We start from the raw sequence: 57,140 nt of genomic DNA on the forward strand, positions 1-57,140 counted from the left end.
GCTTGAAAGGCGGTGCGCGCCGCATCCGGTTGCCTTTCGCCTTTATTTCCAGCGACACGGACCACTTCACCATCGAGCATGATGGACTCAACCTGGCAATCGACACTTTTCCGGAAGACCGACTTATCTTGAGCCGGGCATTAGCCGTCTAACCCAGATCTGTCAGCGATACGCTCATCGGCCCCACCTCGTAGACACGAAGGCCGTCGCGCCACAGGCTGCCCCGCGCGGTGATCAGAATATCCTCACCGCGATCCTCGATCTTCAGGATCTCCATCACGCTCGTTACAGTCTTCCGCTCAGGCGTCACCTGTCCGCGATAGCTCCATTTCATCGGAGCATTTGGGGCAAGCGTGGTCAGGTGCGGCTGGGTCATGCCCTTGTGGAGACCCTTCTTCCAGACAAGCTGTGTCAGCGCCTGGATCAATGCGTCCAGCCCGAGGGATCCTGGCTGAACAGGGTCCTGATAAAAGTGCGCCTTGAAATACCAAGCATACGGGTCGACGTGCTGTTGCGCTCGGATCAGCCCGAGCCCTGCCTCTCCGCCATCCGGATCGCAGAAATCGATCTCGTCGATCATTTGCATTCTGCCCAAGGCGCGCGGTTCCTGCATGGAAATCTGCATTGAAGCCGGCCGCAGGTCGAACGCCTGGGTAAAGTGAGGCTTCGCTGGAAGCCCTGCCTGTCGGACGAGAGAGGAGGGCGGGAAGAATCCGAATTGAGTTTTCAGATCCAGCACCTGCCTTCCGTCACCCGTGACGACCTCGACATCGAAGGAGACGAGTGTCATCGGTCCGACTTTGGCAATATTCGTTAGAGTACTGCGGATTTTCAAAATGCCGTCATTCCGGCCAACTTCCATGTGCAGGAAGCCATCACCTTCAAGGTTTCGGAAGCGAAGCGTGCCCACAAGTGCGAAGCCTGAATGACTGGCCAGCCAGCCGCACGGCTGAAGCGCGATTTCGCAGAGAACTGCAAACGGCATGGTGCCATTCACATTGTCGTCAAAATACCATGCATCTGCAGGAATGTCGTATTCCGCTGTCATCGTCGCGCCGAGCGTTTCCTCGGCCGGACGCGTCGTAACTGACGTCACGCGGGATATGAAATGATACGGCGGTTGAGGAAGGCGCGGAACATTCCCCTGATCGTCATAACGCCGGTACATGTCTCCGAATGCGGCAGAAGGCGCGCCATTGGCGCAATCCAGCAACGCGGCGTGATCCCCTCGGCTTTCGCGCTCTGGTCCGATCCGCAAAGGCTTGGCATCTATTCTCGGCGCCGGCCAGTTGCGGCGAAGCCGGATTCCAAAGCGCGGGCAATGGAACACCTTGTGGCCGTCGCACCGGGCAAGCAGGGAGGCGTATATTTCCGGCGTCTCCCCATCGATGATTTCGTCGATGAAGACTTCATAGGTAACCTGATGATCCTTATCCGGGATCACTTGACCGCGGCATACGAATTTCGCTGTGTGTTCGGGAATGGGTTCGAAGACGTATCCATCCCGCTCGACAGTCAGGCCCACGGCAGCGGCATAGAATTCCAGCGCCTGCACGGCGGCTTCCGCCATGAGTGTGCCGGGCATGCAGGGGTCGTTGTGAAAGTGTCCGTCATAGAACCATGTGGACGCTGGCGTTGCCGCGCGTGCCCGAAGGTAGCCGCGTTTCCAAGGCCCACCTTGCGGATCGAATGCAATGACATCATCGAACAGCGATAGCTTTCCGCCGGGAATATGTGGTGGATTGGAATGGGCGGCACAGAGCTCAAAACCCTCGCCGAAACAAGCAAAGGCATCACCGTTCCGGAACGCGTTTATATCATCCTCAGAAAACGTCCGCTTGTTGCTGACACGCTGTGGTTCGAAGCCGGCAGGGTCTGAAGTCGGGGGGGCATTTTTGGCGGCATCCCAGATGACGCCTTTGCTGTTGGCGAGTTCCTCGTCGGTAAAGAAGCCGGCTTGCCCGTTGCGGACAGAGAACGCCAAACGGTCGTTCGCTCTGCAATCATACTGGAAGAAGAACATCCGTACACCGCCCAATTCAGCGTGCCCGGTAATTTCGATCTGGAAGCCCAACGTATCGTCGACCGACGGGAGCCCCCCCTCGTGGAAGGTGATCTCGCACCCCAGCAATCGGTAGACCCGTTCGTTTTTGTTGCGCAAGTCCGCACCCATCCAGCCGATCAGCGTCAGATCAGCCTGACCGCATTCGATCAGCGGACCCGGGCGGATGCGACCGTCATGGATGAAGTCCGTATGATTGGAGAGATCTGTTTCGGTCCAGATCACACCGCCGGCTTCTTCGGTTGGGGCGGCATCGATACCGGTGACCCGGTCAACAAGAAGAAGTGGTGGTGCCGGAAGGCGTACCTGCCGGTCGAAGCGGTCCTGGGCTGCGAAGGCCGGTCCGAAGAAAGCTGACATCTTGCCTCGTGAGGAAGCCTCAACCTCTCCTCGGTCGCGGGTCGGACCAGACGGCGAACGGCGGTCGAGCGCGGTCGTCCCGCTCACCACTTTCTGCGGAGGCTCAGCACATTTTCCGGGAACGGGCTCCGGAGGTCGTCTCGGCATCGTCACCTGCTGGCACGGTATAGTCATGGCATAGTCCGGTATGCGCAGCTTGGGCGCAGGCGGCAGTCCGCACTGGGCAGGGCGTGGTCGGTTTTTGACAATCTTGGGCATGGGGTAAGGCACCGGTCTTGTAGCGTTCCATTGGCCGGCTGGGGCGGCCTCGTTTTTTTGGGCGGCGGCGAGCGTTTCGAGCAGGGGGTTCAGGTCGATTTCCCGTCCATCGGCATAAAGAAATGCCGCTGCGTTCGCGATCTGGCCAAGGTCCGAGGTTTCGATCCTGTCAGTGGCGATGGCCTTGAAAGGCTTATCTTTCAATGTGTTGGAGAGGCTGGTCGTCAACGTATCGCGTGGGCCCAGTTCGAGGAAAGTCCGCACACCATCCGCCCAAGCCTGACGCACCGTTTTAGGAAAATCCACCGTATCGACTGCCTGCCGGGTCAGCATGTCCGCGACAACGTCCGTTTCAGGCTCGTAGGCCCCGTGAATTGCATTGGCGTACAGCCGGACATTAGACCCCCGATGTACCGGCCGCGTATGCAGGCGCCGCCAGGTATCCGCGAATGGCCGCATGGCCTTGGCATGGACAATCAGGTGCTGGTTCATCTTCACGCCAGCGCGCCTGCCGAACTCTTCACACAGCGCACGGCAAGCCTCGGCAGGTCCGCCGATCATACAGTCCTCATCCGTGTAGATGATCGTGATTTCCACGCCGGGATGACGTGAGAGTGCGGCCTTTACGTCAGCAACAGGCGCTTGCAGGCGCCAGTTGGTCCAGTCGGATGGGACGTTTGGCCCCCACGCCTGTTTCGCCGTTTCGAATTCACCGCCGATGTGCCGTTCGTACATTGCAGCTTCTGATATCTCGTCCAGAAGCGCACCGGGATCCTTCCAATAGCCAAAAGAAAACAGAGCATTGGATTCCCCGAGTGAAAGACCGATAGCAGCATCGGGCTTCACCTTGAGGATGTCCAGCCAGAGGATCGCATGTGCTTGGCTGACCAGCGTACCGGCGCAAAGCTGCTCGAATTCAGAAAGGCTGGCACGTGACAGCAGGGCGGCAATCTCTTCTGCCCGGGACAATTTTGAAAGTTTCTTCCGGACCTCCGGGAACGCCATCAGAAGGCGCCTCGCCATCCGGGGGTAGACTGCAGCCGATCCGGTAAACATGAAGGCCAACTCGCCTTCCGGTTGGCCTTCGCCATAATAAATGCCGTCGCCTGACGGCACCCGATCTTTCGAGAGTTGCCGCGCAACACACGCACGCAGGTTTTGGATGGCATCTGCGCCTGCAGCCAACAAGGCGATCCGGCATCTGCCCCGGCCGCCTTGGCGTCCCGATTTCACGTTCTCCGCGAGCTTCTGCTTGCTGGCTGCTGCAGTGAAGAAGATGGACGGCGTTGGCCTTAGTGGATCCGGCATCACCAGAGGCGGCGCCAATTCAAGTGAAATCGATGTGCCAACATTCGCTGCTCCAGCCGGTACATTTATCCGGCTTTTTTTTCGTGGCCAGGACAACTTCGGAACAGCGCCGTCTGGTGTCAGGTGATGACTGTGGGCATTCAGCAGCAGTTCGATAGCTGCCTGGACTAAAGCATCAGCATCCGGAGCGGTTCCGTAAACATCGGAAAACAGGTTCTCGACGTGCCTGCTTTTCGAGTTTTTCCATTCCACTGACGCAACCGATCCAAGTATCGGATCGCCAGCGGCCTCAGCATCCTCACGACGTTTGAGAACCAGTGCAGCTGCCGCGTCGCCTGGGTTTTTTGTTTGACCCAACTCGCGAAGGGCCTTGGCCCGAACCGGTTCCGACGCAAAATCAGCTGCTGCGACAATGGCCATCGACAGGCGCTCAGAAGCCAAGGCATCAACCGCGAGATCCAGCGCGGCAGGACCGCTCGCGGCACCAGCGGATACCGAGTATCCCATGCCCTGCATGTCGCGCCCGAACGTGATCCGGTTTGCGGTCATGTTCGCCATTGCACCGAGCACCATCGCGGCATCGAGTTTCGGAGCGATATCTTCTGGTGATTGCGAGGAGGAAGAAGAAATGCGCTCCCTGAGAGCCCAGCGCGCAGAATCTGCCGCGCAAGCCATACCGGCAAAGACTCCCGTCTCGTGACTTTCAACAGGGGAAACCCTGTCCAGAGCTTCACTCACCGTAGACAGGATCGCCAATTGTTGCGGCTCGGCCTGTGTCAGGTCTTTGGGAGGTGTTCTGGCATTCGCAGCATTGGCCCCGATTTCTTCCAGTTGCGCCGGAGGAGCGATTGGCCAGTTCATCAACCGTCTCAACACCGCATCTGTCGTCCGGTCCGAGCCGGCCATAACGGCCGCGGCGCAGACGACAATTTCAGGAGTATGTGATTGTTTGAAACTGGTGTTGCGGCCTCTGCGGACGATCGGCTGGTGCTGCTCCATTATCAGGTGCGCATTGTTGCCGCCAAATCCGAAGTTACTGATCGCAGCGCGCCTTGCTCCATGATCATTTCTCCAAGGTTCCTGCTTCGCTTGTACGATGAGGTTTGAATGTGCGAGAGACTCCAGTACGTCGCCATCGATCGGTGTCGGAGGCAGGCTTTCCCGAGACATCGCACCCGTAAGCTTCAGGATGCTTGCAAGACCGGCGACGGTAATGAGGTGACCGGTATTCGCTTTGAGAGATCCGACCGGTAATTGCTCCACAGCGCCATAGACAGACTTTGCCGATGATACCTCCACGCCATCTCCAACGGGTGTGCCGGTCGCGTGGCATTCGAGGTATTGGATCGTGAGCGGATCTATTTCGTTGCGCTTCAACGCATCACGCATCGCATCGGCTTGCCCTTCGGCAGACGGTGCCAGCAGACCTTTCCGGCGGCCGTCATTCGACAGGCCGCTTGCGCGAATTAATCCGTAAACTTTTTCCCCTGGTTCAACGTCACTCAGTCGCTTCAGGACGATTGCAGCGGCGCCTTCCGAAGGCACTAGGCCGTCGGCGCCCTTCACAAACGGCCGGGAACGGCCGGTGGGACTCAGTGCATTTAATGCGTCGAAACCAATGTGAAGGATCAGATTGTCAGCGGCATTGACTGCCGCAACGAGCGCGCAGTCTATTTGTCTCGATTGCAGCTTCCGGCACGCAATATCAACAGCATAGAGGGAAGATGCACATGCCGCATCGAGTGAAAGACAAGGTCCGGAGGCGCCTAGTGCTTCGGCAATCAATCTTGATGGAAGTGCAGAATTCAGTGTCAGATGAGCAGGTGGTGTAGGTTCATCGCGCCACAATCTCGAGGCGAATTCGACATGCCCGGCCGAAGGATAAGACAGGTTCGCGGCAAACACGCCTATGGCGGAAGGGTTAACTCTGGGATTGGTGGCATCTTCCCAAGCATCAAACGCTGCTTGCAGGGACCAGCTGCAGACAGGATCTAGTTCCCCGACGCGAACGGATTTCAGGCGAAATCGGTCTGGTGCGAAGAGCGCATCAAAACCCCTTACGCGTCCGGACACGAACGACCGGGAGCTGGCTATGTCGCTGGGGAGCCCAAGTTCGACAGGAGAGACAGGGGCGTAAACGACCCGTCGCTCCATCACAATATCAGTAAGCTCCTCAGGCGTGTGTGCGCCCGGAAGAACACATCCCTGTCCAACGATAGCGACAGGTTCGAAATAGGTCATGCACTGCCCCATTCGTCACCAACGACGAACCGAACCTGATCGTGAGAAGAATTCAGAAGTTGATCTGCGAAAATACGGGCGCCTTCTTGCTTTGAGATTAGGCCTATGCCCCGCTCGGTAAACATTCGCGCCAGGGATTCATCGACCATTCCACCTTGCCAGGGGCCCCAGCAAAAGGCCTTCACTTGTGTATCCGGTATTTTCCCGGCGAGGTGAACGGCCACATTGTTCAGCCACTCATTGGCTGCGGCATAGTTAGATTGCCCTTCGTTTCCAAATACAGCGGATGCTGAAGAAAAAAGACCAATATAACGAAGGGCAGAAGGCTTGATACAAGACAAGATCGTTTCAAGTCCGGTGACTTTGGGCGAAAAAACCTTCTCAAAATTCTTCAGACCGAGCGCTTCGGCGAAACCATCTGACAGAACACCTGCGCCATGAACCAGGCCTGTGACCGGGCCTTCTTCATTTATGAGTCTGGAAAGGGTGGTACGAAGGCTTGCCTGATCCCCAATGTCTGCCTGTACGTAACGGGCTTTGGCCCCGCCAGACTCGATGGCTTTCAGGGTAGAGACGATTTCCGCCCCGGCCAGAAGTATGCGGGCGAAGCGGTCAATCTCTACCGGCGTCTTGGGAGCATCGGCACGACCAGAATTCTTTGCCAGGGCACCACGCAGCGCTTTGAGATCGGTTTCTCGCTCAAGCCAGGCAGGCCAGGCAACGAGATCGGACCGACCGAGCAGAATGAAACTACCCCCTGTTCTTTTTGCGAGTTCAATCGCGCAATCGGCAGTCACACCCCGGCCGCCACCGGTTATCAGCCAGACTGGTGATTCAGGAACAACCGATGCGGTTGACGGCGGCCGGACAATTTCGCCGGGAACATCTTGATAAATTCCGTCGTTACTCAGTGTATAGGTACCTTCAGACAGGATCAGAGACATCGCAATGCGAGATGCTTCATCCTGGATATCTCCAGAAATTTTGAGAGACGAGGCACTTACGCGTATTTCGGGGCGTTCAATCCGAAGCGAACGACAAAGGCCTGAAACACCTCCGATCGCTGACAAGGAGCGGGCTGACGTGCGGTCCAGCGCAACGACATGCACCCCTTCGTGCGCCGACAGGATCGCCTTGAGAACGTCATGGTGTCTTTTTGCCTGTCGTTCCTCGGTCAACCCTTCCGTAAGAAGACACGTCCTTGCGCTTTGAGGCTTGCTGACGATGCTGGCCTCTCCACCGCGACTTTCAATCTCTTGTTTGATCGCTTCGGCAAAGGCTGGAGCAGCATTTGTTATCTCGATCGCGTCGGACTCGTCGAACGATACAGTTTGGTCATATGAAGCCACTTGTACAGTCTCGAGTACCCGCACGGCGTTCAGATATGGAGCATTCCCTGCGTCTGTCGCGCCGGGACGGACCGCCTCAGGAGGCGTACCGTCCCCTAGGCAAAAAAATCAGCGATCGCCCTGATCGTGCGGAGTTCAACGAGGACTTCCGGGTCCACTTCCGGGAGGTTTGGATGCTGTTCACGAAGGGCCGAAAGGATTTCAACCTGTTTGATGGAATCGACGCCCAACTCACCCTCAAGATCCATGTCGTCTTCCAGCATATCACTCGGATATCCTGTTTTGTCAGCAATCAGCTCCCGGACGACATCCGGTGTGATTGAGCCATTTAACTTACCAGGGGTAGACGCGGCCGGTGCAGAAGAAACTTCAACGGTGATGGGAGCGATTTTCTTGACCGCCGGAGCGGGCGAGACACCATTTGATCCTGTCACCATGTCGGCAATTGCTGCGATCGTGCGCAATTCCACGAGGCGTTCTGGGTCTATCTCAGGAAGTTCCGGCAGCTGCTCGCGGATCGTCGACAGGATTTCGACCTGTTTGATGGAGTCGACGCCCAGCTCTCCCTCCAGATCCATATCCACATCCAGCATGTCTTCTGGGTAACCGGTTTTATCTGCAATAATGCCACGTACCAGGGCGACGGCATCCACACCTTGAGTGCTGATAGCGCGAGCAGCAGTTTCCGTGACAGGTTGGACTGGTGGGGTGGTTGCCGTTGATGCGGCTGGTTGAGCGTGTGCTGAGCGTCTTGCGGGTGTTTTTGCCGGACCAGGTACAGCAGGCGCGTCTGCAGTCGCAGGCTCGGGATGTCGTGGTGCTGGGGCGACCGGCGCGATTGGAGCCGGAGCGGGTTGAGGTAGTGCTTTTGCCGGTTCAGGTAATGATACCGCGGCGCCATTCATGACTTGCGATACAGTATTCAAATACGCGGCATGAGCCGAAGAGGCCATGCTCATGAACTCCGAATGACGGCGAGATACCTCCATCAACACCCGTTCAACTGGGGTTTCGCCCCCGGACCCGGAAGGGTCATAGGATGGCATGGAAGGAAACGACGAGTAGGATGAATCCGGCATGGCAGGTTCCTGGGGATTAGAGGCAGAAGAGGATTGAGTTGGGCCTGCCTGAGGAAGGCGATCGGCCATCGTACGGTTATTTTGCGGGGTAGAAGCTGGTGTGCGATCGGGATTCGGCGCAGCTTTGCCCGCCGCACCGTCCGGTGGCGGATAAGGTTTGCCGAAATTCGCCCCGGAAATCATGACAGCGTGCTTGGGCGGAGCCGGGCGAGGAGGTTCCGCAGGCAAGTCTTCGAACAGGGTTGCAAAATCGACGGGAATGCCCGCAACGCTGATTGCGCCAAGTACTGACAGAAATTGTGTAACACCATTCATTCGCTTGTTGTCGAGCGAATAGGATTTGTGCGGACGGTCACGAAGGACGTCATCAACCAGCCCGGTGACGACCGACCCTGGGCCTATCTCAATGAACACGCGCGCACCGTCGGCGTACATCCGCTCGACCAGTTCCCTGAACCGGACAGGAGAGGCGAGTTGGCTTGCGACTTCCACGGGCATCTGTGTGCCGGTGCAGGCGTAAGGCTCTGCTGTTGCATTAGCATATACCGGCAGAGAAGGTTTGCGCAGGCGTAGTTTCCTGAGTGCCGTTTCAAATGGTTCAACAGCAGACGCAACAATCTTCGAATGAAAAGCGGTAGCGACGGGAAGAAGGCGGGCCTTCAGTCCTTCCTGTGTACATAGCTCCAGAGCATCGTTCACAACTTTGGTGGGACCGGACAGCACGACCTGGCTCGGCCCATTGTCGTTGGCGAGTACCAGATCTGGAGCGAATTCGCCCAGGATGTGACCAATATCCTCTGATGCGGCCTGAACGGCCATCATGGATCCGGAACTGGACTTTGCGGCTTCGGCCATCAAGGCACCACGATCGACAGACGCTGAAAGAGCACCGGAAGCGTTCATAGCGCCTGCATAGTGCAACGCCATGATCTCACCGAAGCTGTGTCCGGCCGCCATCTCACCCTGGATCCCGGCTTGCGACAGCAAGGCGAGGTGCGACAGGGTTACGGTAGCGATTGCAGGCTGGGCATGCTCCATGGCTTTCAGGTGATCAGTTTGATCGCCATGTTCGACCTGATCGAATGCTGCTGGCGGAAATGCCAGTTTATGGAGTTTCAGCTCACCCGCACGTTTGTGACTTGCGGCTTCATCCCAGACTGCTCTTGCGGCCGGGAATGCCATGGCCAGATCAGCGCCCATACCCACATATTGGCTGCCTTGCCCTGAAAACATGAAGGCGACTTTTTCATCTGCCGGCTGATCGAGAGATACATGGCAACCCATTTTTAGGGGGCGGTTACCAATTTCATTGCTATTCAGGGCATCGATGACGCTGTTGACTTTAACGGTGAGGTCTTCCGGAGATTGTGCCACAATGGCCGCGCGAGCGGGTGCCGTGGCATCAAATGCCTCCTGGCTTTCTGATGCTCGGAAAGCGAATTCCTTTTCTGTGAGACCGGTCTTGAACGCCGCAATTCTGGAAGAGAGTGTCGCGGGAGACTCTGCCGAAAACAGGAAGAGCTCTGCGGGCAATGATCTCCAAGGTCTGACTGCATTAGGGCCGGTATATTCTTCCAAAGTGACGTGGAAGTTGCTGCCCCCGAAACCGAACGAACTCACAGAGGCTCTGCGAGGCCGTTTTTTTGGAGAAATCCAGGGGCGGGCCTCGGTGTTCAGATAAAAAACCGGGCTGTTCTTGATGGCGTCTGCCGGTTCTTCCACTTTGATGGTCGGTGGCAATGTCTTCCGGCTTAAAGCATGCGTGACTTTAATCAGGCTGGCAGAACCGGCCGCTGCTTTTGTATGGCCGATCTGTGCCTTGACTGAACCAATGGCGCACCAGGGTTCGTCCTGGTTGTGCTCTCCAAAAACGAGATGGAGCCCTTCGATTTCGGCCTTGTCGCCAGCTTTTGTACCAGTACCATGAGCTTCTACCAGGTCTACTGTAGACGGATCATATCCAGCCTGATCGTATGCGCGCTTCAGCGCTCGGGCTTGGCCGTGTGGAACCGGGCTGTAGATTGCGGTTCCTTTGCCATCTGAAGCCCCGCCAAGTCCTCTGATGACGGCATAGATCTTGTTACCATCCCGCTCGGCGTCATCTAGTCGGCGCAAAGCGAGCATGCCAATACCTTCGCCCAGCATGGTGCCATCCGCTCGCGTGGAAAATGGCCGGCAGTCTCCGGACGGCGACAAGGCCGGTGTCTTGGAGAAGCACATATACATCAGAATGTCGTTCAGGGCGTCCACGCCGCCTGTCAGAACTGTGTCGCTGTCTCCGGACCTCAGCTCATGCAGGGCGATTTGTAGTGCCGAGAGGCTGGAGGCGCAGGCGGCATCGGTTACGTAATTGCTGCCGGTCAGATCAAATCGGTTTGCGATCCTTCCGGCGATAACGTTGCCAAGCAAACCGGGGAAGGTGGCTTCCTGCCAATCGACATAGTGATCTTCAATCCGCCGGGTGATGTCCTGAACCTGGCTTTCTGGCAGCCCGGCCTGACGCATCGCATCCACCCATGCAGGACGCTGAAGCCGACCCGCCATGTGGGCGGTCATCTCCGTTGCCGATGCGACGCCGAGAATGATGCTCGTGCGAGATTTATCGATCATTCCGCTGGAGTCTTGTTCAATGTCTTCCAGCGTCATTTGTGCGGCGATCAGAGCCAGAAGCTGAGCTGTGTCGGTGCCCTCCATCGCTTTGGGGGGAATGCCGAAATAGAGCGGATCAAAAGCGAGAGGATTGATGAACCCGCCACGACGTCCGTACGTCCGGTCTTTCGTTTTGGGATCTTCATCATAGTAGTCTTCAATCAGCCAATGACTTGGTGGTACATCGCTGATCAGGTCCCGGCCTTCAAACAGGTCACGCCAGAAACCCGTAACATCACCCCGTCCCGGATAGACGGCCCCCAGGCCGACGATCGCGACAGGAGCGGCGGTTTGTTTGGCCATCACGCGGCCTCCGTTTCAGCGAATTGATGCGGGGTGTAATCGAAGGCCGTTGGAGGCACAGCGACACCGACGGCGCGCAGTTGAGAAGCTCTAGTTATGCGGGCTGCGCCTTCCATGAGGTTCCAGGCAATCTGGCGGACCGTCCGGTTGGATATGTCCTCCAGGAAAGTGCCCGCGGCCCATTCGTTAAACGCCCCCTGCGCGGGGCCGCACCAGATCTGGTAGTCAGCTAGATGTTCAGGATCGCCGTCACGGGCGAATTGTGCGCCGGAGAACAGGTAGCGCCTTGCGACGAGAGCGAGACGCTTGTTGCCGTCGGATTCCGCCCGTTCAGCTTCTTTCGGGTTCACGTCCCTGATGTAGCTGCGTGTCGCCTGCCAGGCGGCTTCGAACGGCTCGCCAAGAATATCTTCGATCCAAACCTGGTCTTTTGGATCCAGCGTTTCGAACGACGCGCCGGAACGATAGAGCTGAAACAGTCTCTTTCCGCGCATCGCGAAAAGGGTACCGCGCTTCAGAACCTGAACTTCCACGCCTTGCTCGAACATGTCCGCAGCCGGCGCCATCGCAACGTCGGCCGGCCCGGCTTTGGCCAGCAATTGGCGACCGGGCAGGGACAGGCCGGATTCTACGGCTGCCTGATTGATGGAACCCGTCAGCACATAGGCCGCACCCATGCCGAATGCTGCCGCCACAGCGTGCGGTGTGGCGATGCCGCCAGCCAGACCGATCCGGATGGCGTTGGGGTCAATTCCGAATTTTGAGGCAACCCGATCCCGGGCTGCGGATATCGAGGAAAAGAGGGGGGCTGCTGACCTCCGGTCTGTATGCCCCCCGGAATCCGCCTCTGCTGTGATTTCTGCTGCGACGGGAACTTGTCTGGCGAGTTCAGCCTGCGCTGAGGAAATCGCACCAGAATCGACCAGGGAGTTCAGAATGGCATCCGGTGCAGGCGACAGGAACTGCTCGGCGACTTCTGCGCGGGACACTTTCGCGAATACATGGTTCGTCCGGATGATCTGACCATCGGGACGTCGTGCAAGCCCGAGCGCCGTATATCGCACGATTTCGGGAGATAGGCGCATGTAGGCCGACGCGGAAACGCGCCTGACTTTCTCATGAAGAAACAGGTCAACGACGGCGGCCTCATAACCAGGCTGCTGGGGTGTGTGAATCAGGTTGGCGCCCCAGCAGATCTGATCAGAAGACAATTCCGATTTGATCTGGAGCAGTCCTAGCTCGATTTCATCAAGAGCAAGTCCGGCGCTACCGTAGAATCCCAAGCAGCCGGCGCGCACGGCTTCGACAACCATACGTGGCGTGGCGATACCGCGTGCCATTTCCCCAACGACATAGTTGAATCTGCTCCCGTGGGTCGCAGAAAAGGCTCGGTCACCCAGCCATTCGGGGTAAATTGGTGGGAGTATCGCTGCGCCGGTTGAGGTGCCTTCGGTGATGGCAACGGCTTTCACCTCATCCGCGGAAAGCTCTAGGCTGACCGGGAGGCGCGGGTTCTCAATGATCGTGGTGCACACGTTCATCATCCAGGACACTTCTTGCCATCTCACTGCACAATTCTACGCAGTCGCTATTTAAAACTATACGAACGGAATACACCCGCTGTCGAAAACCCGTCTTTCACAGTTAAGGAAATGTATGTGCTTTCGCACCCGCTCTCCGGATCTGCAGTATTCCCAACACATCAGACCTATCAGCTCACTCTAGGAAGATGCAAAGTATTTCATTCAATACGTGAAAGATTAGACGTCAGAACGACAGATTCGCGAAGATTAAGCATATCGTTCTGGCTGTGATGAATGAATTCCGTTCAGAAATTGATCCTGAGTCGCCGCCCTCCGACAGGAAGACAGGTGATTCGTGCAAAATGAGGCTTCGCTGGAACCGACCCGGCCGGAGCGTTCGGATTGCCGGTTTCTGGTGTTCATTCCCTGAAACTAGAAGGTGTCATGCCGGTTCGGTTCGGCATGACACCCTCTATGTCTCGTTCTTATTCTGAGAGTTCGCTTAGGTTGCGAACTTGAACAGGTTAGCCACCGGCGGTCATGGCGCCATCAACGACATGTTCCTGTCCATTGATGTAACTGGATTTGTCCGAAGCAAGATAAACGATCAGATCGGCCACCTCATCAGGGCGTCCCGGTCTTCCCATTGGTGAAGCCTGAGCACCCAATGTGTCGGCATCTAGCGCATTCGCACCAGCAGGAACATCGGGAATAATCGGCATCCCTTCACCCAGACGCGTGATGGATTTCTGCCAGATCGGAGTATCGATGATCCCGGGATGGACCGAATTGACCCTTATCGGCCAACCGGCGCGGGCGCATTCCACGGCTGCAGCCTTGGTGAAGAGGCGAACCGCGCCTTTTGACGCGCAATAAGCGCTGAGCCCCGCTGCGCCGCGGAGACCTGCAACCGATGAAATGTTGATGATCGACCCGCCGCTTTTCTGCATCTTGCGAATGGCCGCGCGGGTGCCCAGGAAGACGCTGTCCACATTCACAGCCATTTGCGTTTTCCAGTCGTCCAGTGAAAATTCGGGAATGGCGCCGCCAATCGCGATGCCGGCATTGTTGACGAGAATGGATGGCGTGCCGAGTTTCGTCTCTGCTTCGTCCATCACTGTGTCCCAAAGCGCTTCGTCGATGACATCTTGAACCAGTGTTGCCACTGTGCCGCCGGCAGCGGATATGTTGGCTGCGGTGGTCTCCAGACCTGCTTTGTCGATGTCGGTTGCGAAGACGGCAGCGCCTTCTGCTGCCATAGCTTCTGCTGCTGCCCGTCCGATGCCGCTTCCAGCCCCCGTTATCACGGCCACGCGGCCATCCAGTATTCCCATGTATTCCTCCCTTGTGATTGCAGTAGCTGTAGCAGGTACGGAGCTTGACGGAAGGGTCGGTTTGGTGTTTTACCCGCCGCTTCAGAACGGGATGGTGCGGAACCGCCGTTGAAATCGTGGGCAAGATGAGCTTGCCCACCGGTCCGCGTCGCCAATGAGGTACTACAATGTCTCGTCGCCATAGCGCGAAGTACAAGATCGACCGTCGCGTCGGTGAAAACATCTGGGGCCGCCCGAAGTCCCCCGTCAACAAGCGCAACTACAAGCCCGGACAGCACGGCCAGAACCGCCGCAGCAAGACGTCCGATTTCGGCATGCAGCTGATGGCGAAGCAGAAGCTGAAAGGCTACTACGGCGATCTCACCGAGAAACAATTCGCGCGGATCTATGAAGAAGCGGCCCGGATCAAGGGTAACACAGCCGAGAACCTGATCGGCCTTCTGGAATCGCGCCTCGACGCTGTTGTTTACCGCGCCAAATTCGTTCCGACGATCTTTGCTGCACGCCAGTTCGTCAATCACGGCCACGTCATGGTCAACGGCCGCCGCTGCAACATCGGTTCAGTTCGCCTGAAGCCGGGCGATGTCGTCCAGATCCGTGAGAAATCCCGCAACATGGCGCTCGTGCTCGAAGCACTGGGCAGCCCGGAGCGTGATCTGCCGGACTACGTGGAAGTCGATCCGAAAGCGATGAGCGCGACTTTCACGCGCGTTCCGGAACTGGCTGATGTGCCATATCCGGTGAAGATGGAACCGGCCCAGGTGGTCGAATTCTACTCCTCGTAAGACAGCCAGTTTCTTGAACTACGTAAAAGGCCGCGCCAGACTGGTGCGGCCTTTTTCTTTGGAGATTCAATCCCATGAGCATTCCCAGCATTTCCGACGTCCGCGAACATCTTATTGCGGAACCGGGAAAGCCTTTCGATCTCTCGAAGCGCGACAGTGGCGACCGGAGCCTCTTCGAAGATAAGTCTCTCGCGAAGACCAGCCTCAAAAAGGATGCTGCCGTCATCAATGAATTGAAGGACATTCTTTACGCCGAAAGAAAACGTTCCATACTGGTGGTGCTCCAGGGCATGGATACGGCCGGGAAATCGGGCACGATCAAATCGGTCTTCGCTGATACCACGCCGCTCGGCATGGAAGTGAAGGCGTTTAAGGCTCCCAGCTCCAATGAACTCGCGCGCGACTATCTATGGCGGATCCACAACGCGATTCCGAAGAAAGGGCATGTCGGAATATTCGACCGCTCGCACTATGAAGATGTCCTGGTCGCAAAAGTGAGAGGCTTCGCGAGTCCGGAGGACGTGGAGCAGCGGTATGATCAAATCAATTCATTTGAAAAGCACCTGTCCGAGAACGGTGTGACCATCATCAAATGCATGCTCAACATTGGATACGCAGAGCAAGGCGTCCGGCTTCGTGAGCGCCTCGAAGAACAACACAAGTACTGGAAATTCAATCCAGCGGACCTGGACGACCGGGCGCTGTGGAAGGAATTCATGGCGGCATACGAAACCGCGGTGCAGCGGTGCTCCACGGAACATTCCCCATGGTACGTGATCCCGGCAGATAGCCGAACGCGCCGCAATGCCATGATCGCGCGGCTGGTGCGTGGTGCGCTGGAGGAGATGAACCTCAGCTGGCCTGAGTCAGATTACCGGCTCGAGGATTTTGATTTTTCCTAATGAAAGTCGGTGCTACCGCCACTAATGGAGTGGTTGGACGTGCGATCCGGTGGATCGCCCCAGATATCAATGCTGCCGCCGCTTGAGGTTTTTCCAGTCGCGCTTTCGGTGGCATAGGCAGTCGCCGAGCCTCCGCTGCTGGCTTTGGCGATTAGTCGATGACAATGGAGATCCTTGGCATCCGCGTTCCCGCCTGAGCTGACCCTTAGCACCAGCGCATTGCAGGTGCCGGAAAGCTCTGCAGATGCACCGCTCGATACACTGAGACTAAAACCTTCCGCATCGATTCCGGTTGCGTCGATCCAAGACCCCGAACTTGCTTCAACTGCGTTCAGTTCCGGAGATGTAACCCGAACGGTGACGCTGAGATTGTTTCCCCAACCGGATTTCATTTTCCGGGAAATATACAGCCGGCCGCCGTCCTGGCGGATCTTCATGTCTTCCGGACCGCCGCGCTGGAAATCAGCAATGACGCTATAGGTGTCTGCTGTTTCGTATTTGACTTCGACGCCCGCCGAGATATCGAGTTCGTCGAAGCCGAAGAAGTCATACGTTTTGGACGTGTCTGCCCATGCCGCACACGCTGATGCCGCGAAGACGGTGGAAACGATCAGGGACTTCATCATCTTTTTTTCCCCCAGGTCAGCTGCCGAACTCGATGTCACCACCGCTCGACAGGGAAACATCGCGGATTTCCGGTGAACCGGAGATGTAGATATCCCCGCCGCTGGAGGCGCGCGCTTCTACAGATTCAGAAGCGGAAACACTTATGTCGGCGCTGCTGGACGCCATGATTTTTGCACTCAGGCAGGTCAAACCGTTGGCATCAACATCGGCGCTGGAGGATGCTTCAACCTTGATGCTTGTGCACTGGCCGGAAAGCTCGACATCTGCACTGGAAGATGCCTCAACCAGAAATTCGGCGGCGTCGAGCGACTTCAATTCCAGGTCCCCACTTGAGGAAGCTTCAATCCGAACCTGTCCGGTCCCGACCATTATTGCTTTGATGTCTCCACTTGATGACGAATGAAGGTCGAGTGTCTCCGCACGGAAATCGGACGCGAAAATATCTCCGCTGGACGACGCATGGAGGCTGGCAATCCTAGCTGAACCTGCGAGTTCGAGATCTCCGCTGGAAGACGCGCGGGCGTCGAAATTGTCGCTGTCGACTCCGGTGGCGGTTAGTTTGGCTGAACGCTTCACCAGCACGCCGTCGAGATCCGGTCCGGACACGCGCACGACATAGTAGGGCACCCGCTTGCCATTGACCTTGATGACCTTGCGGTCATTCTTGGTATTGATCGACACGTTGTTGAACCAACCAGAACGGTTCCGGACACTGTTACGGGAAACGACCAGTGTGTCGCCTTCAAAGTCCAGGTAGATGTCGCTGAAGTCGTTTTCAGCTTGCTCCACAACAATCGACGGTGTCGCCGCTGCTTGATAGATCACATCGATCGGTCCCGCGGCTTCGATCTGGGAGAATGATTGTGCGCTGAAGGTTTTGGATTCAGCGAGTGCGGCCGGTGCAGTCAAAGCGAGCAGCGCGGCGAGGCATGTGGCTGTACGTTTCATGAGTGATCTCCTTGATAGAAGCACTATGAATTATCGAAATACGATATGTCAATCGTCGAATAACGATAATATTGGTTGGGTCTGTGCTTTATGCCGCTCAAGAACGCACCTGACGGCGCAAGACCATCGGTGGTTGCCCGTAGGCCCGGATGAAGGCAGTGCGCATCCGTTCAGCGTCCACAAATCCGGTATCTTTGGCAATCTGCTGCAGGGAACTGCTGGTTGTCTCTACATACTGCCTTGCCGACTCAAGCCGTAGTTTTTCGACGAAGCGAGCCGGTGTCGTGCCAGTCTCTGAACGGAAAACCCGAGCGAAATTTCTCGGGCTCATTCCAGCCTGTTCCGCGATTTGTTCAACCTTGAGATCACTGGATAAATGGGTCCGGATCCAGTCAATGAGCGCATCGAAGCGGCCGGATACCAGCTTCACATCCTGCATAACCGAGAACTGGGATTGCCCCCCATGCCTGCGGTGGTGAACCACCAGCTCGCGCGCGGAGCGGCGCGCAACTTCAGGTCCCAGATCATCTTCAACGAGCGCCAGGGCAAGATCGATCCCGGCGGTGATACCTGCAGAAGTCCAGAACTTGCCATCCTGGACGTAGATACGGTCAGCTTCGATGGTCACTGCGGGGAAGTGCCGTGCCATATCCGGGCAACGCCGCCAGTGCGTGGTAGCGCGCCGGCCGTTCAGAAGCCCTGCTGCGGCGAGCAGTATGGAGCCGGAACAGACAGATGTTGTTCGCCGAGTGCGACTGGACAGGTCCTTGATTGCATTCAGGAGTTCCTTGTCGCGCATCACCTCGCGAGTGCCTTCGCCGCCAGATACAATCAACGTGTCCAGAGTCAGGTCTGCCGGGAGTTTCTGGGAACACAGGCAAACACCACTGGAGGCCCGAACAGGGCCGCCGGTCATGGAGTAGACTGTCAGATTGTAAGGCGGAGGAGACATGCCGCGGATCGGCATTTCAAAGACAGAAATCGGTCCGGCGGCGTCCAGCAACTGAAAACCCTCGAAGATCAGCACTCCGATGTCACGGGTCTTGGTGGTGGCTGAAAACATGGGAACAATGTCCTTTCTGCCATAAAGGATTTAGTTCAGAAAAGAACGGTCAGCAAGGAGGCCACCATGACCCAGCCGTTCACCACCGTGTTTGCCGTCTATGATAACATGACTCATCTGGACTTTACTGGACCACACCAGGTCTTGTGCCGACTACCCGATGCGCAAACCGTGATCGCGAGCCGAGATGGTGGAGACGTGGTTGCCGAAGGCAATCTGGTCGTCGGGCGCACAGCGAAGCTGTCGGAGATCGAGCGCTGTGATCTTCTCTGCGTACCCGGCGGCGTCACGGCAACGCAGGTGGCTCTGGACGAAGACTTCGTCAGCGAGATCCGTCGCCTCGGAGCGCGCTCCACCTATGTCACGTCGGTTTGCACGGGCTCACTCATTCTGGGAGCAGCTGGCTTGCTTCAGGGTAAGCGGGCGGCCTGTCACTGGGCGTGGCGTGAACTGTTGACGGAGTTCGGTGCCACCATAGATACCGGCCGCGTGGTGCGGGACGGGAATACGTTCACGGGTGGGGGTGTTACGGCCGGGATCGATTTCGCCCTGACCATGGTCGCGAAGATCGCCGGAGAGGCCTACGCCAAGGCCCTGACACTCGGTTATGAATATGCCCCGGCGCCGCCATTTCCCGGCGGTCGGCCGGAACTGGCTGAGCCAGAAACAGTCGCAGCTTACAACCGGATGATGGCAAAGGTGATGGATCAGCGCAGGGCCGAAGCACGCGAAGCGGGTGAGCGGATGCGCGCTCAGGCAGGCGTCGCGTAGAGGTCGTAATCGTCGGCGCCGGTGATTTTCGCCGCCACGATGTCACCCGGCTTCAGTTGCGTTGCGTTTTCGAGGTAGACCACCGCGTCGACTTCCGGCGCATCGGCTTTGGTTCGGGCAATCATCATGCCGGGCTCTTCATCAGCGCCATCGACGATGACGTCCTGGACGGTACCGACCTGTGCTTCCGCGCGACCCGCCGAAACCTCGGCCTGAACCTGCATGAAGCGGTGCCAGCGCTCTTCCTTCACTTTATCCGGCACATGACCGGGCAGGGCGCGGCTGTCTGCGTGGGCGACGTTCTCGTACTGGAAGCAGCCGGCGCGATCGATCTTCGCTTCGCGAATGAAATCCAGCAGGATTTCGAAGTCTTCTTCGGTCTCACCCGGGAAGCCGACGATGAAGGTAGACCGGATCGCAAGATCCGGCACATCGCGGCGCCATTGCTGGATGCGTTCCAGCACCTTGTCCTGTTTTGCCGGGCGCTTCATCGCTTTCAGCACATTCGCGGATGCGTGTTGGAACGGAATGTCCAGATACGGCGTGATCAGCCCTTCCGCCATCATCGGGATGACGGCATCCACGTGTGGGTAAGGATAGACATAGTGCATCCGAGTCCACACGCCGAGGCTGCCCAGGCCCTTCGCGAGGTCCAGGAAGCGGGTTTCATATTCCGTGCCATGCCAGGTTTCTGGCTTGTAGCGGACATCGAGACCGTAGGCGGACGTATCCTGGCTGATGACGAGGAGCTCTTTGACGCCCGCTTTTACGAGCTGTTCGGCTTCGGTCAGCACGTGGTGGATCGGCCGGGAGACGAGATCGCCGCGAAGCTTGGGAATGATGCAGAAGCTGCAGCGGTTGTTGCAGCCTTCAGAGATCTTCAGATAAGCGTAGTGGCGCGGTGTGAGGCGCAGGCCCGCTTCCGGCACGAGGTCCAGATGCGGATTGTGCGGTGGCGTCAGGTGCGTGTGGACTGCCTCCATGACCGCTTCGTACTGATGCGGACCCGTGATCGCCAGCACTTTGGGATGCGCCTTTTCGATGACTTCCGGCTCTGCGCCCAGGCATCCGGTCACGATAACCTTGCCGTTCGCCTCGATGGCTTCGCCGATGGCATCAAGGCTTTCGTCCCGTGCGCTGTCGAGGAAGCCACACGTGTTCACCAGCACCAGGTCTGCGCCCGAATAGTCCGGAGCGATCTGATAGCCCTCGGCCCGCAGACGCGTGATGATCCGCTCAGAATCAACGAGCGCTTTGGGGCAGCCAAGCGAGACGATGCCGACTTTCGGCTGCGTCGGGCGGATCGGGGCGGGGCGGGTGGTCGTGTCCATGTCCGTTCTGCTATATTGAAAGTGTGGGACAGGAAAGCGGGAGGACGCATCGCATGGCTGACAAGCCGGACTTCAAGCGCCTCAGACTGATCCAGATCGTCGCCGTAATCGTCGGCGCCATCGTGCTCATTGGAGCGCTCTGGCTGATGGGCCAGTTCCGGAAACCGGAACTGGCCCCGATCGTCATGGCGTTTGCCTTTGCCAGTATCAGCTTCAGTGGGCTTTTCTATTTTGGAGCTTTGCTGCTGGAAGGTTCGCTGCAGAAATACATCCTGTCAGACGATACGGTCATCAAAGGCGGCAATGTCGATATGGTCACGACCACGGCAGAAAGCGGCGATCCCGAAATCGACAAATGGATCGGGACATATGCCTTTACGCGCAACTTGTTCGGATTGTCGCTGGTCCCGATCCTGATTCTGATCGGTCTTTACTTCTTTGCTTAGACAATCAGGCGTCTTCGAGCTCGATGCCTTTTTCCTTCAGGAAATCTCGCAGTTCGCCGCTTTCAAACATCTCTTTGACGATGTCGCAGCCGCCGACGAACTCGCCCTTCACATAGAGCTGAGGAATGGTCGGCCATTCGGAGTAGACCTTGATACCTTCGCGGACGGCCTGGTTCTCCAGAACGTTCGTCGCAACGTATTCCACGCCCAGATAATCCAGCACCTGCACCACGACGGATGAGAAACCGCACTGCGGGAAGGTCGGTGTGCCTTTCATGAAAAGGACGACATCGTTGCTTTCTACTGCCTGTTTGATGGCGTCGAGCGTGGCTTGGTCGGTCATGGTGTTATCTCCGGATTTCCCGTGATGTGTGGTGGATAAGGGGCGGCGTCAAGCGTGCCGCCCCATCCGGTTCGCGTAAAACCTAGTCCCAACCGCAGGACTGGCCCTCATTCTGCTCTTCCAGGTACTCGGTCAGGGGCTCGAAATACTCGACCATGGCGCTCGCATCCATTTCGCGGGTACCGGTGAATTTCTCCAGTGTTTCCGGCCACGGTCGGGACATGCCGGCCTCCAGCATCTCATTGAAGCGCTCACCAACTTCCTTGTTGCCGTAGATCGAGCAGCGGTGCAGTGGGCCTTCCCAGCCTGCCTGTTCACAGGCCGCCTTATGGAACTGGAACTGCATCACGAAGGACAGGAAATAGCGCAGGTAAGGCGTATTGCCCGGAATGTGATACTTGGCGCCGGGGTCGAAGGCGTCAGCCGGTCGCGGCTCTGGGGGCACAATGCCCTGGTTCTTCAGGCGCAGGTCCCACCAGGCCTTGTTGTAGTCTTCCGGCGCCGTCGTGCCATTCAGGACATCCCAGCGCCAGCTATCGACGGTCAGAGCGAAGGGCAGGAAGGCGATCTTGTCGAGCGCCGTCTGCATCAGCAGCGCCGTATCGGCGTCCGGGCCAGGTTTTTCATCTTCAGAGATCAGGCCGATCTGCTCCAGGTATTCTGGCGTGATCGACAAGGCGACGAAATCACCGATTGCCTCATGGAAGCCGTCATGGGCGCCATTTTTATAGAGATAAGGCTGGTCCTTGTAGGCGCGCTGGTAAAAATTGTGCCCGAGTTCGTGGTGGACCGTGAAGAAGTCCTCGGAGTTGATCTCCGTACACATCTTGATGCGGACATCTTCTTCATCGTCGAGGTCCCATGCCGATGCGTGGCAGACCACTTCCTTGCCTTCCGGCCGTGTGATCATCGAGCGCTCCCAGAATGTTTCCGGAAGCGGATCCAGGCCAAGCGACGTAAAGAAGCCTTCGCCTGTCTCGACCATCTTGACGGGTGTGTAACCGCGCTCGTTCAGGCGCGTGGTGAGGTCGTAGCTGACGGGCGTCGTGTCCGGCTTGACGATGTCATAGATGGACGACCATTGCTGGGCCCACATGTTGCCAAGCAAGTCAGCGCGGATCGGGCCGGTCTTCGGCTGAACGTCATCGCCATAGGTCGCATTCAGCTTCGTACGCGCGTAGCAGTGGAGATCCTTGTACAGCGGCTCAACCTGACCCCAGAGACGCTGAACTTCAGCTTCCATCTCTTCCGGCGGCATGTCGTAATTGGACAACCACATCTTATCCAATGTCGGATAGCCGAGTTCCTGCGCGCCTTCATTGGCAAGCGAGACCATCTTGGCGTAGTTAGCCTTCATCGGCGGCGACACGGTGCGCCAGCCCTCCCAGACAGCTTTCAGTTCTTCAGGATCGCGGGACGTCTCGATGATCGTGGATGCCTGGTCCAGATTGATCATCTCGCCTTTGTATTCAAACTTGCCTTTGCCATAGGTTGAGCTGAGGTCGGTCGTAATCGCCGAAAGTTCCTCTGCCGCACCTTCGCGGGAGGGGGCGGGGATCGTGATGCCGCTGCGCAGGATGCGGATCTTGCGGGCGACATCGTACGGCATGATGTCGACATTGTATTTCTTGGATTCATTGGCGAGCGAAACAGAAAGCTTGGTCATCTTCGCACCAGCTTCTGCGGCGGCCGCATCTGTCTCGTCGGTGATGTTTGTCGCGTTGGCCCAGTAGGCGAGGGCTGTGACCTTGCTTAGCGCAGCCAGTTCTGTCTCGGCGCGCGTCACAAAAGCGGTTGCTTCCGCGATTTCGGCTGCGGTTTCATCGATTTCGGGTGTTTCAACCAATGCGCCGTCGATTGCCGGCGTGGTGTCTGCGGCACAGGAAGCCAACGCGGCGCAAAGCGCTATGACACTGGCGGAAAGGGTGAATCTTTTCATGGATGGTCTCCTCCGGTTGAACGGGAGAAAACCGTGAACCCTCCGTAAGGTCAATCGGGTGGCTGCGCCTCAGGGCGCGCGTGTTTTGAGGGCCAATGCGTGCAGCTCTCCACCCATTTTGCCCTTGAGTGCCGCATAGACGAGCTGGTGCTGTTTCACGCGGGGGATGCCAGCAAATTGAGGACTGATGATCTCGGCTTGCCAATGGTCATTATCGCCAGCGAGGTCGGTCAGCACGATCTCCGCTTCGGGAAAAGCGTCCGTCAAATGCTCCATCAGAATTTCGCGTGACATACCCATGGGATTCTCCTCGATCTCCGGGCTCAATTGGGCTGCAAGGGCAGCCCCGTCAAGCTTGGCAGCGGACGCCTTGCACCTCAACCGGCGACCTCCTACCGTCTGGCACGACGAAGCGAGAGGTCCTCATGAAGAGACAGATCTGGACGGTGGCAGCAGGCTTGATGGCGTTTCTGATACTGGGCCTTTTCTGGTTCCTGAATACACCACAGCCGACCCATGACGTATCTGTACCACTTCCTGAGGGAGAGTATGTTGATGCAGGTGAATTGCTGCACCAGACCGAAGTTCTTTCGAACGACGCACTTGAAGGCCGCGCGATCGGTACGCCGGGCAACGAAGCGGCGCGTGGATTTCTGAGAAAGCGTTTTGAAACACTGCGCCTCACCAAAATCGGAGACTCTTACGAACACACGTTCACGGTTTTACCGGAGCCGGGTGCAGAAAATGCCCAGCCGGTTCAGGGAACAAATCTGATTGGCCTCATCGAGGGAAAGACGCCTGGTAAAGGGAAAATGTTGGCGATCACCGCGCATTTTGATCATCTCGGAGTCATTGATGGTGAAATATACAACGGCGCAGACGACAATGCCTCGGGCTCCGCTGCTCTGATCGCGGTGGCCGCATGGTTCACGGACCACCCGCCGGAACACGATATTCTTTTTGCGCTCGTTGATGGAGAAGAGCCCGGGGCGCTGGGCGCCCGCAACTTGATCCGGTCTGGAGAAATAGATCTGGACCGGATCGCGCTGAATATCAACTTCGACATGGTCAGCCGGTCCGACGTGAACGAACTTTATGTATCGGGGACATATCACAGTCCCGGCCTGGTTCCGCTCGTCGAAGGCCTTGCTGAAAAGACGCCTGTCAAGTTGCTCATGGGGCACGACCGGCCGGAGCAGGGCCCCGATGACTGGACAATGCTGTCAGACCAGGCAGCCTTCTTCGAAGCCGGTATCCCGTTTCTCTATTTCGGAGTCGAGGACTATGCCGACTATCATAAGCCTACAGATGACTTTGATCTGATCCCTGCGGAATTCTTTGTGCACTCTGCCGACACGCTGGTCATGGCGGCTATCGCCGCCGACAATGCACTCGACACGCTGGACTTCTCGCTGAAAAAGCCGTTCGCATCGCCAACGGCCGAGTGACATCAGGCACGTCTTAACCTGGCATTTTTATATGTGTGACGCCGAGTGGCGCAGCATTGTTCTGGCCTTAAAATGCAGCCGTATCTCACGAGACATATTGATGTTTTTCCGTTCCGTGAATGAGGACGGGAACCGTGCTTCTGCCGCAACATGTGCAGATTCCTGAAATCCAGCAGGAACTGCTTCTCCGGGCGCTCCGTTGGGCAGGCGTCTCCGCTGCTCTCTGGCGGGGGTCAAGAGCTAGAACAGTTTCTGGAAGGATTTAGGACCATGCTGAAGTATATTCTCGCCGCAACGGTTGCCACGGGTATCGCAGGGGCTGCGGCCGCACAGGACAATGTGCCTCTATGTGGAAGGCGGTTACCAGTATCTTGAAATCGAGCCGGATGGTGCAGACAGCGGGGTCGACACCAATGCAATCGGCTCACGTCTCGGTTACCAGTTCAACTCGATCTTCAGTATCGAAGGTGAGCTTGCTTCCGGTATCGACGATGGTGAATTCGACTACAATGTTGATGAAGACTCGTTCGATCTTGACGACAACAATGACGGCGACTTCAATGACCTGATCGCTGCTTTCGGCGATATTGGCCTGAACTATCTGGTCGGCCTGTATGGTAAGGCAGAAGTTCCGCTGACGGATCGTCTCGATGCCTATGCGCGGGCTGGCTACGCCTATATCGATCTGGATGCATCAATCCAGACGCCGGGTAGCGCAACCCTCACAACAATCGAAGATTCCGAGGAGGGCCCGGCGTTCGGTGCTGGCCTCAGCTATGACCTGACCGAAAATGTCTACCTGAAAGGCGACTACACTTACTACTCCTTCGAGGACACCGACACGAACGGTATCATGCTTGGAGTCGGCTACAAATTCTAAACTGGCCGTATCCAACTGTGCCCTTCTCGCAGTATTGCGGGGAGGGCGCACTCAATTAGTCCACTGAGTTCATATAAGTCGGCAGCCAACCTTCGTGTGCGTCACGAAGCGTCTTCAGGGGCACGGTGTACTCTGTGCCATCCTTGCCTGTTCCCGTTCGCAGTACGATACTGTCGCCGCCAAAATTTCCCAACACCGCCGGCAGGAAGCCGTGTGATTCCCACTCACGACACTGGTCTTCGGTTGCCGCAATCAGATACCGTCCCTGGTCCTCGCCGAAGAGACCCGGCTCCGAACGCGTCTCTTCCGGATCGCGGTCGGGCACGAGTGTCACGCCGCAGCCGGAGGCCAATGCCATTTCCGCAGCGGCGCAGGCGATGCCACCATCGCTGACGTCGTGCACAGCATTGACGAGGCCTCGCTCGATCAGGCTGCGGACAAATCCGCCAATCCGGACTTCTTCTGCAAGATTGACGGGAGGGGGCGCACCAGCATCTTCGCCCTTTAGTCCAAGCACAACACGGGCATAGAGCGAAGCGCCAAGTGCACCAGCAGTTTCGCCAATGACATACAGCATGTCTCCGGGCTGCGCACCCTTCAGTGTCGCGGTCTTGGCAAGGTCCTCGATTAGCCCCACACCACCGACAACGGGCGTTGGCGGAATTGCGACGCCGTCAGTCTCGTTATAGAGCGAGACATTGCCGGACACGACCGGAAAATCAAGTTCACGACAGGCTTCAGCCATGCCTTCAATGGCCTTCACGATATAGCCCATCGTGTTCGGCTTTTCGGGGTTCCCGAAATTCAGATTGTCAGTGATAGCGATGGGCGATGCACCGACGGCGGTCAGATTGCGGTAGGCTTCGGCCACCACAGCCTTGCCGCCTTCATACGGGTCAGCGGCCACATAGTGCGGATTGCAGTCCGAACAGATCGCGAGCGCCTTGTTGGTATTGTGTATACGGACGATAGCTGCATCACCGCCAGATTGTGAGCTGTCGATTGTGTCGCCCATCACATGCCGGTCATACTGTTCCCAAACCCAGCGCTTGGATGCCATGTCAGGTGAAGACATCAGCTTCAGAAGGGTTTCGCCATAGTCTGCAGGTTCCGGGTATTTTGTAATATCCAGCGGTGCGCGCTTCGGTGGCTCGTTCCAGGGGCGGTCATAGTTCGGCGCGTCGTCAGCCAGCGGCGCGACGGGGATATCGCATACCACCTGGCCAAACTGTTTCAGCACGAGATGGCCGCTGTCTGTCGTCTCGCCTATGACTTCGGCATCGAGGTCGTATTTGTTGAAGATCTGTTTGGCGACGTCGATCTTGTCGGGGTAGAGAACCATGAGCATGCGCTCCTGGCTTTCTGACAACATGATTTCATAGGCGGTCATGCCTTCTTCGCGCTGAGGCACCTTGTCGAGGTCCATGACCACGCCGATGCCTTCGCCATTCTCGCCGCCGCTGGCAGCCATCTCGACGGATGAAGAGGTGAGACCTGCTGCGCCCATGTCCTGAATGGCCTGAATGGCATCGGTCGCCATCAACTCAAGGCAGGCTTCGATCAACAGCTTTTCCGTGAACGGGTCGCCGACCTGAACTGTGGGACGCTTCTCTTCATCGCCTTCAGAGAATTCGGCCGACGCCATCGTTGCACCATGGATGCCGTCGCGGCCGGTCTTGGAGCCGACATAGAAAATCGGATTACCTGGCGTTGCGCCGCGCGCGTAGAAGATCTTGTCCTGATCGGCCAGACCGACCGCCATCGCATTGACGAGGATATTGCCGTTATATCCTTCGTCAAACTGGGTCTCGCCTGCCACGGTCGGGACGCCGACGCAGTTCCCGTATCCGCCGATGCCTGCCACGACGCCGGCCACCAGATTACGGGTCTTCGGATGATCCGGCGAACCAAAGCGCAGGGCGTTGACCAGCGCGATCGGACGAGCCCCCATGGTGAATACGTCGCGCAGGATCCCGCCGACCCCGGTCGCCGCGCCCTGATACGGTTCGATGTAAGAGGGGTGGTTGTGGCTCTCCATCTTGAAGATGGCGGCCTGCCCATCGCCGATATCGATCACGCCGGCGTTCTCGCCTGGTCCCTGGATAACACGGGCGTTCTTCGTGGGAAATTTGGACAGGTGCCGCCGGGATGACTTGTAGGAGCAGTGCTCTGACCACATCACCGAATAAATGCCGAGTTCGACGAGGTTGGGCTTGCGGTTCAGGCGAGTAATGAGCCGGTCCCATTCGTCTGCCTTGATGCCGTGTTCCAAGCCGGCAGCTTCGTCCTGCTCGGCGGTGAGATGGTCGAGGATCGCAGTTGTATCGGTCATGGCCGGGCTTTAGCGGCAAATTCCACGAGTCGCCAGCGTCTATTGCCATCAAAGCACCTGCATCCCTGACATAAGGCGCGGATACGAAAACGGGCCCGCCTCATGAAAGGCGGGCCCGTCCTGTTTTCAGCTCATTCCGTCTTGAAGACGGGCCGAGGCACTTACCAGTTGTAGCTGGCGCGTGCGTAAACGAAGCGGCCCGAGAAGCCGTAGGGGCTGCGGCTCGAATACGGGAAGATGCCGTTGAAGTTCAAGCCATCCGGCGTCATCGTCGGATATTCGTCGAGCAGGTTGTCTGCGCCGACGCCAACGCTGAACTTGTCGGTGACATTGAAGTTCACAGACGCATCGATGACCCAATCAGCATCCAGGGTGAAGTCGTTGTCCGGATTGTTCGACGGCACCAGGACTTCGCCAAAGCGCGTTGCGCGAAGGACGAAATCAGCCTGCTGGTAGGTGTAGTTGCCTGCGAGGATGAATTTCGTCTCAGGCGCACTCTCTTCCAGGGTCAGCGTGTTGGAACGGCTGAACAGCGTCAGGTTCGGAATGACCGTATTGTCCGGCACGTGCGTGACTTCCGTTTTCGAGTAGTTGAACGCTGCTGAAGCGTCCAGGGTGCCCAGGTTCCCGAAGTCGAACCCGTATTTGGTCACGATATCGACGCCCTTGGATTCGGTTTCGATACCGTTCTGGAAGAAGCGAACGCGCTGCACACCGGTCACGCCGGCTGCGGCGAGCACGGCATCAACATCATCACCGCCCAGGTTCTCCGTCAGGAAGATCTGGTCGTCGATGTTGATCTGATAGGCATCGATCGTGACGAACCAATCCGGAGTTGGTGTCAGAACCAGGCCCAGCGAGTAGCTGGTCGATTCTTCTGCATCCAGCTGGCCACCGCCAAGTGCGACCGCAGCAGCGGAAGTCGCCGGGAACGTACCGACTTCGAACGGCACACCATCAATGAAGTTGGTGGAGATGGCCGTAAAGTACTGCTGTTGCAGGCTCGGTGCGCGGAAGCCGGTCGAGATGGCACCACGGACAGCAACCTGATCGGTGAAGTCGTAACGGCCGGCAAGCTTGCCGGTCACAGCATCACCAAAGTCGGAGTAGTCTTCGTAGCGAACCGCTGCAGAGATGAGCGTCTGGTCGTTCGGCACCCATTCGACTTCAGCGTAGATGCTGGCGGCATCCCGGCTGACATCGACTTCCGATTCAGGCGTGAAGCCCGGGAAGACCTGGCTGCCTGCGGCGGCCGGGAGGGGGCCCTGAATGTAGGACGCTTCTTCACCCGCGGTGATTTCGAAGCTCTCATCGCGGTATTCGGCACCAAATGCCAGCGAGGTTTCGCCCGGCAAAAGGTTGTCGAAGGTTTTGACGATGTCGGCGTTCACAGTGACCTGGTCAAAGGCCAGGGCGCCGGCATTGAACGACGTTTGGCTGGTCGGTCCGATAGAAGCGTTGAGAGAATTGTTGACCGAGTAGTCCAACTCGTTGGAGCCATACACAGCGCTCACGTCATAGTCCCAGCCGCCTGCGACGCCGCGAACACCACCACCCAGAGAGTAGTCGGTCACATCACCGCCGATAACCGGCAGGAAGCCGCCCGGATAGATTTCCGGCACGTTCCGGGAATCATTTGCGCGACGGTAGAAGCCGGGGCTTTCACCCTCACGATCCTGAACGCCACCGAAAGCGTAGAGTTCGACACCGCTCTCCAGCGTGTAGCCGGAATTGAAGAAGAAGCTCACGTTCTCCGCACGGCCGTTGCCGTAGCGGTGGTTCAGGCGATCGAAATTACGCTCGACTTCGGCATAAGCCGGATCATCCGGGAATTGCTGGCGCGGGTCGAGACCGGCCCGGTTCGATGCCTGGCGAAGGGAATACTCGCCCGACACCGTCAGGAAGCCGTTGTCGCCGAGGCCAAAGCCGGTCCAGCCGCCGATCGTGGTTGTCTGACCGTCAATCTCACTGCGGTTCAGGCCTTCTGGATCGGTGACGTTGGCGCCGTAACGGACATTCAGGCCACCGCCATGATCGTCTTCACGGAGGATAACGTTGATAACGCCGGCGATTGCGTCGGAACCGTACTGTGCCGATGCGCCGTCTCGCAGGACCTGGACGTTGCCAATGGCGCTGGTCGGGATCGAGTTGAGGTCGACAGCTGCAGAGCCGCGGCCAACCGAACCATTGATGTTGACCAGGGAAGAGGAATGGCGGCGCTTGCCGTTCACAAGAACGAGCGTCTGGTCAGGGGAGAGACCGCGAAGCGTCGCCGGGCGGATGATGTCCGTGCCGTCATTGATGGCGGTTTGGTTGAAGTTGAAGCTCGGCACCGTCGTGCTGAGGATCTGGTTCAGTTCAACGCGGCCGGTTTCCGTAAGCTCTTCAACGGGGAACACGTCAACCGGAACGGCCGTTTCGAGGGCTGTCCGGTTGGCTGTGCGCGTGCCGGTCACAACGACTTGGCCCTGACGCAGCTCATTGGAACCTGCTTCATCGCTCTCCTGAGCTGAAGCGACCGAAAGTGTAGTTGCGACGGCGATGGAAGACGCCGTGACAAGCAATGACTTCAAAAGGGTCATTATTCTATGCTCCTGTCTGTTTTTTAACCTCACGAGGCCAGTTAATGCTGATTGGAGCGCCAAAACAGATGGAATTGGAAGATTCTTGCCTGAATAGCTTATATCATTGCAAAAGTGTGACGGATCCATCACACTTTAGCTGATCTAAAAACGTGCTTAGCAGCTGCAAAAACTATCTCTGGATGCCGGTTGGAGTCAGTAGATCTGCGGCTCCAGGCCGTTTTCCCGAGGGAGCGTGTCAGACGCTATCAACTTCCAGGATCAGCTTGATCTTGTCTTCTTCCGGCAGAAAGGATGCAGCAAAACTATTCTTCGCCAGTTGAACCAGTTGCTTGTCCGTCAGGTCGAGTGCTTCCTCGATGGCTTCATAGTTGCGGCCGATATAGCCGCCGAAATAGGCCGGATCATCAGAGTTGACGGTGACCAGCAGGCCGGCCTCCAGCTGCGCCTTCACCGGGCTGTCTTTGAGGTCATCGATCACGCAAAGGGCAAGATTCGAGAGAGGACAGTTGGTCAGCGGGGTTTGCGTATCATGCAGGATCTTGATCAAAGCCGGGTCTTCCATGGCGCGATTTCCATGGTCGATCCGATCCGCGCCGATGTCGAGTAATGCTTCGCGGACATAGGACGGCGGACCTTCTTCTCCTGCATGCAGGCACAGTTTGAAACCAAGTTCCCTGCATTTGGCGAACAGTCGTTCGAATTTCAGAGGCGGGTGGCCAACTTCCGAGCTGTCGAGGCCCACGCCGATGAACTTGTCGTGCCAGGGTTTTGACTCTTCCAGTAGCGCGAAGCCATCCTCTTCCGAGAGATGCCTCAGGAAGCTCATGATCAGTTCCGACGTGATTCCGAGTTCTTTTTTCCCACGCTCCAGCGCGGCCAGGATGCCCTCCGTCACCGTGCCGAACGCGACACCACGCTCTGTGTGGGCTTGGGGATCGTAGAACATCTCGACATGGCGCACATTGTCAGTTTTGGCGCGCTTGAGGTACGCCCAGGTCAGATCATGGAAGTCCTGCTCGGTGCGCAGCACATTCATGCCCTGATAATACAGGTCCAAAAATTCCTGAAGGTTGGCAAAATCGTAGGCGGCCTTTGCTTCTTCAAGTGTCTTGAACGGGATGTCGATCCTGTTCCTTTCGGCGAGTGCCATCATCATTTCCGGCTCGAAACTTCCCTCAATATGAAGGTGCAGTTCCGCCTTTGGCAGGCTTGCGATCAATTCAGCGTGTTTCGCCATTCAGAACCTCCAGAAGTGGGCCGAGATGTTTTTCATAGTTCCGCCAGCGTCCCGATGATCGCGTGTAGAGCGGCTCACGCACTTGCCACACGCTGGCTGTTTTCACTGGTGCTGCTGATTTATGGAATTCTAGGCAGGCCTGTTCAAAAGGCAGACCGATAAAGTCGAGCACTTTCTGCAAGATCTGTTCGGGATTCCTGACAAGCGCATCATAGGGGACATCGAGAATCTGGTCCGGTGCGGCCGTCTTCCAGTGCGACATGAGTTTCTCATACGCCCGATAGTGATAGCCGATGTTTTTCAGATCCGTCGCGTGGATCTGATGAGGGTCAAGGTGCGTGAAATACGTCGACAGACATACGTCTCTGGCGTCGCGAACGGTGTGGAGGATCTTCGCCTCCGGGAAGAGGCGAAGGATCATGCCGATATGAAAATAGTTATCTGGGCGTTTGTCGGTAACAATGCCGGTGACGCCGGGCAGGCGTGTATCAAGCCTCGCAATATATTCCTTCCGAGCCTTAGCTATCTCTGCGTTTGACGCGTCAGCGAGTTTTGCGGGGTAGGGTGAAAAATATTCCGCGCCGATCTGCGCGAGCAAGGGAAGCTCACCCATCGTCGAAACCTGGCTATGACCCGACAGGATCTGTTCCAGCAGCGTAGAGCCAGATCTGAATTGCCCAAGAATAAACACTGGCTGCACGGGCGAGTGGGGTAGGTCGATTTTTTCCGGTGTCGGCATCGCCATCAGAAAATCGATGATTGCGTCGTTCTTTCTGGAATCGAATGCCGGAAAATTCTGTGGTCGATCCGCTTCCGCGGCTTTGTTCGCCCTCTCATAAGCGGCAAATGCTGAATCGTACTCACCAATGACATCGAGCATCTTGCCGAGGGAGAACTCCAGGTTCGCCCGCGATGTCGCAGGGATGTTGTCACGTTTGAGGGCGTCCTGAACCTGCTTCAAAATGGGGGCAGCCGTCGATTCTGGTCGGCTCATATTCGCGATCCTTGCCAGTGGCTCGGCGTCCGTGGGCGCGATATCGAGGGCCCTTTGGTAGAGTTCCATCGCTTGTTCAGCATGACCGAGATCTTCGTGGGTATTCGCCAGATTGAAGATGGCAGGGACGTAGTCTTCTTTGAACGCCAAAGCTGTCTCGTACGCCTGGATTGCCGCTTCCGGATTTAGCAGATCATCAGCCTGAATGACGCCCTTGTTGAGCCAGACTTCTTCCGGGCCGGAGATATGCCTAGCGAGCGCTTGATCATAGGCTTTCAGGGCGGCTACTGGCTGCCCACTGCGACGCAGCAGCCAGGCCAGATTGTACCAGCTGTCCGGAAGGTCGGGCTCGATCGCCAGAACTTCCTGGTAAGCGGTGATGGCTTCGGGAATGCGCCCGGCATTGCGAAGCGAAGACGCTTCGGAAAGGCGGGCCGACAGCACGTTCTGATCAACAGAAGAAGTCATACCGCCTCATACCGGGGCGGAAAGAGACTGGCCAGCGCTTCAGGCCGCAGTCAGCAGGCTCTCAAACAGGGCAAGACCGTCTTCGCCACCTTCGTGGCCGCCGATAGCTCGTTCCGGATGCGGCATCAGGCCTAGCACGCGGCCGTTTGTGCTCAGAATGCCGGCAATATCCCGGGCGGACCCGTTCGGATTGCTGCCTTTGGCATAACGGAAAGCGACATGACCTTCACCTTCAATCCGGTCGAGGGTGGCGTCATCGGCGTAGTAGTTGCCGTCATGGTGCGCGATGGGAATAACCACATCATCGCGTCCCTGGTAGGCGCTGGTGAATGCCGTGTTGGCGGTTTCCACGGTCAGAGGCTGCGGCTTGCAGACGAAATGTAGCGACGCGTTGCGCATGAGGGCACCCGGCAGAAGACCCGTTTCGCAAAGGATCTGGAAGCCATTGCACACGCCCAGAACATATCCGCCGCGCTCGGCATGGGCCTTTAGCTGAGAGATGACAGGAGAATTGCCCGCAATTGCGCCGCAACGCAGGTAATCCCCGTAAGAGAAGCCACCGGGGACCATGACAAAATCCGTTCCGTCGGGGATCGTCCCGTCCTTGTGCCAGACCATGGCCGGTGCCTTGCCGGTCACCTTGAGGAGTGCGTCGTGAGCATCACGATCACAGTTCGAACCTGGAAAGACAATCACAGCGGTTTTCATGGCGCAGCCTTTAGCAAGGAGTCGGGGCGGAAGGGAACGGGGTAATTCCTCTCAGGAAGCAGAAATAAAAACGCCACCCGACTGTGGCAGGTGGCGCTTTCAGCATCATTCTGCTGCGTCTCAGCGCTTTTCGATCGGAACATAGTCCCGCTTCGCTGCGCCGGTATAGATCTGGCGCGGGCGGCCGATGCGCTGGGTCGGATCGTCGATCATTTCATTCAGCTGTGCGACCCAGCCAACGGTGCGGGCGAGAGAGAACAGCACAGTGAACATCTGCTTCGGGAAACCGATCGCGTCGAGAATGATGCCCGAATAGAAATCGACATTCGGATAGAGTTTCTTCTCGATGAAGTATTCGTCCTCAAGCGCGATCCGCTCCAGCTCCATCGCGACCTTCAGGATTGGCGTGTCCTTGAGGCCCAGGAGATCGAGCACTTCGTGGGCCGATTCCCGCATCACTTTGGCGCGCGGGTCGTAATTCTTGTAAACGCGGTGTCCGAAGCCCATCAGGCGGAAGGGGTCATTCTTGTCCTTGGCTTTCTCGATGAATTCCGGGATCCGCTCCACCGAACCAATTTCGTGCAGCATGTTGAGGCAAGCTTCGTTGGCGCCGCCGTGGCTTGGTCCCCAGAGACAGGCAACGCCGGCAGCGACCGCGGCAAACGGGTGTGCGCCGGAAGAGCCTGCCAAGCGAACTGTCGAGGTCGAAGCGTTTTGCTCGTGGTCCGCGTGAAGGATGAAGAAGCGGTCCATGGCTTTTGCGATGGCCGGGTCCACTTTGTAGTCTTCAGCCGAAACCGAGAAGCACATGTTCAGGAAGTTTTCAGCGTAGGAGTACTCGTTCCGCGGATCGACGAATTTCTGGCCGAGATTGTATTTCAGGATGCGGGCGCAAAGGGTAGGCATCTTTGCAAGAAGGCGGATCGAGTTGAGACGGCGCTCGGCAGGGTCCTCGCTATCCATGGCGCCCGGATAGAAGGAGGCAAGACCGCCCACGGTTGCCGTCAGCATGGCCATCGGGTGGCTGTCACGGCGGAAGCCCTCGAAGAACCGGTCCATCTGGGTGTGCAACAGGGTGTGCTGCTTGATGGTGTCGTTGAACACTTCCAGTTCCGACGTCGTAGGCAGCTCACCGTACAGGATCAGATGGCAGACTTCCGGGAAGGTGGATTGTTCGGCGAGTTGTCCGATCGGGTAGCCGCGGTGCAGGAGAACGCCTTCATCTCCATCGATGAAAGTGATTTGGCTTTCACAACTGGCCGTCGATGTGAAACCCGGATCGAACGTGAAATGGTTCGTTTCGGCATAAACGCGGCGGATATCGATTACGTCCGGACCGTGTGTTCCGGAAAGCACCGGAAGGTCATAGGAATTTCCGGCCACATCCAGTTTAGCAGTGCCGTTCGGTTTCGTTTTATTTTCCATCAGCCTTACCTTCAAACCCTTCTTGTTTCTCAGGCGCCCGGAGAACTTTCCGGCGCCAGTTGATCCTCAATTCGTCCAAGCGCTTCTTCGCGGCCGAGCCACTCCAGTACCGGCGCAATATCCGGTGCTGGTAGGCCGCCTGTGAGTGCAGCGCGTAGCGGTTGGCCTATCTGCCCCATAGATAGACCTTGTGCAGTGCAATAATTAGATATCGTCACCGAAATATGATCTGCCGTCCATTCCGGCAGTTGCTGCAGTACGTCGCGCAACCCGCGCAAACGGTCAAGCCCCTCCCCGGAGACAGCTTTGCGCGCTTTCTTGTTCAATTCCAAAGGCCTTTTGGCCAGCAGGAATGCAAAAGATTGCGCCAGTTCAGGCAGGGTCGTGCCTCGATCCTTCATGTGAGGAAGGGCTGCTCTCAGACGCGGTTCTGCGTCGTCGATAGTGCCCGCGGCTTCCCAGTATGGCCTTAGCAGCGTGAAAAGGCGGTCATTGTCAGCGAGCCTCAGGAAGTGCGAATTGACCTGGCCGAGTTTGTCCAGGTCTAGGCGGCCCGGTGCTCGGTTGATTCCTGAGATGTCGAAAGCAGCGATGGCCTCTTCATCGGTGAAGATTTCCTGGTCGCCGTGGCTCCATCCGATCCTCAGAAGATAGGCCCGCATCGCTTCCGGCAAGTAGCCCATCTCGCGATAGGCGAGTGTCGAGAGTGCGCCATGGCGCTTGGATAGTTTGGCGCCATCGGCACCATGAATCATCGGAACATGCGCCATCTTCGGAATATTCCAGCCCATCGACTCATAGATCGGGATCTGGCGGAAGGCGTTCCGCAAATGGTCATCGCCTCGGATAATATGGGTGATGCCCATGTCATGGTCATCGACGACGACCGCCAGCATATAGGTTGGGGTGCCGTCGGCGCGGAGCAGGATGAGGTCATCAAGTTCACCCGCCAGGATGCGGACGGTCCCTTGTACGCCATCTTCCAGAACACGCTCTCCGCCATCGGGAGCTCTCAGTCGTACGGTGAATGGGGCATCCTGGGCTGGCGGCGGGGCGCCATCACGCCACGGAGAGCGGTAAGGGGCCAACAGGGCATGTGCCTCGGCCAGTAGCGAAGCTTTTTCATCTTCAGAAAGCCCTTCAGCCTTGGCCGCCTGGCGCTTTTCTTCACCAAGCTCTCGCCGCGCCTGCAGCTCTTCCTGCGTCGTGTAGCAGCGGAATGCCGTGCCACGCCGTATCATCTCTTCAGCCACCTCAGCATGGCGTCCTGCGCGTTCGAACTGCATTATCGGGGGCTCATCCGGTGTCAGTCCGAGCCACTCCATGCCCTCAAGGATCGCTGCGGTTGCTTCTGGCGTAGAGCGTTCGCGGTCGGTGTCCTCGATACGGAGAAGAAACTTCCCGTTGTTGTGTTTCGCGAACAGGTAGTTGAAAAGTGCCGTACGGGCACCGCCAATATGGAGCATGCCGGTGGGAGAGGGGGCAAATCGCGTGACGATGTCCATGTCTCGTGAGGGCTCCGATTGATGCTACAAATGAGGCGTCCCGGCTGGCAGAAACACAAGGTTGCTCCTGAAGGCAAGGGGCTGGCGCAAGCTATTGCAGCACTGTGGGCCAGCCTTTGGTCGATAACGGAAATCGATACTCGCCCGCTGCTGCTCGGCTTTTCCCTTTGTGCGGGAGTAATTGTCTATTTCTCGCGGAAGACTGAGCCTCTGATCTGGCCCTGTGTCGTTGCCACAATCATCGCTGGCGCCTTTTGAATGACCTGCCGTCTGACATAGAGGATGTCTCTGCTGAGCCTTGCTGCATTGGTTCTGCTGGGGATATCCGGCGGGTTCACTGCTGGTGCAGTCCGGACCGCTATGGTCGCTGCACCTGTCATCAAGTCCGATGCAGATCCCGTCATGCTGGAAGGGTGGGTCACGAATTTGCGGTGGCCCGACGTGCTGCAATCGGGTGGTATCACCGTCAAGGCCGGTGGAGAGGGGCTCATATTTCAGAGAGCACCAAAATGCGGGAAGCGACCCTGGCGGGCGTGCCCCTAGTCGTAGCGGCGAACAAGCGCAACCAGGCGACCCTGTACGGCGACACGGTCCGGGCCAAAGATACGGGTCTCATAGGCTGGGTTGGCAGCCTCAAGCGCCACAGAGGCACCTTTCCGGCGCAAACGCTTCAGTGTGGCTTCCTCACCATCGATCAGTGCCACAACGATATCGCCGGTGCTCGCCGATTCCGTCCGGCGGCAGATCACGATGTCACCCTCCAGAATGCCGGCGTCGATCATCGAATCCCCCTGAACCTCCAGAGCAAAATGCTCCTCACTATCAGACAGGCCATCGGGCGCATTCACATGACCATTGTCCTGCTGGATGGCTGAGATCGGCAGACCCGCTGCAATCCGTCCGATCAACGGCACAGTACGGGGCGAAGCTTCTGCAGCTGGGCGACCTGCAGAGACAAGAGCAGGGCGGAAATCCTTCCGGCCGCGGGGTGTGGAACTCGCCACCGCAGACTCTGGCAGTTTCAGGACTTCCAGAGCGCGAGCCCGGTGCGCGAGACGGCGAATGAAGCCGCGCTCTTCGAGCGCGGTAATCAAACGGTGGATGCCGGATTTCGATGCCAGATCGAGCGCTTCTTTCATCTCGTCAAAGGATGGGGAGACACCCGTTTCCTTGATACGTTCATTGATGAAGAGCAGGAGCTCTTTTTGCTTGCTAGTCAACATGTTGAGCCGCCTTGGGTCCGAATCTTTGTTCACATGTGTTCTACATGTGTTCACCGTTCGGGTCAATCGCTCCCGGCGGCGCGGAGCGCTGCGACAGCGGACTGCCGGAGCGATCCACGCTTCATCAGGCTTTCACCAATCAGGAAGCGTCGTGCCCCGCACTTCCGCAGTCGAACGATATGTTCCGGTGTGGAAATGCCGCTTTCCGCCACCAGTTGCCGGTCCTGAGGTATGAGAGGCGCCAGCCGCTCAGTGGTCGACAGTTCGGTCACCATGCATTTCAGATCGCGATTGTTCACGCCAATCAGCTGCGACGGCAAGCGCAAACCACGTTCGAGCTCAGCTTCATTGTGCGTCTCCACAAGGACGTCCATTCCATAGTCGATCGCGCAACTTGTCAGTTCGGCTGCCTGTCCGTCGTCCAGGCTTGCCATGATGACCAACACGCAATCCGCCCCCCAGGCACGGGCTTCGGCAACCTGTATCGGATCGATCATGAAGTCCTTGCGTAGCATGGGAATGCTGACGGCCCTCCGGATCGCGGCAAAGTCCTGAAGGCTGCCGCCAAAGCTTGGGCCATCCGTCAGAACCGACAGGCATGCCGCGCCACCCGCTTCGTACTCCGTCGCGATTCCGACAGGATCGGCGCCAGGCAGGATTTCACCTGCGGAAGGGCTTTTGCGCTTCAGTTCGCAGATCAATGCATTCTGATCCGTGTCGGTAACGGCCGAAAGGGCTTTGGCGAACCCACGCGGTGAACCCGCGGACCGGGCTTTGTTATCCAGGTCGGAGAAACGGGTCTCGCGCTTCAGAGCCGCGACCTCATCGCGCTTGTACTCAATGATTTTGTCCAGCGCCGTTGTCATTCGAGCGGTTCGCCCCGAGAAAGCGCCACGAGCTTGCGAAGCGTCTGTTTTGCATTTCCTGAATCGATGGCCTCGGCCGCCATGCCAGCGCCTTCCTTCAGGTCTGCTGCCTTGCCATGAACATGCAGGCCCGCCGCGGCGTTCAGCAATACTGTCGCGCGGAAGGGAGTTTCATGTCCATCCAGCAGCTCGGTTATTGCCAGCGCGTTGCCGGCGACGTCTTCACTCTCCAGGGCCGAAAGGGGATGAGTGTCCAATCCGGCATCCGAGGGATGAATCTCGAAGTCTTTCAGTGATCCGTCTTCCGTCACCTCGCAGACTTTGCTCGGTCCGGCGATCGAGAGTTCGTCAATTCCGTCGAGCCCGTGTACCACCCAGGCTCGTTCAGTCCCGAGGCGGCCAAGAGTCTCAGCCATCGGGTGCACCCATTCCGGACCGAAAACGCCAAGTACCTGGTGACAGGCGCCTGCGGGATTGGTCAGCGGACCAAGCAGGTTGAAGATGGTGCGGATCCCGAGCTTGGCCCGAACAGGCGCAACATGGCGCATAGCGCTGTGATGACTGCGGGCAAACAGGAAGGCGACGCCTGCGCCGTCAAGGCAATTGAGGAATTCTTCCTCACTGATCTCCAGATTTACTCCAAGCGACTCCAGCACGTCCGCTGAGCCCGTCTTAGGTGGTACGGAGCGGTTTCCATGCTTGGCGACACGGCCACCCGCCGCAGCGATAACGATCGCGCTGGCGGTGGAGGTGTTGAGGCTTTTCCAGGGGAGACCGCCGGTACCGCAGGTGTCGAGCAGGGGCCCGTCCGTCGCAACCTTGCGTGCGTGCTGTCGCATGATGGTGGCGCCGGCTGTCAGTTCATCAGCGGTTTCACCGCGCACCGCCAGACCCATCAGGAATGCGCCGATTTCTTCAGGCGCTGCATCTCCTGACAGGAGCGTATCGAACGCGCCTTTCAGCATGTCGTCTTCGAGCGGTTCGCGACGCGCGAGCGCTTTGAGCGCAATAGAGAGAGAAGTGTCAGTCATGGGCCGCAACCGATAGCGGTCTTGGTCCCGTCGCTCAATAGCTGACCCAGGCATGGCTCAGAGTTTGTCGAGCCAGTTCTTTAGGAGCGCGTGACCGTGCTCTGTCAGGATGCTCTCCGGGTGGAATTGCACCCCATAGACCGGACGGGTCTTGTGATGCAGAGCCATGATTTCGCCATCGTCAGTGTAGGCATCCGCGACCAGATCCTCTGGAAGGTCTTCCGGACGGACGGCTAGGGAGTGGTAGCGAACCACGCGGAACGTTTCTGGCAGCCCTTCAAAAAGGTCACCGCCGCTCTGGTGAATGTCCGATAACTTGCCGTGCCGGATTTCCCGGGCGGTGATCACTTTCCCGCCAAAAGCCTGCCCGATGGACTGATGCCCAAGGCAGACGCCGAGAATGGGCAGATCGTCCGGCGCTTGCCGGATAAAGTCGACGCAGATCCCGGCTTCATTTGGTGTGCACGGACCAGGGGAGAGGAGTACGCCATCGGCTCCACTCGCCAGCGCGTCTTCGACTGTCATTTCATCGTTGCGGACAACCGTCGTGTCTGCGCCCAGCTCTTCCAGATAGTGGACGAGGTTCCAGGTGAAGCTGTCATAGTTGTCTATGACGAGGATTTTCTTCCGGCTCATTGGTCGAACTCGTAAGCTGCAGCCAGTTCGGCGGCGCGTTTTAAGGCTCCGGCCTTGTGCTGGGTCTCGTCATATTCGTACTGCGGAACGGAATCGAGCACGACGCCGCCTCCCGCCTGAATATGAAGCTTGCCATCTTTCAGGACAGCAGTCCGCAGAGCGATGCAGGTATCCAGATCACCGTTCCAGCCGAAATAACCCACCGCGCCGCCATAAATCTCGCGGGCGTTTGTTTCCATTTCGTCGATGATCTGCATGGCGCGGATCTTTGGTGCCCCGGAGACCGTCCCGGCAGGGAAGCCTGCAAACAGCGCATCGACCGCGTCTAAGCCTTCCCGTAGGTCGCCTTCGACATGGCTAACGATGTGCATCACGTGACTGTAGCGCTCGACGATGAACTGTTCCGTCACCTGAACACTTCCGTATGCAGCGACACGGCCGACATCGTTGCGGCCGAGATCTAGCAGCATGAGGTGTTCGGCAATTTCCTTAGGATCATTCAGCAGGCTTTCAGCCCGTTTCGCGTCTTCCAGCGGATCGCCGGAACGCGGACGAGTTCCGGCGATTGGCCGGATGGCGACGCGTCCGTTCCGGACACGAACAAGAATTTCAGGGCTGGAGCCGACAAGGCGGACGTCGCCGAGGTTCATGTGAAACATGAATGCCGAGGGGTTTAGCCTCCGGAGGGCACGATAGAAGCTGATCGACTTCTTGTTGAACGGTGTCGAGAAGCGCTGGCTGGGGACTACCTGGAAGATATCGCCTGCCTTGATGTACTCCCGGCATTGGTCGACGATCTCGAAATAGCGCTCCTTGCTTGTGTTAGAAGTCAGTTCGACCGGCTCTGCCGATTGGTCCGCTGGGGGCAGGACGGGCAGCGACTGGAGCTGCTGTTCTATTTCGTCGAGCTGCCGATTGATTTCATCCTCATTGCCATTTTCGATCCGTCCAATCAGCAGCAATTCCTGATAGATGTGATCAAACACAATGACGACTTTCGGAATAACCAATAGCGCCTCAGGCACATTGAGCGCTGCAGGTTTGGTTATTGTGACCGGTTCGACATGCTGGATCATGTCGTAACCGACATATCCAAATGCGCCAGAAGCCATGGGCGGCAGGTCTTCTTCAGTTTCAGCCCGGGCAGAGGTCACAAACGCACGCAAAGCCTCCACGGGCGTACCCTCAAAACGCTTCGCGTCGGAGAAGTCCGCCTGAGTAGCGGTCTCAGCCACGCCATCCAGAATCCGAAACCAGATCTGCGGTGCACCGCCGATGAAAGAATAACGGCCAAGCCGCTCCCCGCCGGCGATGGACTCGAACAGGAAACTGCCAGGTGTGTCGACACCCAGTTTCAACATGGCACCTACTGGCGTTTCGACATCCCCGATCCGCCGGCGAACGATCAGTTTGGCCTGGCTCATTGGTCTGTCGAGATCGACGCCTTGTAGGCGTTGTAAGCTGCGTTGTTGACCCGGAGCTTCACGGCACCCGCCATTTCAGCTTCCATTGCTTCTGCCAGGTCTGAATCGAGTGTGGAGATCAGGACGCTTGAAGCGTTCGGAGCTGCGGCGCTCAGGTCCGCTGCAGACGGATCATTTACAGACTTGAGCTGAACGATCATGTACTTGTCGCCTGCGCGATTGGGATAGGTGAAGACTTCACCGGGCTTTCCGGAAAAGATGCCACCAATCGCTGAATTCGGCAGTCCGCTGTCTTCAGCGTTCATCCGGGTCACCGAAGCAGGGGGTGTCTCGATCTCGGCATTCACAGTGCGCGCTTCGGCTTCGAGCGTTGAGGTTCCGCTTTCGATCTTGTCCTTGATGGCCTGGACCGCCTTTTGGGCCGCTTCGCCCTCATTGCGCATGACGAGAGCTTGACGCACATCGTCCTTCACCTCTTCAAAGTCCGGTGTGGAAGGCGGAACAATCTTGCGGGTGGAGATGACATAAGTCGCATCATTTTTTGTGAACTGGCTCGACGTGTCGTTCACATTCATGGTGAAGGCTTGCTGGAAAGCATCGCCCGCATCAAGCAAGCCGATCATTGGCAAGCCATCTTCAGTATATCCGTTTTTGTCGACCGGCTCGAATGATATCACCGGAACTCCGAGTTCGTCCGCGATCTGGTTCAGATCGAATCCCGCATTGATAGAGCGATCGAGGGCTTCAAGTTTATCATACAGAAGCAGCGTCGCCCGTTCGCGTGCCAGGCCTGTACGGATTTCTTCAGCTACGGATTCAATCGGAAAAACAGCGCCCGGCTGGATCGACACGAGACGCGCAATCAGCCACCGGCCATCGCCCATATCCTTCGGTCCGAAAAGCGCGCCACTTTGCTTGCCCGGGCCGAACATTGCGTCGCGAAGCAGCTGGTCTTCCACTTCTTCGGCCAAGGAGGTTTTGGACTCGCGGGATACAACCCCCTGAAGGGTAGAGGGATCGGCGCCACCGGCAAGGGCGCCGAAAGCGTTTCGGGCGGCATCCCGGGAGTCGAACATCATCTCGACATATGTTCGCTGCTCAGGTTCGGAAAAGCGTTCCGACTTGCCAGCTTCATAGATGGTTGCGACTTCCTGCTCGGTGACTTCGACCTGGCTCAGGAAATCGTCAGCAGACACCTTTGCCAGATCAATCCCGCGCCGCTCCGGCTGTTTCAGCGCGTCGAGATTTTCATTGTAGAAGGCAAGAACTTCTTCTTCTGTGGGTGCTTCCGGTTTCGGCACATCGGCCGCATCGAGGATGAACCAGGCCACATCCCTGGATTCAGCTAGGTAACGCGACTGGACGGCCTTCATCACGTCTGGTGCCATCAGACCTGCGATTGTCGCTGTCTGGAGAGTCTGAAGGGTCAGATCGCTCTTTACCTGGGCCTCATACTCCTCCTGCGAGAACCGGTTTTGCGCCAGAACGCGCTGGTATGTCGCAAGATCCAGTTCGCCCGTCAGCGGGTTCTTGAAGGCATCCTGCTTCCGGAGTTCCGCCACCACGGCATCTGCAGAGGGCGCGACGCCGATTTTGGACGCAAAGCCAAGAATGGTCGTCTGGGACTGTTCGAGCTGGAAAACCTGATCCACCATACCGCGCTCGAGCGCTTCATCCTTGGTGATCGGGTCGTCGTTCTGCAGGTTCACGTTCCGCAGCATAACTTCGATACGCCGGTCAAAGTCCTCGACAGTAACGGAAGACTTTCCGGCAGCCATAAGGTCGGAGCCGAGGCCGTTGCGGACCTGGTTGAAAATCTGGTCGACGCCCCAGAACGCCATGCCTGCAATGATGATCATGGCAATGAACTTGCCAAGAATCGATTGGGTCAGGCGTTTCATCAGCGCGAGCATGAGGCTGGTACTTTCAACTATTTGCAGGATGGCTCAGTGCTTGCTAGGCGACCCGGCAAAGTCAATCAAGATAGGTAACGCTGATGGCACGGACACTTATTGCCGGGAACTGGAAGATGAACGGGCTTCGCGCCTCGTTGGTGGAAATCGTCGCGATTGCGGGTGGCGTGACCCCGGCAAAGGAAAATATCGAGGCGCTGATCTGCGTTCCGGCAACGCTTCTCATGCAGGCTGCCGAACAGACTCGGGACTCGGCACTCAAGATTGGCGGAGAAACCTGCCACACCAATGAGAGCGGAGCTCATACCGGTGATGTTTCCGCTGAAATGCTCGCCGACGCTGGTGCGTCCTATGTGATTGTTGGGCATTCAGAGCGCCGCGCAGACCATGGTGAAACGAGTGAAGCTGTGGCTTCACAAGCTGCAGCAGCGCTTCGCGCGGGCATCACCCCCATCATTTGTGTCGGCGAGACAGCCGCAGAACGGGACAGCGGGAAAGCGATTGAGGTCGTCACGGGCATGCTGCGCGCATCGATTCCTGAGGGCGCTGCCGCAGCCAGCCTGGTCATCGCCTACGAGCCTGTCTGGGCAATCGGTACCGGCAATGTCGCCACTGTCGAGGCGGTCGACGAAATGCACAATGCCCTGCGGGCCTGTCTCGCAGATGTGTTCGGTTCTGAGGCGGACCTCATCCCGATCCTTTACGGCGGCAGCATGAAACCGGACAATGCTGGCGATTTGCTGGCGGTGGAAAACGTCAATGGCGGCCTGATTGGCGGTGCAAGCTTGAAGGCGACCGACTTTCTCGCCATTTACGCAAAAGCCTGATTTACCATTCTGACTGAAGGCAGCACTTGGCCTGCGCGCGCATTGCCTATATGCGGGCGCCTTGGACGAAACGTATCGGATTTGTCATGCAGAACGTTATCCTGGTGATCCACATCCTCGCTTGCCTGGTCATGATCGGGCTGGTGTTGGTTCAGAAGTCGGAAGGCGGCGGTCTTGGGATCGGCGGCGGTGGTGGCGGTGGTGCAAACTCGCTGCTGTCTGGCCGCGGAGCCGCGGGCGCTGTCGTGCGTTCGACCATCATTTTTGGTGCGATCTTTTTCATCACCAGTCTCGCGCTGACCACTCTGGCCAACCGTGAAACCGATACACGGTCGGACATTGAGCGCGTGCTGGCGCCAGAGGACACTTCACCTGCGCCGAGCACACCCACCGATCTTTTCGATCCGTCGGCTCCGCTGCTTTCCGGGCAGTCCGGCCTTTCGGACGAGAGTGTCACGACACCGGATGCTGCAATGGAACCAGCAGAAGGAACGGGCGAGGCCGCAGCTGAACCGGAAACGCCTGCGCCTGCGCCTGAAAGTGGTAATCCCCAATAAATCGCCTGCGCCTCTGTTTTTGGCGCGCCAGCTAAAACCGAATCACGGCATCAGGGTGTTCCCATGATCCGCTATATTTTCATTACAGGCGGCGTGGTGTCCTCCCTTGGAAAGGGTATCGCTTCCGCCGCCCTCGGCGCATTGCTGCAGTCACGCGGCTATGGCGTCCGTTTGCGCAAACTTGATCCATACCTGAACGTCGATCCGGGCACGATGAGCCCCCGCCAGCATGGCGAGGTTTTTGTGACCGATGATGGGGCGGAGACCGACCTTGATCTCGGCCATTATGAGCGCTTCACTGGCGTCTCGGCGCGCCAGTCGGACAACATCACAACCGGGCGGATCTACAAGCACATCATCGAGAAAGAACGGCGTGGCGACTATCTCGGCGCGACGATCCAGGTCATTCCGCACGTAACCAATGAAATTAAAGACTTCGTCCTCTCCGATCCGGGGGAGGGCGTGGACTTCGTGTTGTGCGAAATCGGTGGCACGGTAGGTGACATCGAAGGCCTGCCATTCTTCGAGGCCATTCGGCAGCTGGGCCAGGAATTGGGGCCAGACCGTGCCTGCTTCATCCATCTGACCTTGCTGCCCTACATTCCAGCGGCCGGCGAGATGAAGACAAAACCGACCCAGCACTCGGTGAAGGAACTCCGATCCATCGGTATCCAGCCGCAGGTCTTGCTGTGCCGCTGCGACCGGCCCATCCCGGAAAATGAAAAAGGCAAAATCGCCAGCTTCTGTAACGTCCGACCGTCCAGCGTGATCGAGGCCCGTGATGTACGGCATATCTACGACGTGCCGGAAGCTTATCACGAGCAGGGGCTGGACAAAGAAGTGCTCGCGCACTTCCGTATCGACAATGCGCCAGAACCTGACCTGTCTGGCTGGCAGAAAATCGCCACGACGATCCACAACCCGGACGGTGAAGTCTGCATTGGACTTGTTGGCAAATACACCGATGTACCGGACGCCTACAAATCCGTTGCCGAGGCGCTCAGTCATGGTGGTCTGGCCAACAATGTCAAAGTGTCGGTGAAGCTCATCAATTCCGAGGAATTCGATGACGAGCATCGCCCGCTCGACATTCTCGAAGGCGTTCATGGCATCATCCTGCCGGGCGGCTTCGGCGAACGTGGCGCCCACGGTAAGATGCGGGCGGCCCGTTTTGCGCGCGAGCGCAAAGTACCGTGCTTCGGCATCTGCTACGGCATGCAGATGTCGGTGATCGAAGCCGCGCGCCACATGGCCGGTATCGAAGACGCCAACACGACCGAGAACAATCCCTCGACACCGAACCCGCTTGTCGGCCTGATGGAAGAGTGGACACAGGGCAACGAGAAGCAGGTCCGCACCGCAGATAGCGACAAGGGAGGCACGATGCGCCTCGGGGCTTACCCGGCCCGCCTGAAGGAAGGCAGCAAGGTCGCGGAAATCTACGGCACCCTCGACATCTCGGAACGTCACCGCCACCGGTATGAGGTCAACGCGGCCTATATCGAGGCGCTCGAAAAGGCCGGCGGACTATTCTCCGGCATGTCGCCCGACGGCACTTTGCCTGAAATCTTCGAGATCCCGGCGCACCCATGGTTCATCGGTGTTCAGTACCACCCGGAGCTGAAATCCCGTCCGTTCCAGCCGCATCCGCTGTTTGCCAGCTTTATCGATGCGGCGGTGAAGCAGAGCCGTCTGGTCTAAGCTGGAATTTCCTTTCCAGCCCAGTCGAAACATTTTCCGGTGTCGGCGGGCGTCAAACCGTAGATCACTCGAAGCAGGTGGGAAACCGCGTTTGGTGGCGTGAACAGTTGCCCGTCCGGCAGGTTTCCTTGGAATGGTTTGGACAGGCGGGTATCCACGGTCCCGGGGTGCAGGCCCGCAACAATGAAATCTGAATTCAGGCGAGCCTGTTCGATCGCATAATTGCGAAGGAGCATGTTCAGAGCCGCCTTGGATGCACGATAGGCATGCCAGCCGCCGAGACGATTATCTCCAATAGATCCAACACGCGCAGACAACGCTGTAAACACAGCCCGTCCGCTCCTTGGCATCAGAGGCAAAAAATACCGAGCGACCAGCGCAGGCCCAAATGTATTTACACGGAATACACGTTCAAAAGCCTGCAGGGACTGCTGTCGATAGGATTTTTCGGGCTGAAGTGCATTGCCATCCGAGAGAATGCCAGTCGCGATAATAACCAGACGGATATCATCTTCGTATTTCAACGTGTCTGACAGGCGGGCCAAGTCAGATTCTACGGTGATATCCACGGCGTGAGGCGTGACCTTGCCGGTCGCAGCTGGGCCACTGCGGGATATCGCATGAACCCGACGGATTTCCGGCCGCTCGGATAACCGGGCAACAAGCTCAGCGCCGAGACCGCCAGAGGCGCCGAATACTATCGCTTGCATGAGTTGGCGGTCCCAGAATTGTTCAAGCTTTTGAGAGCTGGAACTGGCCGACATTGATGCGCCCATCCGAGAACCCTGCCTCGCAATAGGCGAGGTAGAAGTTCCACATGCGGCGGAAAGGTTCATCAAAGCCGAGTTTAGCGATCTGGTCCCAGGCGTCATTGAAGGCGCGCGACCATTCACGGCAGGTGCGGGCATAGTCCTGACCGAAATAGGTCACACCGTCATGACGCAAACCGGCCAGCTGGAACTGTTCCTTCAGGGCTTTCTCGCTCGGCAGCATGCCGCCCGGAAAGATGTGACGCTGAATGAAGTCGACGCGTTTGCGGTATTTCGGGAACAGGTCATCATCGATCGTGATGATCTGAAGCGCCGCCTTGCCGCTGTCTTTCAGGGTTTCAAAGATCTTGGCGAAGTAGCTTGGCCAGTAAGACTCGCCGACGGCTTCGAACATTTCGATGGAGGCGACGCCGTCATACTTGCCGGTGTGGTCTCGATAGTCTTCCAGACGGATCTCTACGCGCTCACTCAGGCCTTCGCGCTGCATCCGCTCCATCGCATAGTCGCGTTGAGAGGGGGAGATAGTGAGGCAGGTCACTTTCGATCCGCGTTGTTTTGCGGCGAATTCCGCGAAGCCGCCCCAGCCGCATCCGATTTCGAGGATTTCGCTGGATGGGCCTGCGCCGATCCGGTCACAGATGTTCCGGTACTTCGCCTGCTGGCCCTGTTCCATCGTCATGTTCGGACTTTCGAACACGGACGACGAATATGTCATGGAGGGATCGAGCCAAAGGGAATAAAAATCATTACCAAGGTCGTAGTGGGCCTTGATGTTCTTCTTCGCGCCCTCTCGCGTGTTCCGGCTGGAAAAGACGTGGCGGACCATGTTGACCCAGCGCACAACCGCGCCGCCGACCGCAAGTCTTCCAGTGGCCTCAAAATTCGCCGAGAAGAAACGCAGGACTTCTGTAAGGTCGGGTGTCGACCATTCGCCATCCATGTAGGCTTCCGCGAAGCCGACATCGCCGCCCGCCATGGCGCGTTTGACAAAATTGTAGTCGTGTACGGATATTATTGCATGTGGGCCCGGATGACTATTCCGGAATACGAGCTGCCGGTCATCGGGTAATCTGAATTCCAGCGTTCCATGCTGTGTGTTCAGGAGAGCAAGACAGGCAATCCTGAAACTGGCCGGAACGTTTTTAAGGGTCCGGATCGTGTTGGGCGAAGCTGTTATCGTCCCGGTCATTTCATCTCCCTCTGGCAGTAGGGAACTCGCCCCACTTTGCCAGAATGGTCCATCGAATCCAACTATTTCCGGAAATTCCTGTTTCATTGACATCCAGTATCAGGCGTTTGAGCGTTGAGATTTAAGGGTTTCATAGGCGTTAAGGGCCCGCTCGCGAGCGGGTTTATGTTGGACAAGCGGGTTCGGATAATCCGCGCCAAGCTTAATTCCGGCCTGCGACAGCGTATGTTCATCAGCCGTCCAAGGCGAGTGGAGATATTTGTCTGGCAGCGCAGCAATCTCCGGGCACCAGCACCGGACGTAAGCGCCATCTGTATCGAATTTCTCGCCCTGCGTGATCGGATTGAACACACGGAAATAGGGCGCCGCGTCTGCACCGGACCCTGCCGTCCACTGCCAGCTCGCCGGGTTGGATGCAGGGTCAGCGTCTACCAGAGTATCCCAAAACCATTCTTCGCCATCTCGCCAGTGCAGCAACAGATGTTTGGTCAGGAAAGAGGCAACGATCATCCGGACACGGTTGTGCATCCAGCCGGTTTTCCACAATTGCCGCATGCCGGCGTCAACGATCGGGTATCCCGTTTGCCCGGTCTGCCATGCTTTTAATGCGTCCTTGTCGGTCCGCCATGGCATGTAATCGAAATCTGAGTTGTAATTCGCTTCAGCCAGATCAGGTTCGTGATAGAGCAGGACATAGGAAAATTCCCGCCACGCTATTTCCGACAGGAATTTCCAGCCACCGTCTTCGCCGATGTGTCCTGCTTCCATCGCGGATGTCACTGTGCGCCATATCTGTGCCGGGCCAATCTCTCCGAACCGAAGATGAGGCGACAGGCCCGAGGTTCCGTCGTCCTTGCCCGGAAGATTCCGTTCTTCAGGATAAGTATCGATCGGGGCATCCAGGAATGCTTTGAGGCGCTTTGAAGCCCCGGCTTCCCCCGGCGACCACATGGCATCAAAGCCGGTCGACCAGTCTGGTTTTTCGGGATGCAGGCCCAACTCATCAATTGCCAGCGAATACACCTTTGGACCTGACAAGTCCTTCGGTCTGGGCAGGGCCTCGGGCGCTTCATAACAGGCACGCAGCGCTTTCCAGTATGGCGTGAATACCTTGTAGAAGCCACCCGATCCCGTTTTCAGGACCCAGGGTTCCACAAGCAGGCGGGCATTGAAGCTTTTGGCATCAATGCCCTGATCCTTCAGGTGCGCTTTGACTTCCGCATCCGTCTCACGTTCGGCGGCGCCATAGCGGCGACTCCAGTACACCGTGTCGGCTCCGGTCTCGTTGATCACCTTGTCCAGGCAGGCGCTGCCATCGCCTGCCCGGACTGTCAGCTGTCCACCCAGCTGTTCGATATCGCGCGAGAGTGCTTTGAGGGACTTGTCGAGCCACCAACGCGAAGCGCCGCCGAGACTGCGTTCGCCGTTCTTCCCATCCATGTGGATGAACAGGCAGATGATCGGCCGGCCTTGTTTGGCTGCTGCGTGCACTGCCGGGTTATCGGAAAGCCGAAGATCCTCCCGAAACCAGACAATAATGGGGGCAGATGAAGCAGGCAGGTCGATCTTCCTGAAGCGTTGACGTTCGAGAAAGATACGTACCGCAAGTTCGTTTGGATCCATCCATCATGCGGCTTCGCCTTTTACGAGACTATGTCAGCGGCTATATCCTCAGAAAAACCGGAGTAGAGCATGTCCGATTCCCTTTTGGCCGGAACGGTAAGCGGCTGATGGCGCGCGCTTCCCTGATAGACCTGATCGCGAAGGCGGCCGGGCGGAAAATCGTTTGCGTCGGCGACGTGATGCTCGATCGCTTTGTTTATGGCGACGTCTCCCGCATCTCGCCCGAGGCCCCGGTGCCAATCATGCGCCGGACGCGGGAAGCCTCCATGCCGGGCGGTGCCGGGAATGTCGCTCGAAACCTTGCCTCGCTCGGGCTGCATACGGCTCTTATTGGCGTTGTGGGCGACGATCCCGAGGGGCGGGAATTGGCCGCTCTTCTGGGCAAGTTACAGAATGTCGAAGCCGACCTGATCGCAATGCGCGGCCGCCCCACGACGCTCAAGACGCGCTTTGTAGCTGGTTCTCAGCAATTGTTGCGAGTGGACGCGGAAGAGGTCGCCGGCATAAGCCAAGACACAGAGAACCAGCTCGTTTCAGCGATCCATCAAGTGTCCTCGGATGCTGCCCTCATCATCCTGTCGGACTATGCCAAGGGGGCGATGACGGATGGCGTCATCAAGGCGGCACTCGATGCCGGAGAAGCGTTCGGCATTCCCGTGATTGCCGATCCGAAAGGGCGAGACTTCCGCCGCTATGGCGCGGTCGATCTGATCAAGCCGAACGGCCACGAACTCGCCCACGCGTTCGGCATGCCGACGGAGACTGATCAGGATGCAGCAGCCGCCCTCGCAGCGGCGAGCAAAACCCTGCCAGCAAAGGCCGTTGTCGTGACCCGTGCGGCCAAAGGCATGTCGTTCATTACGAAAGATGGCGACGTGGTCCACAAGGCCGGGAAGGCACGTGAGGTCTATGACGTGTCGGGGGCGGGGGATACGTCCATTGCCGCACTTGCCCTCGGACTGGCCGGCGGAGGCACGCTCGGTCAGGCCGTTGATCTGGCAATCGCGGCCTCCGGTATCGCCGTCGGCAAATCCGGCACGGCGACAGTGTCGGCAGACGAGTTGCGCGGCGCGCTCGAAATGGGTCTGGACCATGGCGGGGTCAGCCATATCCCCCTAGAAACAGCGCTTTCGCAGGTCTCGATATGGCGCGACGCAGGTCTGACGGTCGGCTTCACCAATGGCTGTTTCGACATCCTTCATCCCGGGCACCTGAAAGTGCTGGAAGAGGCCAAGAACCGCTGCGGCCGCCTGATCGTCGGCTTGAATTCCGATGCCTCGGTCAAGCGCCTCAAGGGGCCCACGCGGCCGGTCAATGATGCGGAATCCCGTGCGCGTGTCCTTTCAGGGCTGACAGTTGTGGACGCCGTTGTTGTCTTTGACGAAGACACGCCCGCCGCATTGATCGAAGCCTTGCAGCCGGATCTTCTCGTCAAAGGCGGTGACTACACGCTGGACACGATCGTCGGGGCGGATGTGGTGCTCGCGCGCGGCGGAACCGTCCACATTGTGCCAACGCTGGATGGCCAGTCCACAACGGCAGCGATTGCACGGGCCAGGGCAGGCGAAACATGAGTGAAGCCGCGCGCATTGCCGCCCAACTGTCCGCCCAGTACGGCGAAGATGCGGCTGTGATCGCGACGTTGCGCGCTGCCGAAGTGGCCGCTCAGGGGGATACCGAGGCGCTGGCACACTGGGATGAGGTGATTATCATTCTGGAGAACGGGGACAGACCCGACGCCGCCCCGGCAAACTGACCTCTAGTTCGCTACGCCCTTTTTAAGCTCATATGTGCCGCGGGACGTCACATTGAACCATTCCTGGATATCAGGATGACTGAGCGGCTGTGCCGAGTCATCCGGCACGAGGTTTTGCTCGGACACATAGGCAATGTAGTGTGTGCGCTCATTCTCCGCGAAGAGGTGGTAGAAGGGCTGGTCCTTGCGAGGCCGCACTTCTTCCGGAATCGCCTCGTACCATTCGTCTGTGTTCGCGAATTGCGGGTCCACATCGAAAATGATTCCGCGGAACGGGAAGTGGCGGTGACGGACGACCTGGCCGATCTGGTATTTCGCCGTAAAGGTGGAAACAGCATTGTAGCTGACGTTCCGGTCAACCGGACGGTCTAGCACATACGGCGCATCGGCGGACGGCTTGCGCTTGCGGCCGCGTCCCCCGGTCAACCATCCCAACAGGCTACGTCTACTGGTCATTTACGTCTCCTGTGGTAGAGATTGCCCCAAGAACTCAGTTTGGGCCACATCATGGCTGACAAAAAAGCGGCGAACCGTCGGGGAAACCGGCGTGGTTCGCGCAAAGGGCGCAATGGACCGCTTTATGCGGCTGTTGACCTTGGAACAAATAACTGCCGCCTGCTCGTGGCGGAGCCGTGGGGGAAATCCTTCCGCGTCGTTGATTCGCATTCCCAGATAGCACGTCTGGGCGAGGGGCTGCACGAAACCGGCCGGCTGTCTGACGCCGCCATTGAGCGAGCGCTGGACGCCTTGAAGGCTATTCGCCGGAAACTGAAGAACCATGGCGTGGGGCGGGTGCGCTGCATCGCGACCGAAGCCTGCCGGCAGGCGGAAAATGGGCCGGATTTCATCCGGCGCGTCCACGAAGAAACAGGACTCACCTTCAAGATCATCAATGCCAAGGAAGAGGCACGTCTGGCGACAATTGGTTGCCACGACCTGATGGCAGACGACGCCAAGACGGTTCTCGTCGTCGATATCGGCGGCGGATCGACGGAACTGTCCTGGGTCAACGCCAAGGTCGCCCGCGAAGGCGGTTCTCATGGTCTCGTCAAACGTGCGCCGATCCAGGACTGGACCAGTTTGCCACTTGGCGTGGTCACGCTGCATGAGCGGTTCGGACACTTACCGGAGGAAGAGGCGTTCCCTGCCATGCTCGACTATTGCGGCGAAGTGATCCGCGCCTGGAAGGGAACGGAACGCGTCAGCCGGGCCATGGGGCAGGATGGCTCCCATCTGATCGGTACGTCCGGCACGGTTACCTGTCTTGCAGGGGTTCACCTCAAACTTGACCGCTACAGGCGCGACAAGGTTGATGGCAGCTGGATGAGCCGCGAAGAGGCGGACGCGGCGGTAAAACTGCTGCGCGATCTCGGGCTGGAAGGACGCGCCACGCTGCCGACCATCGGAGAAGAACGGGCTGGCCTCATGTTGTCTGGCTGCGCAATCATGCAGTCGATCTGGGATGCCTTCCCGGGCGACCGGTTGCGCGTTGGAGACAGGGGCCTGCGGGAGGGCCTGTTGCTGTCCATGATGTATGGTGGCAAAGGCCCGAGAAAGCGCGGCACTCGCCGGCGCTCCGGCAAGGCCAAATTACCGGACGGCGCATCTGGGCCTCCGAAAGACAACAACCCGACAGCGGAAGTGTCCCCATGACGGATGATGAAAAACGCCGCTGGAAAGGCCCGTCGGAAAAGCGCGGAACATCCGGGCGGCGGATGGGCGAACGCAAAATCATTGCGCACCGGGCAAAGAACGAAAGTTCCAAACGCTGGATCGAACGCCAACTGCAGGACCCTTATGTCCAGAAAGCGAAGTCAGAAGGCTATCGGGCGCGGGCTGCTTACAAGCTGCTGGAAATCGATGAAAAGCTGAACCTGTTCCGCCGTGGCCAGCGCGTGGTCGACCTTGGCTGTGCGCCAGGCGGCTGGCTGCAGGTCGCCCAGATCAAGGGCGCCAGTGAAATCGCCGGGATCGACCTCTTGCCGGTCGAACCGTTGGCAGGTGTCCACATCGTGCAGGGTGACATCAACAATCCAGATGATGTGGCTGAGCTCCTCAAGGGACTGACCGGCGCACCCGACCTTGTCCTGTCTGACATGGCGGCAAACACAACCGGTCACAAGCAAACCGACCATCTGCGCACGGTCGCACTCGTGGAAATGGCAGCAGCGTTCGCCGTGGAGCATCTCGCACCGGGCGGCAGCTTCTGTTCAAAGGTCTTCCAGGGCGGCGCGACGAAAGAAGTCCTGGATCTGCTCAAAGCGAACTTCACAAGCGTGAAGCATATCAAGCCACCTGCAAGCCGGGCAGGGAGTCCGGAAATCTTCGTCGTGGCAAAGGGTTTCAAAGGATAGGCTGGCTGCGAGAGGCGCGGGCTTACCTGATATTCACGACACCTTCGCCAAACGGAGAATCGTCCCTCTGAAAGTATCCGTTGTCCGGGAAAAGATCGATTGCAATGGACCGGATGCATTCGATCTCGGACCTGGACAGACGCGTCTGCCAATCGTTCTGACGCTCAAAGGGCGTCAGTTTTTCTCGTCCAGCGTTTGTCACCGGGCTGGCCGCGTCATTGGAGGCGAAGTTCACGGACGCAATATTCAGTTGGTTCAGGATGCTCGGGCCCTGCGCGACAACGTCTTCATATCGCACCAGGTGCGCCCGGCCCGTAACGACGCTTTTTTGCGCTGTCCGTTCGCTTAAACTCCACAAAGCGGCCAAACGTTCGACCGGCGTCTTGTCATAGCGAAGCAGGATGTCAGCAAGGTCGTATTCACGCGTTCCCTTGATGAAGTCCTCCATGTTGTAGTTCTGGCTCAGCCTGAAATCCTGAAAACGCCAAGCCCAATCTGTATCTTTGAAGCTGGCATAAATAGCGGCTGGATTTCTCCGGATGTGGATAACGGGAACCTGATACTGGTCGGAGATTTCATCGAGAATGAACCCAAGCCGGGTGGATTTGACGACCAGGTTCTTGGACCAGGTCCGGGATTCTTCCTTCCGAAGGAAATGCGTGTACCCGTGCGTCCCGACACCCTTGAACGCGAGATGGAGTTTGATCCGGTCGCGGGGAGTCAAGCAATTTGCGGACAGGGGCATATACACGTTCCGGCTTGCCGTATTTGCCCCTTTACTTAGTTGTCCCCAATTATGGCCGGCGGAAGGAGAAAAGGGCTCGAAGAGCGACTTTGCATCCATCGCGTCGACGAATGTTTGCTGCAGCCAGGTCGTCCCGCTTCGCCAGAAGCCGTTGATGAGCAAAGTATCACTCAAGTTCGACGCGCTGATGTAATCCATCAGAGCGATAGAGGTGAGTTTCAGTCGTCCCAAGCCGCGCACGTTTTCTACCTGAATCTGGAATGCACATGTACTGCCTGGTGACTGGCAATTTATGGACCAGATGATTGTTTGGAGCGCTGGGATTATAATAAATACTGCAGAAATGCGGATTTGGGTGATCGAGGCCGGTTCTAACATCAGGGCCGTGAGATCCTGCGGCTTCCAGATGTGGTACAATTCAAAAAGTCGTTGAATTACAACTATTAAAGGAAATCACAGGCGCGCTTCTATTGTATGATAGCCGGTCATGTTTCGGGCGCCGCGGCACGCACGCTGGAAATAGAAGTCGTCAGAGGCGCCCTGATTAACCGCCTCGTAGCCCAGATTCAGCGTCACCTGGTAATGGGTCACCCGGCCATTCGAGATGAAGCCGCGTGCCGTCATGACATCAAACCAGTCAGGTTCGCCGTATCCATCGCGCGCCACAGCAAGCGTTCTGGCAATCGCGTCATCCACGGAGATATCGGATATTCCGGTAATCTGTCGGCTAAATGAGCTGGCAGCAGGCATACGAGCAGGCTTTCCCGTTCTTTCGCTACAACTCCCTCCATTGAACCTATGCGCTATAGCCGTGTTTGGTTCCAATTAACTGTCGCTTGCACCGTGAATGCTGACGTTTCACAATGATGGCGACACATTGGGAGGAACAATCATGACCACGACAGGCGGCTGCTATTGCGGCGAAATCCGATATGAGGCGGACGGGGAGCCGGTGATGAAAGGCGAATGTCATTGCCGCGAATGCCAGTACCTTACAGGCGGTCAGGCCAATGACTTCATGGCAATGCCCACTGCCGGCTTCCGTTACACCAAGGGTGAGCCAAAGAAGTTCAAGCGAAGCGACCTCGACCATGCGGTCACGCGCGAATTCTGCGGCACCTGTGGGACGCATATTCTGACACGGTCTCCAGCACTGCCTGATGCCGTTATCCTGAAAGTCGGATCGCTGGATGATACCAGCCTCTTTGGCCAGCCGCAGGTCGTCATGCAGACAGCCGATGCACCGAGTTTCCACCACATTCCGGAAGGCATTCCGTCGTTTGAAAGATTCCCCGGATGAAGCCTGAGAGGCTGATCTTGAT

At 57.7% G+C, this 57,140-nt stretch carries 48 protein-coding genes (2 of these 48 only partly in view); 17 read left to right on the forward strand and 31 right to left on the reverse strand.

Going from position 1 to position 57,140, the window contains the following annotated elements; all coding sequences use genetic code 11:
- Positions 1-152: the end of a 4'-phosphopantetheinyl transferase superfamily protein gene (locus HY17_RS14705; protein ID WP_034767939.1), read on the forward strand. Its footprint begins 574 nt before the window's first position; the window shows 152 of its 726 coding nt (coding positions 575-726); its start codon lies off the left edge, out of view; it ends in the stop codon at positions 150-152.
- Here the strand turns inward: HY17_RS14705 and HY17_RS19605 are convergent.
- The 5 genes from HY17_RS19605 to HY17_RS14735 form a co-directional block, all read right to left on the reverse strand.
- Positions 149-6,241 (reverse strand): beta-ketoacyl synthase N-terminal-like domain-containing protein, encoded by a 6,093-nt coding sequence (locus HY17_RS19605; RefSeq protein WP_081813179.1) that lies wholly within the window; start codon positions 6,239-6,241, stop codon positions 149-151. The genes HY17_RS14705 and HY17_RS19605 overlap by 4 nt on opposite strands.
- Entirely contained in the window at positions 6,226-7,578 is a 1,353-nt protein-coding gene (locus HY17_RS14715; protein WP_139068731.1) for an SDR family NAD(P)-dependent oxidoreductase, read from the reverse strand. The genes HY17_RS19605 and HY17_RS14715 overlap by 16 nt, the downstream gene beginning before the upstream one ends.
- A 95-nt stretch (positions 7,579-7,673) precedes the next feature.
- A complete protein-coding gene (locus HY17_RS14725; RefSeq protein ID WP_051600148.1) occupies positions 7,674-11,609 on the reverse strand; it encodes a type I polyketide synthase in 3,936 nt (1,311 codons plus the stop codon).
- Positions 11,609-13,153, reverse strand: coding sequence for a PfaD family polyunsaturated fatty acid/polyketide biosynthesis protein (locus HY17_RS14730; RefSeq protein WP_034767945.1), 1,545 nt, complete (start codon positions 13,151-13,153; stop codon positions 11,609-11,611). The genes HY17_RS14725 and HY17_RS14730 overlap by 1 nt, the downstream gene beginning before the upstream one ends.
- 503 nt (positions 13,154-13,656) lie before the next feature.
- Positions 13,657-14,466, reverse strand: coding sequence for an SDR family NAD(P)-dependent oxidoreductase (locus HY17_RS14735; RefSeq protein ID WP_034767947.1), 810 nt, complete (start codon positions 14,464-14,466; stop codon positions 13,657-13,659).
- Positions 14,467-14,633: 167 nt separating this feature from the next.
- Here HY17_RS14735 and rpsD point away from each other — a divergent pair, with 167 nt between their 5' ends.
- Complete coding sequence (rpsD, locus tag HY17_RS14740; protein WP_034767949.1) at positions 14,634-15,251, forward strand: 30S ribosomal protein S4; 618 nt, start codon at positions 14,634-14,636, stop codon at positions 15,249-15,251.
- 74 nt (positions 15,252-15,325) lie between these two features.
- Complete coding sequence (locus HY17_RS14745; protein ID WP_034767952.1) at positions 15,326-16,153, forward strand: PPK2 family polyphosphate kinase; 828 nt, start codon at positions 15,326-15,328, stop codon at positions 16,151-16,153.
- Here the strand turns inward: HY17_RS14745 and HY17_RS19610 are convergent.
- The 3 genes from HY17_RS19610 to HY17_RS14760 form a co-directional block, all read right to left on the reverse strand.
- Positions 16,150-16,779 (reverse strand): head GIN domain-containing protein, encoded by a 630-nt coding sequence (locus HY17_RS19610; protein WP_051600149.1) that lies wholly within the window; start codon positions 16,777-16,779, stop codon positions 16,150-16,152. The two genes, HY17_RS14745 and HY17_RS19610, sit on opposite strands and share 4 nt — an antisense overlap.
- A 16-nt stretch (positions 16,780-16,795) precedes the next feature.
- Complete coding sequence (locus HY17_RS19615) at positions 16,796-17,728, reverse strand: GIN domain-containing protein (protein ID WP_051600150.1); 933 nt, start codon at positions 17,726-17,728, stop codon at positions 16,796-16,798.
- Positions 17,729-17,825: 97 nt separating this feature from the next.
- Positions 17,826-18,791, reverse strand: a complete 966-nt coding sequence (locus tag HY17_RS14760) for a GlxA family transcriptional regulator (RefSeq protein WP_034767954.1) — start codon at positions 18,789-18,791, stop codon at positions 17,826-17,828.
- A gap of 66 nt (positions 18,792-18,857) precedes the next feature.
- On the opposite strand from HY17_RS14760, the gene HY17_RS14765 reads away from it, so the two are divergent.
- Complete coding sequence (locus HY17_RS14765; RefSeq protein WP_034767956.1) at positions 18,858-19,562, forward strand: DJ-1/PfpI family protein; 705 nt, start codon at positions 18,858-18,860, stop codon at positions 19,560-19,562.
- On the opposite strand, the gene rimO is transcribed toward HY17_RS14765, so the two are convergent.
- Positions 19,544-20,893, reverse strand: coding sequence for a 30S ribosomal protein S12 methylthiotransferase RimO (gene rimO / locus HY17_RS14770; protein ID WP_034767957.1), 1,350 nt, complete (start codon positions 20,891-20,893; stop codon positions 19,544-19,546). The genes HY17_RS14765 and rimO overlap by 19 nt on opposite strands.
- 53 nt (positions 20,894-20,946) lie before the next feature.
- On the opposite strand from rimO, the gene HY17_RS14775 reads away from it, so the two are divergent.
- A complete protein-coding gene (locus HY17_RS14775; RefSeq protein ID WP_034767959.1) occupies positions 20,947-21,339 on the forward strand; it encodes a hypothetical protein in 393 nt (130 codons plus the stop codon).
- A gap of 4 nt (positions 21,340-21,343) precedes the next feature.
- On the opposite strand, the gene grxD is transcribed toward HY17_RS14775, so the two are convergent.
- The 3 genes from grxD to HY17_RS14790 form a co-directional block, all read right to left on the reverse strand.
- The gene (gene grxD / locus HY17_RS14780) at positions 21,344-21,682 is read right to left on the reverse strand and encodes a Grx4 family monothiol glutaredoxin (protein WP_034767961.1); all 339 of its coding nucleotides are present in this window, start codon (positions 21,680-21,682) and stop codon (positions 21,344-21,346) included.
- Positions 21,683-21,764: 82 nt separating this feature from the next.
- Entirely contained in the window at positions 21,765-23,621 is a 1,857-nt protein-coding gene (locus tag HY17_RS14785; protein WP_034767963.1) for a M2 family metallopeptidase, read from the reverse strand.
- A 69-nt stretch (positions 23,622-23,690) separates the two neighbouring features.
- Positions 23,691-23,921 carry a BolA/IbaG family iron-sulfur metabolism protein gene (locus tag HY17_RS14790; protein WP_034768101.1) on the reverse strand — a complete coding sequence of 77 codons (231 nt, stop codon included), beginning with the start codon at positions 23,919-23,921 and terminating at the stop codon, positions 23,691-23,693.
- A gap of 125 nt (positions 23,922-24,046) precedes the next feature.
- On the opposite strand from HY17_RS14790, the gene HY17_RS14795 reads away from it, so the two are divergent.
- Positions 24,047-25,069, forward strand: coding sequence for a M20/M25/M40 family metallo-hydrolase (locus HY17_RS14795; protein ID WP_051600151.1), 1,023 nt, complete (start codon positions 24,047-24,049; stop codon positions 25,067-25,069).
- A gap of 337 nt (positions 25,070-25,406) precedes the next feature.
- Positions 25,407-25,949: a porin family protein gene (locus tag HY17_RS14800; protein ID WP_233348826.1), complete on the forward strand. Its 543-nt coding sequence runs from the start codon at positions 25,407-25,409 to the stop codon at positions 25,947-25,949.
- A gap of 55 nt (positions 25,950-26,004) precedes the next feature.
- On the opposite strand, the gene purL is transcribed toward HY17_RS14800, so the two are convergent.
- From purL to gltX, 7 genes are all read right to left on the reverse strand, one after another.
- Complete coding sequence (purL, locus tag HY17_RS14805) at positions 26,005-28,281, reverse strand: phosphoribosylformylglycinamidine synthase subunit PurL (protein WP_051600153.1); 2,277 nt, start codon at positions 28,279-28,281, stop codon at positions 26,005-26,007.
- Positions 28,282-28,442: 161 nt separating this feature from the next.
- The gene (locus tag HY17_RS14810; protein ID WP_034767966.1) at positions 28,443-30,863 is read right to left on the reverse strand and encodes a TonB-dependent siderophore receptor; all 2,421 of its coding nucleotides are present in this window, start codon (positions 30,861-30,863) and stop codon (positions 28,443-28,445) included.
- 238 nt (positions 30,864-31,101) lie between these two features.
- Positions 31,102-32,103, reverse strand: coding sequence for an adenosine deaminase (locus HY17_RS14815; protein ID WP_034767968.1), 1,002 nt, complete (start codon positions 32,101-32,103; stop codon positions 31,102-31,104).
- Positions 32,087-33,565 carry a sulfotransferase gene (locus tag HY17_RS14820; RefSeq protein WP_051600154.1) on the reverse strand — a complete coding sequence of 493 codons (1,479 nt, stop codon included), beginning with the start codon at positions 33,563-33,565 and terminating at the stop codon, positions 32,087-32,089. Before HY17_RS14820 ends, HY17_RS14815 begins: the two co-directional genes overlap by 17 nt.
- 39 nt (positions 33,566-33,604) lie before the next feature.
- Positions 33,605-34,273: a phosphoribosylformylglycinamidine synthase subunit PurQ gene (gene purQ, locus HY17_RS14825; RefSeq protein ID WP_034767970.1), complete on the reverse strand. Its 669-nt coding sequence runs from the start codon at positions 34,271-34,273 to the stop codon at positions 33,605-33,607.
- Positions 34,274-34,393: 120 nt separating this feature from the next.
- Positions 34,394-35,698 carry a citrate synthase gene (locus HY17_RS14830; protein ID WP_034767971.1) on the reverse strand — a complete coding sequence of 435 codons (1,305 nt, stop codon included), beginning with the start codon at positions 35,696-35,698 and terminating at the stop codon, positions 34,394-34,396.
- A 29-nt stretch (positions 35,699-35,727) separates the two neighbouring features.
- A complete protein-coding gene (gene gltX / locus HY17_RS14835; protein ID WP_034767972.1) occupies positions 35,728-37,203 on the reverse strand; it encodes a glutamate--tRNA ligase in 1,476 nt (491 codons plus the stop codon).
- A gap of 18 nt (positions 37,204-37,221) precedes the next feature.
- Here gltX and HY17_RS14840 point away from each other — a divergent pair, with 18 nt between their 5' ends.
- Entirely contained in the window at positions 37,222-37,461 is a 240-nt protein-coding gene (locus tag HY17_RS14840) for a hypothetical protein (RefSeq protein WP_139068970.1), read from the forward strand.
- Between the two features lie 281 nt (positions 37,462-37,742).
- On the opposite strand, the gene lexA is transcribed toward HY17_RS14840, so the two are convergent.
- From lexA to HY17_RS14870, 6 genes are all read right to left on the reverse strand, one after another.
- Positions 37,743-38,426 carry a transcriptional repressor LexA gene (gene lexA / locus HY17_RS14845; protein WP_034767975.1) on the reverse strand — a complete coding sequence of 228 codons (684 nt, stop codon included), beginning with the start codon at positions 38,424-38,426 and terminating at the stop codon, positions 37,743-37,745.
- Positions 38,427-38,488: 62 nt separating this feature from the next.
- A complete protein-coding gene (trpC, locus tag HY17_RS14850; RefSeq protein ID WP_034767976.1) occupies positions 38,489-39,292 on the reverse strand; it encodes an indole-3-glycerol phosphate synthase TrpC in 804 nt (267 codons plus the stop codon).
- On the reverse strand, positions 39,289-40,323 hold the full coding sequence (trpD, locus tag HY17_RS14855; RefSeq protein ID WP_034767978.1) for an anthranilate phosphoribosyltransferase: 1,035 nt from the start codon (positions 40,321-40,323) through the stop codon (positions 39,289-39,291). The genes trpC and trpD overlap by 4 nt, the downstream gene beginning before the upstream one ends.
- A gap of 57 nt (positions 40,324-40,380) precedes the next feature.
- Complete coding sequence (locus HY17_RS14860) at positions 40,381-40,959, reverse strand: aminodeoxychorismate/anthranilate synthase component II (protein WP_034767980.1); 579 nt, start codon at positions 40,957-40,959, stop codon at positions 40,381-40,383.
- Entirely contained in the window at positions 40,956-42,383 is a 1,428-nt protein-coding gene (trpE, locus tag HY17_RS14865; protein ID WP_034767981.1) for an anthranilate synthase component I, read from the reverse strand. The genes HY17_RS14860 and trpE overlap by 4 nt, the downstream gene beginning before the upstream one ends.
- The gene (locus HY17_RS14870; RefSeq protein WP_034767983.1) at positions 42,380-44,296 is read right to left on the reverse strand and encodes a peptidylprolyl isomerase; all 1,917 of its coding nucleotides are present in this window, start codon (positions 44,294-44,296) and stop codon (positions 42,380-42,382) included. Before HY17_RS14870 ends, trpE begins: the two co-directional genes overlap by 4 nt.
- Before the next feature lie 83 nt (positions 44,297-44,379).
- On the opposite strand from HY17_RS14870, the gene tpiA reads away from it, so the two are divergent.
- The 3 genes from tpiA to HY17_RS14885 all read left to right on the forward strand — a co-directional run bounded on the left by tpiA (position 44,380) and on the right by HY17_RS14885 (position 47,381).
- Positions 44,380-45,123 carry a triose-phosphate isomerase gene (tpiA, locus tag HY17_RS14875; protein ID WP_034767985.1) on the forward strand — a complete coding sequence of 248 codons (744 nt, stop codon included), beginning with the start codon at positions 44,380-44,382 and terminating at the stop codon, positions 45,121-45,123.
- An 86-nt stretch (positions 45,124-45,209) separates the two neighbouring features.
- Positions 45,210-45,680, forward strand: coding sequence for a preprotein translocase subunit SecG (secG, locus tag HY17_RS14880; RefSeq protein WP_034768106.1), 471 nt, complete (start codon positions 45,210-45,212; stop codon positions 45,678-45,680).
- Between the two features lie 63 nt (positions 45,681-45,743).
- Entirely contained in the window at positions 45,744-47,381 is a 1,638-nt protein-coding gene (locus tag HY17_RS14885) for a CTP synthase (protein ID WP_034767986.1), read from the forward strand.
- Here HY17_RS14885 and HY17_RS14890 read toward each other — a convergent pair.
- From HY17_RS14890 to HY17_RS14900, 3 genes are all read right to left on the reverse strand, one after another.
- The gene (locus HY17_RS14890) at positions 47,378-48,091 is read right to left on the reverse strand and encodes an SDR family NAD(P)-dependent oxidoreductase (protein ID WP_034767988.1); all 714 of its coding nucleotides are present in this window, start codon (positions 48,089-48,091) and stop codon (positions 47,378-47,380) included. The two genes, HY17_RS14885 and HY17_RS14890, sit on opposite strands and share 4 nt — an antisense overlap.
- A gap of 22 nt (positions 48,092-48,113) precedes the next feature.
- A complete protein-coding gene (locus HY17_RS14895; RefSeq protein ID WP_034767990.1) occupies positions 48,114-49,340 on the reverse strand; it encodes a cyclopropane-fatty-acyl-phospholipid synthase family protein in 1,227 nt (408 codons plus the stop codon).
- A 99-nt stretch (positions 49,341-49,439) separates the two neighbouring features.
- On the reverse strand, positions 49,440-50,963 hold the full coding sequence (locus tag HY17_RS14900) for a deoxyribodipyrimidine photo-lyase (RefSeq protein ID WP_081813181.1): 1,524 nt from the start codon (positions 50,961-50,963) through the stop codon (positions 49,440-49,442).
- A 5-nt stretch (positions 50,964-50,968) separates the two neighbouring features.
- Here HY17_RS14900 and rfaE2 point away from each other — a divergent pair, with 5 nt between their 5' ends.
- Together rfaE2 and HY17_RS14910 are read left to right on the forward strand one after the other, a co-directional pair.
- Positions 50,969-52,537, forward strand: a complete 1,569-nt coding sequence (gene rfaE2 / locus HY17_RS14905) for a D-glycero-beta-D-manno-heptose 1-phosphate adenylyltransferase (protein ID WP_233348830.1) — start codon at positions 50,969-50,971, stop codon at positions 52,535-52,537.
- On the forward strand, positions 52,534-52,719 hold the full coding sequence (locus HY17_RS14910) for a hypothetical protein (protein ID WP_034767995.1): 186 nt from the start codon (positions 52,534-52,536) through the stop codon (positions 52,717-52,719). The genes rfaE2 and HY17_RS14910 overlap by 4 nt, the downstream gene beginning before the upstream one ends.
- Positions 52,720-52,722: 3 nt before the next feature.
- Here the strand turns inward: HY17_RS14910 and hspQ are convergent, their stop codons facing one another.
- Positions 52,723-53,094: a heat shock protein HspQ gene (hspQ, locus tag HY17_RS14915; protein WP_051600165.1), complete on the reverse strand. Its 372-nt coding sequence runs from the start codon at positions 53,092-53,094 to the stop codon at positions 52,723-52,725.
- A 132-nt stretch (positions 53,095-53,226) separates the two neighbouring features.
- Between hspQ and HY17_RS14920 the strand changes: the two genes are divergently transcribed.
- Positions 53,227-54,372 (forward strand): Ppx/GppA phosphatase family protein, encoded by a 1,146-nt coding sequence (locus HY17_RS14920; protein WP_034767998.1) that lies wholly within the window; start codon positions 53,227-53,229, stop codon positions 54,370-54,372.
- Positions 54,369-55,073, forward strand: coding sequence for an RlmE family RNA methyltransferase (locus HY17_RS14925; RefSeq protein WP_051600156.1), 705 nt, complete (start codon positions 54,369-54,371; stop codon positions 55,071-55,073). The genes HY17_RS14920 and HY17_RS14925 overlap by 4 nt, the downstream gene beginning before the upstream one ends.
- A 22-nt stretch (positions 55,074-55,095) precedes the next feature.
- Here the strand turns inward: HY17_RS14925 and HY17_RS14930 are convergent, their stop codons facing one another.
- A complete protein-coding gene (locus tag HY17_RS14930; RefSeq protein WP_139068969.1) occupies positions 55,096-56,196 on the reverse strand; it encodes a sulfotransferase in 1,101 nt (366 codons plus the stop codon).
- Between the two features lie 75 nt (positions 56,197-56,271).
- Entirely contained in the window at positions 56,272-56,568 is a 297-nt protein-coding gene (locus tag HY17_RS14935) for a dodecin family protein (protein ID WP_051600157.1), read from the reverse strand.
- A gap of 142 nt (positions 56,569-56,710) precedes the next feature.
- Between HY17_RS14935 and HY17_RS14940 the strand changes: the two genes are divergently transcribed.
- Positions 56,711-57,118 (forward strand): GFA family protein, encoded by a 408-nt coding sequence (locus tag HY17_RS14940; RefSeq protein WP_034768003.1) that lies wholly within the window; start codon positions 56,711-56,713, stop codon positions 57,116-57,118.
- A protein-coding gene (locus HY17_RS14945) for a hypothetical protein (RefSeq protein WP_034768005.1) crosses the window boundary here: on the forward strand, positions 57,115-57,140 show its 5' end (the start). The gene runs 397 nt beyond the window's last position; only the first 26 of its 423 coding nucleotides appear in the window; its start codon is at positions 57,115-57,117; the stop codon falls past the right edge of the window. Before HY17_RS14940 ends, HY17_RS14945 begins: the two co-directional genes overlap by 4 nt.

The organism is Hyphomonas sp. CY54-11-8 (genome assembly GCF_000682735.1).
Classification (GTDB): Bacteria; Pseudomonadota; Alphaproteobacteria; order Caulobacterales; family Hyphomonadaceae; genus Hyphomonas.

What these genes read in the sequence shown, in the direction of transcription:
- HY17_RS19605 (WP_081813179.1), bottom strand. Translation starts at nt 6,241, where the DNA reads ATGGGGCAGTGCATGACCTATTTCGAACCTGTCGCTATCGTTGGACAG.
- HY17_RS14725 (WP_051600148.1), bottom strand. Translation starts at nt 11,609, where the DNA reads ATGGCCAAACAAACCGCCGCTCCTGTCGCGATCGTCGGCCTGGGGGCC.
- HY17_RS14730 (WP_034767945.1), bottom strand. Translation starts at nt 13,153, where the DNA reads ATGATGAACGTGTGCACCACGATCATTGAGAACCCGCGCCTCCCGGTC.
- HY17_RS14735 (WP_034767947.1), bottom strand. Translation starts at nt 14,466, where the DNA reads ATGGGAATACTGGATGGCCGCGTGGCCGTGATAACGGGGGCTGGAAGC.
- rpsD (WP_034767949.1), top strand. Translation starts at nt 14,634, where the DNA reads ATGTCTCGTCGCCATAGCGCGAAGTACAAGATCGACCGTCGCGTCGGT.
- HY17_RS14745 (WP_034767952.1), top strand. Translation starts at nt 15,326, where the DNA reads ATGAGCATTCCCAGCATTTCCGACGTCCGCGAACATCTTATTGCGGAA.
- HY17_RS19610 (WP_051600149.1), bottom strand. Translation starts at nt 16,779, where the DNA reads ATGATGAAGTCCCTGATCGTTTCCACCGTCTTCGCGGCATCAGCGTGT.
- HY17_RS19615 (WP_051600150.1), bottom strand. Translation starts at nt 17,728, where the DNA reads ATGAAACGTACAGCCACATGCCTCGCCGCGCTGCTCGCTTTGACTGCA.
- HY17_RS14760 (WP_034767954.1), bottom strand. Translation starts at nt 18,791, where the DNA reads ATGTTTTCAGCCACCACCAAGACCCGTGACATCGGAGTGCTGATCTTC.
- HY17_RS14765 (WP_034767956.1), top strand. Translation starts at nt 18,858, where the DNA reads ATGACCCAGCCGTTCACCACCGTGTTTGCCGTCTATGATAACATGACT.
- rimO (WP_034767957.1), bottom strand. Translation starts at nt 20,893, where the DNA reads ATGGACACGACCACCCGCCCCGCCCCGATCCGCCCGACGCAGCCGAAA.
- HY17_RS14775 (WP_034767959.1), top strand. Translation starts at nt 20,947, where the DNA reads ATGGCTGACAAGCCGGACTTCAAGCGCCTCAGACTGATCCAGATCGTC.
- grxD (WP_034767961.1), bottom strand. Translation starts at nt 21,682, where the DNA reads ATGACCGACCAAGCCACGCTCGACGCCATCAAACAGGCAGTAGAAAGC.
- HY17_RS14785 (WP_034767963.1), bottom strand. Translation starts at nt 23,621, where the DNA reads ATGAAAAGATTCACCCTTTCCGCCAGTGTCATAGCGCTTTGCGCCGCG.
- HY17_RS14790 (WP_034768101.1), bottom strand. Translation starts at nt 23,921, where the DNA reads ATGGGTATGTCACGCGAAATTCTGATGGAGCATTTGACGGACGCTTTT.
- HY17_RS14795 (WP_051600151.1), top strand. Translation starts at nt 24,047, where the DNA reads ATGAAGAGACAGATCTGGACGGTGGCAGCAGGCTTGATGGCGTTTCTG.
- HY17_RS14800 (WP_233348826.1), top strand. Translation starts at nt 25,407, where the DNA reads ATGTGCCTCTATGTGGAAGGCGGTTACCAGTATCTTGAAATCGAGCCG.
- purL (WP_051600153.1), bottom strand. Translation starts at nt 28,281, where the DNA reads ATGACCGATACAACTGCGATCCTCGACCATCTCACCGCCGAGCAGGAC.
- HY17_RS14810 (WP_034767966.1), bottom strand. Translation starts at nt 30,863, where the DNA reads ATGACCCTTTTGAAGTCATTGCTTGTCACGGCGTCTTCCATCGCCGTC.
- HY17_RS14815 (WP_034767968.1), bottom strand. Translation starts at nt 32,103, where the DNA reads ATGGCGAAACACGCTGAATTGATCGCAAGCCTGCCAAAGGCGGAACTG.
- HY17_RS14820 (WP_051600154.1), bottom strand. Translation starts at nt 33,565, where the DNA reads ATGACTTCTTCTGTTGATCAGAACGTGCTGTCGGCCCGCCTTTCCGAA.
- purQ (WP_034767970.1), bottom strand. Translation starts at nt 34,273, where the DNA reads ATGAAAACCGCTGTGATTGTCTTTCCAGGTTCGAACTGTGATCGTGAT.
- HY17_RS14830 (WP_034767971.1), bottom strand. Translation starts at nt 35,698, where the DNA reads ATGGAAAATAAAACGAAACCGAACGGCACTGCTAAACTGGATGTGGCC.
- gltX (WP_034767972.1), bottom strand. Translation starts at nt 37,203, where the DNA reads ATGGACATCGTCACGCGATTTGCCCCCTCTCCCACCGGCATGCTCCAT.
- lexA (WP_034767975.1), bottom strand. Translation starts at nt 38,426, where the DNA reads ATGTTGACTAGCAAGCAAAAAGAGCTCCTGCTCTTCATCAATGAACGT.
- trpC (WP_034767976.1), bottom strand. Translation starts at nt 39,292, where the DNA reads ATGACAACGGCGCTGGACAAAATCATTGAGTACAAGCGCGATGAGGTC.
- trpD (WP_034767978.1), bottom strand. Translation starts at nt 40,323, where the DNA reads ATGACTGACACTTCTCTCTCTATTGCGCTCAAAGCGCTCGCGCGTCGC.
- HY17_RS14860 (WP_034767980.1), bottom strand. Translation starts at nt 40,959, where the DNA reads ATGAGCCGGAAGAAAATCCTCGTCATAGACAACTATGACAGCTTCACC.
- trpE (WP_034767981.1), bottom strand. Translation starts at nt 42,383, where the DNA reads ATGAGCCAGGCCAAACTGATCGTTCGCCGGCGGATCGGGGATGTCGAA.
- HY17_RS14870 (WP_034767983.1), bottom strand. Translation starts at nt 44,296, where the DNA reads ATGCTCGCGCTGATGAAACGCCTGACCCAATCGATTCTTGGCAAGTTC.
- tpiA (WP_034767985.1), top strand. Translation starts at nt 44,380, where the DNA reads ATGGCACGGACACTTATTGCCGGGAACTGGAAGATGAACGGGCTTCGC.
- secG (WP_034768106.1), top strand. Translation starts at nt 45,210, where the DNA reads ATGCAGAACGTTATCCTGGTGATCCACATCCTCGCTTGCCTGGTCATG.
- HY17_RS14885 (WP_034767986.1), top strand. Translation starts at nt 45,744, where the DNA reads ATGATCCGCTATATTTTCATTACAGGCGGCGTGGTGTCCTCCCTTGGA.
- HY17_RS14890 (WP_034767988.1), bottom strand. Translation starts at nt 48,091, where the DNA reads ATGCAAGCGATAGTATTCGGCGCCTCTGGCGGTCTCGGCGCTGAGCTT.
- HY17_RS14895 (WP_034767990.1), bottom strand. Translation starts at nt 49,340, where the DNA reads ATGACCGGGACGATAACAGCTTCGCCCAACACGATCCGGACCCTTAAA.
- HY17_RS14900 (WP_081813181.1), bottom strand. Translation starts at nt 50,963, where the DNA reads ATGGATCCAAACGAACTTGCGGTACGTATCTTTCTCGAACGTCAACGC.
- rfaE2 (WP_233348830.1), top strand. Translation starts at nt 50,969, where the DNA reads ATGCGGCTTCGCCTTTTACGAGACTATGTCAGCGGCTATATCCTCAGA.
- HY17_RS14910 (WP_034767995.1), top strand. Translation starts at nt 52,534, where the DNA reads ATGAGTGAAGCCGCGCGCATTGCCGCCCAACTGTCCGCCCAGTACGGC.
- HY17_RS14920 (WP_034767998.1), top strand. Translation starts at nt 53,227, where the DNA reads ATGGCTGACAAAAAAGCGGCGAACCGTCGGGGAAACCGGCGTGGTTCG.
- HY17_RS14925 (WP_051600156.1), top strand. Translation starts at nt 54,369, where the DNA reads ATGACGGATGATGAAAAACGCCGCTGGAAAGGCCCGTCGGAAAAGCGC.
- HY17_RS14930 (WP_139068969.1), bottom strand. Translation starts at nt 56,196, where the DNA reads ATGTTAGAACCGGCCTCGATCACCCAAATCCGCATTTCTGCAGTATTT.
- HY17_RS14935 (WP_051600157.1), bottom strand. Translation starts at nt 56,568, where the DNA reads ATGCCTGCTGCCAGCTCATTTAGCCGACAGATTACCGGAATATCCGAT.
- HY17_RS14940 (WP_034768003.1), top strand. Translation starts at nt 56,711, where the DNA reads ATGACCACGACAGGCGGCTGCTATTGCGGCGAAATCCGATATGAGGCG.